Annotated in this window: 54 protein-coding genes and 2 pseudogenes (1 of these 56 running past the window's edge); 26 read left to right on the forward strand and 30 right to left on the reverse strand. The window is 28.4% G+C overall.

Annotation, left to right across the window (positions count from 1 at the left end; all coding sequences use genetic code 11):
- The 8 genes and pseudogenes from QZ306_RS07640 to QZ306_RS07675 all read right to left on the reverse strand — a co-directional run.
- Positions 1-185, reverse strand: a pseudogene (locus QZ306_RS07640) (3-deoxy-7-phosphoheptulonate synthase); the annotation flags it as partial.
- Between the two features lie 228 nt (positions 186-413).
- Positions 414-1622 carry an OmpA family protein gene (locus QZ306_RS07645; RefSeq protein WP_363322653.1) on the reverse strand — a complete coding sequence of 403 codons (1209 nt, stop codon included), beginning with the start codon at positions 1620-1622 and terminating at the stop codon, positions 414-416.
- A 15-nt stretch (positions 1623-1637) separates the two neighbouring features.
- Positions 1638-4484, reverse strand: coding sequence for a methyl-accepting chemotaxis protein (locus QZ306_RS07650; protein WP_295162724.1), 2847 nt, complete (start codon positions 4482-4484; stop codon positions 1638-1640).
- A gap of 76 nt (positions 4485-4560) precedes the next feature.
- The gene (gene atpD, locus QZ306_RS07655) at positions 4561-5976 is read right to left on the reverse strand and encodes a F0F1 ATP synthase subunit beta (protein ID WP_295162726.1); all 1416 of its coding nucleotides are present in this window, start codon (positions 5974-5976) and stop codon (positions 4561-4563) included.
- 54 nt (positions 5977-6030) lie between these two features.
- A complete protein-coding gene (locus tag QZ306_RS07660; RefSeq protein WP_295162728.1) occupies positions 6031-6936 on the reverse strand; it encodes an inositol monophosphatase family protein in 906 nt (301 codons plus the stop codon).
- Between the two features lie 37 nt (positions 6937-6973).
- Positions 6974-7750 (reverse strand): MlaD family protein, encoded by a 777-nt coding sequence (locus tag QZ306_RS07665; RefSeq protein ID WP_295162730.1) that lies wholly within the window; start codon positions 7748-7750, stop codon positions 6974-6976.
- Between the two features lie 30 nt (positions 7751-7780).
- On the reverse strand, positions 7781-8560 hold the full coding sequence (locus QZ306_RS07670) for an ABC transporter ATP-binding protein (RefSeq protein WP_295162732.1): 780 nt from the start codon (positions 8558-8560) through the stop codon (positions 7781-7783).
- Between the two features lies 1 nt (position 8561).
- The gene (locus QZ306_RS07675; protein ID WP_295162734.1) at positions 8562-9533 is read right to left on the reverse strand and encodes a type I phosphomannose isomerase catalytic subunit; all 972 of its coding nucleotides are present in this window, start codon (positions 9531-9533) and stop codon (positions 8562-8564) included.
- Between the two features lie 187 nt (positions 9534-9720).
- Here QZ306_RS07675 and frr point away from each other — a divergent pair, with 187 nt between their 5' ends.
- Genes frr through QZ306_RS07690 form a run of 3 tightly spaced genes read left to right on the forward strand, consistent with a single transcriptional unit; the run spans position 9721 to position 11900 of the window.
- Positions 9721-10269, forward strand: coding sequence for a ribosome recycling factor (gene frr, locus QZ306_RS07680; RefSeq protein WP_295162736.1), 549 nt, complete (start codon positions 9721-9723; stop codon positions 10267-10269).
- Complete coding sequence (locus QZ306_RS07685) at positions 10266-10988, forward strand: isoprenyl transferase (RefSeq protein WP_295162738.1); 723 nt, start codon at positions 10266-10268, stop codon at positions 10986-10988. Before frr ends, QZ306_RS07685 begins: the two co-directional genes overlap by 4 nt.
- A gap of 6 nt (positions 10989-10994) precedes the next feature.
- Positions 10995-11900 (forward strand): phosphatidate cytidylyltransferase, encoded by a 906-nt coding sequence (locus QZ306_RS07690; RefSeq protein ID WP_295162739.1) that lies wholly within the window; start codon positions 10995-10997, stop codon positions 11898-11900.
- Between the two features lie 115 nt (positions 11901-12015).
- Here the strand turns inward: QZ306_RS07690 and QZ306_RS07695 are convergent, their stop codons facing one another.
- From QZ306_RS07695 to QZ306_RS07705, 3 genes are all read right to left on the reverse strand, one after another.
- Positions 12016-13827, reverse strand: coding sequence for an ABC-F family ATP-binding cassette domain-containing protein (locus QZ306_RS07695; RefSeq protein WP_295162741.1), 1812 nt, complete (start codon positions 13825-13827; stop codon positions 12016-12018).
- A gap of 100 nt (positions 13828-13927) precedes the next feature.
- Entirely contained in the window at positions 13928-15343 is a 1416-nt protein-coding gene (gene murD, locus QZ306_RS07700) for a UDP-N-acetylmuramoyl-L-alanine--D-glutamate ligase (RefSeq protein ID WP_295162743.1), read from the reverse strand.
- 172 nt (positions 15344-15515) lie between these two features.
- The gene (locus tag QZ306_RS07705; protein WP_295162745.1) at positions 15516-16397 is read right to left on the reverse strand and encodes a cation diffusion facilitator family transporter; all 882 of its coding nucleotides are present in this window, start codon (positions 16395-16397) and stop codon (positions 15516-15518) included.
- A gap of 225 nt (positions 16398-16622) precedes the next feature.
- Here QZ306_RS07705 and fabD point away from each other — a divergent pair, with 225 nt between their 5' ends.
- The gene (gene fabD, locus QZ306_RS07710; protein ID WP_295162747.1) at positions 16623-17534 is read left to right on the forward strand and encodes an ACP S-malonyltransferase; all 912 of its coding nucleotides are present in this window, start codon (positions 16623-16625) and stop codon (positions 17532-17534) included.
- A 161-nt stretch (positions 17535-17695) separates the two neighbouring features.
- Here the strand turns inward: fabD and QZ306_RS07715 are convergent, their stop codons facing one another.
- Complete coding sequence (locus QZ306_RS07715; RefSeq protein WP_295162749.1) at positions 17696-18643, reverse strand: DUF1848 domain-containing protein; 948 nt, start codon at positions 18641-18643, stop codon at positions 17696-17698.
- Between the two features lie 492 nt (positions 18644-19135).
- Here QZ306_RS07715 and QZ306_RS07720 point away from each other — a divergent pair, with 492 nt between their 5' ends.
- From QZ306_RS07720 to QZ306_RS07735, 4 genes are all read left to right on the forward strand, one after another.
- Positions 19136-19390 (forward strand): DUF4160 domain-containing protein, encoded by a 255-nt coding sequence (locus QZ306_RS07720; protein WP_295162751.1) that lies wholly within the window; start codon positions 19136-19138, stop codon positions 19388-19390.
- 2 nt (positions 19391-19392) lie between these two features.
- Positions 19393-19632, forward strand: a complete 240-nt coding sequence (locus tag QZ306_RS07725; protein WP_295162753.1) for a DUF2442 domain-containing protein — start codon at positions 19393-19395, stop codon at positions 19630-19632.
- Between the two features lie 661 nt (positions 19633-20293).
- Positions 20294-21016 (forward strand): hypothetical protein, encoded by a 723-nt coding sequence (locus QZ306_RS07730; protein ID WP_295162755.1) that lies wholly within the window; start codon positions 20294-20296, stop codon positions 21014-21016.
- A 1-nt stretch (position 21017) separates the two neighbouring features.
- The gene (locus QZ306_RS07735) at positions 21018-21548 is read left to right on the forward strand and encodes a hypothetical protein (RefSeq protein ID WP_295162756.1); all 531 of its coding nucleotides are present in this window, start codon (positions 21018-21020) and stop codon (positions 21546-21548) included.
- 378 nt (positions 21549-21926) lie between these two features.
- Here QZ306_RS07735 and QZ306_RS07740 read toward each other — a convergent pair whose 3' ends face one another.
- The 12 genes from QZ306_RS07740 to QZ306_RS07795 form a co-directional block, all read right to left on the reverse strand.
- Entirely contained in the window at positions 21927-22703 is a 777-nt protein-coding gene (locus QZ306_RS07740; protein WP_295162758.1) for an RES family NAD+ phosphorylase, read from the reverse strand.
- Positions 22704-25580 carry a TaqI-like C-terminal specificity domain-containing protein gene (locus QZ306_RS07745; protein ID WP_295162760.1) on the reverse strand — a complete coding sequence of 959 codons (2877 nt, stop codon included), beginning with the start codon at positions 25578-25580 and terminating at the stop codon, positions 22704-22706.
- A 265-nt stretch (positions 25581-25845) separates the two neighbouring features.
- A complete protein-coding gene (locus tag QZ306_RS07750) occupies positions 25846-26022 on the reverse strand; it encodes a type II toxin-antitoxin system HicB family antitoxin (protein ID WP_295162761.1) in 177 nt (58 codons plus the stop codon).
- 2 nt (positions 26023-26024) lie between these two features.
- Complete coding sequence (locus QZ306_RS07755) at positions 26025-26264, reverse strand: type II toxin-antitoxin system HicA family toxin (protein ID WP_295162763.1); 240 nt, start codon at positions 26262-26264, stop codon at positions 26025-26027.
- 171 nt (positions 26265-26435) lie between these two features.
- Entirely contained in the window at positions 26436-28604 is a 2169-nt protein-coding gene (locus QZ306_RS07760) for a DEAD/DEAH box helicase (RefSeq protein WP_295162764.1), read from the reverse strand.
- Positions 28601-29557, reverse strand: a complete 957-nt coding sequence (locus tag QZ306_RS07765) for a DUF1837 domain-containing protein (RefSeq protein ID WP_295162766.1) — start codon at positions 29555-29557, stop codon at positions 28601-28603. Before QZ306_RS07765 ends, QZ306_RS07760 begins: the two co-directional genes overlap by 4 nt.
- A gap of 314 nt (positions 29558-29871) precedes the next feature.
- On the reverse strand, positions 29872-30201 hold the full coding sequence (locus QZ306_RS07770; RefSeq protein ID WP_295162768.1) for a hypothetical protein: 330 nt from the start codon (positions 30199-30201) through the stop codon (positions 29872-29874).
- Between the two features lie 114 nt (positions 30202-30315).
- On the reverse strand, positions 30316-30879 hold the full coding sequence (gene ahpC / locus QZ306_RS07775) for an alkyl hydroperoxide reductase subunit C (RefSeq protein ID WP_295162770.1): 564 nt from the start codon (positions 30877-30879) through the stop codon (positions 30316-30318).
- A 177-nt stretch (positions 30880-31056) separates the two neighbouring features.
- Positions 31057-32256: a MalY/PatB family protein gene (locus QZ306_RS07780; protein ID WP_295162772.1), complete on the reverse strand. Its 1200-nt coding sequence runs from the start codon at positions 32254-32256 to the stop codon at positions 31057-31059.
- A gap of 111 nt (positions 32257-32367) precedes the next feature.
- The gene (gene floA / locus QZ306_RS07785) at positions 32368-33384 is read right to left on the reverse strand and encodes a flotillin-like protein FloA (RefSeq protein ID WP_295162773.1); all 1017 of its coding nucleotides are present in this window, start codon (positions 33382-33384) and stop codon (positions 32368-32370) included.
- Between the two features lie 21 nt (positions 33385-33405).
- On the reverse strand, positions 33406-34110 hold the full coding sequence (gene pyrH / locus QZ306_RS07790) for a UMP kinase (RefSeq protein WP_295162775.1): 705 nt from the start codon (positions 34108-34110) through the stop codon (positions 33406-33408).
- Positions 34111-34221: 111 nt separating this feature from the next.
- Positions 34222-35346: an aminopeptidase gene (locus tag QZ306_RS07795; RefSeq protein ID WP_295162777.1), complete on the reverse strand. Its 1125-nt coding sequence runs from the start codon at positions 35344-35346 to the stop codon at positions 34222-34224.
- A gap of 136 nt (positions 35347-35482) precedes the next feature.
- On the opposite strand from QZ306_RS07795, the gene QZ306_RS07800 reads away from it, so the two are divergent.
- From QZ306_RS07800 to QZ306_RS07810, 3 genes are read left to right on the forward strand one after another with little or no spacing between them, the layout of a single operon-like run.
- Positions 35483-35653, forward strand: a complete 171-nt coding sequence (locus QZ306_RS07800; RefSeq protein WP_295162778.1) for a hypothetical protein — start codon at positions 35483-35485, stop codon at positions 35651-35653.
- A 50-nt stretch (positions 35654-35703) separates the two neighbouring features.
- The gene (locus tag QZ306_RS07805) at positions 35704-35841 is read left to right on the forward strand and encodes a DUF2147 domain-containing protein (protein ID WP_295162780.1); all 138 of its coding nucleotides are present in this window, start codon (positions 35704-35706) and stop codon (positions 35839-35841) included.
- Positions 35832-35972 carry a hypothetical protein gene (locus tag QZ306_RS07810; RefSeq protein WP_295162782.1) on the forward strand — a complete coding sequence of 47 codons (141 nt, stop codon included), beginning with the start codon at positions 35832-35834 and terminating at the stop codon, positions 35970-35972. Before QZ306_RS07805 ends, QZ306_RS07810 begins: the two co-directional genes overlap by 10 nt.
- A gap of 3 nt (positions 35973-35975) precedes the next feature.
- Here the strand turns inward: QZ306_RS07810 and QZ306_RS07815 are convergent, their stop codons facing one another.
- From QZ306_RS07815 to QZ306_RS07825, 3 genes are all read right to left on the reverse strand, one after another.
- Positions 35976-37580: a peptide ABC transporter substrate-binding protein gene (locus QZ306_RS07815; RefSeq protein ID WP_295162783.1), complete on the reverse strand. Its 1605-nt coding sequence runs from the start codon at positions 37578-37580 to the stop codon at positions 35976-35978.
- A 179-nt stretch (positions 37581-37759) separates the two neighbouring features.
- Entirely contained in the window at positions 37760-38950 is a 1191-nt protein-coding gene (locus QZ306_RS07820; protein WP_295162785.1) for an acetate kinase, read from the reverse strand.
- A 177-nt stretch (positions 38951-39127) separates the two neighbouring features.
- Positions 39128-39277 (reverse strand): hypothetical protein, encoded by a 150-nt coding sequence (locus QZ306_RS07825; RefSeq protein ID WP_295162787.1) that lies wholly within the window; start codon positions 39275-39277, stop codon positions 39128-39130.
- A gap of 325 nt (positions 39278-39602) precedes the next feature.
- Here QZ306_RS07825 and QZ306_RS07830 point away from each other — a divergent pair, with 325 nt between their 5' ends.
- The 7 genes from QZ306_RS07830 to QZ306_RS07860 all read left to right on the forward strand — a co-directional run bounded on the left by QZ306_RS07830 (position 39603) and on the right by QZ306_RS07860 (position 46841).
- Positions 39603-40523: an ABC transporter permease gene (locus QZ306_RS07830; RefSeq protein ID WP_295162789.1), complete on the forward strand. Its 921-nt coding sequence runs from the start codon at positions 39603-39605 to the stop codon at positions 40521-40523.
- Between the two features lie 16 nt (positions 40524-40539).
- Positions 40540-41523, forward strand: coding sequence for an ABC transporter permease (locus QZ306_RS07835; protein WP_295162791.1), 984 nt, complete (start codon positions 40540-40542; stop codon positions 41521-41523).
- A gap of 42 nt (positions 41524-41565) precedes the next feature.
- Positions 41566-42543: an ABC transporter ATP-binding protein gene (locus tag QZ306_RS07840; RefSeq protein WP_295162793.1), complete on the forward strand. Its 978-nt coding sequence runs from the start codon at positions 41566-41568 to the stop codon at positions 42541-42543.
- A gap of 40 nt (positions 42544-42583) precedes the next feature.
- Positions 42584-43546 carry an ABC transporter ATP-binding protein gene (locus tag QZ306_RS07845; RefSeq protein WP_295162794.1) on the forward strand — a complete coding sequence of 321 codons (963 nt, stop codon included), beginning with the start codon at positions 42584-42586 and terminating at the stop codon, positions 43544-43546.
- Positions 43547-43557: 11 nt separating this feature from the next.
- On the forward strand, positions 43558-44349 hold the full coding sequence (locus tag QZ306_RS07850; protein ID WP_295162796.1) for a hypothetical protein: 792 nt from the start codon (positions 43558-43560) through the stop codon (positions 44347-44349).
- Positions 44350-44872: 523 nt separating this feature from the next.
- Positions 44873-45085 (forward strand): hypothetical protein, encoded by a 213-nt coding sequence (locus QZ306_RS07855; RefSeq protein WP_295162798.1) that lies wholly within the window; start codon positions 44873-44875, stop codon positions 45083-45085.
- Positions 45086-45239: 154 nt separating this feature from the next.
- On the forward strand, positions 45240-46841 hold the full coding sequence (locus QZ306_RS07860; protein ID WP_295162800.1) for a peptide ABC transporter substrate-binding protein: 1602 nt from the start codon (positions 45240-45242) through the stop codon (positions 46839-46841).
- A gap of 166 nt (positions 46842-47007) precedes the next feature.
- Here QZ306_RS07860 and QZ306_RS07865 read toward each other — a convergent pair whose 3' ends face one another.
- Complete coding sequence (locus tag QZ306_RS07865) at positions 47008-48201, reverse strand: hypothetical protein (RefSeq protein ID WP_295162802.1); 1194 nt, start codon at positions 48199-48201, stop codon at positions 47008-47010.
- Positions 48202-48327: 126 nt separating this feature from the next.
- Here QZ306_RS07865 and QZ306_RS07870 point away from each other — a divergent pair, with 126 nt between their 5' ends.
- Entirely contained in the window at positions 48328-49197 is an 870-nt protein-coding gene (locus tag QZ306_RS07870; protein WP_295162804.1) for an HAD-IIIA family hydrolase, read from the forward strand.
- Positions 49198-49216: 19 nt separating this feature from the next.
- Here the strand turns inward: QZ306_RS07870 and QZ306_RS07875 are convergent.
- Positions 49217-49795, reverse strand: a pseudogene (locus QZ306_RS07875) (chemotaxis protein CheW); the annotation flags it as partial.
- Positions 49796-50097: 302 nt separating this feature from the next.
- On the opposite strand from QZ306_RS07875, the gene QZ306_RS07880 reads away from it, so the two are divergent.
- The 7 genes from QZ306_RS07880 (at position 50098) to QZ306_RS07910 (ending at position 57336) form a co-directional block, all read left to right on the forward strand.
- Positions 50098-51018 carry an ABC transporter permease gene (locus QZ306_RS07880; RefSeq protein WP_295162789.1) on the forward strand — a complete coding sequence of 307 codons (921 nt, stop codon included), beginning with the start codon at positions 50098-50100 and terminating at the stop codon, positions 51016-51018.
- A 16-nt stretch (positions 51019-51034) separates the two neighbouring features.
- The gene (locus tag QZ306_RS07885; protein WP_295162791.1) at positions 51035-52018 is read left to right on the forward strand and encodes an ABC transporter permease; all 984 of its coding nucleotides are present in this window, start codon (positions 51035-51037) and stop codon (positions 52016-52018) included.
- Between the two features lie 42 nt (positions 52019-52060).
- Positions 52061-53038 (forward strand): ABC transporter ATP-binding protein, encoded by a 978-nt coding sequence (locus QZ306_RS07890; protein WP_295162793.1) that lies wholly within the window; start codon positions 52061-52063, stop codon positions 53036-53038.
- A 40-nt stretch (positions 53039-53078) separates the two neighbouring features.
- A complete protein-coding gene (locus tag QZ306_RS07895) occupies positions 53079-54041 on the forward strand; it encodes an ABC transporter ATP-binding protein (protein ID WP_295162794.1) in 963 nt (320 codons plus the stop codon).
- An 11-nt stretch (positions 54042-54052) separates the two neighbouring features.
- The gene (locus QZ306_RS07900) at positions 54053-54844 is read left to right on the forward strand and encodes a hypothetical protein (protein WP_295162796.1); all 792 of its coding nucleotides are present in this window, start codon (positions 54053-54055) and stop codon (positions 54842-54844) included.
- A gap of 523 nt (positions 54845-55367) precedes the next feature.
- Complete coding sequence (locus tag QZ306_RS07905; protein ID WP_295162798.1) at positions 55368-55580, forward strand: hypothetical protein; 213 nt, start codon at positions 55368-55370, stop codon at positions 55578-55580.
- Positions 55581-55734: 154 nt separating this feature from the next.
- Complete coding sequence (locus tag QZ306_RS07910) at positions 55735-57336, forward strand: peptide ABC transporter substrate-binding protein (protein WP_295162800.1); 1602 nt, start codon at positions 55735-55737, stop codon at positions 57334-57336.
- A gap of 166 nt (positions 57337-57502) precedes the next feature.
- On the opposite strand, the gene QZ306_RS07915 is transcribed toward QZ306_RS07910, so the two are convergent.
- A protein-coding gene (locus tag QZ306_RS07915) for a hypothetical protein (RefSeq protein ID WP_295162802.1) crosses the window boundary here: on the reverse strand, positions 57503-57671 show its 3' end. It continues 1025 nt past the right edge of the window; 169 of the gene's 1194 nt are visible here — the last part of the coding sequence; its start codon lies off the right edge, out of view — the gene reads right to left on this strand; it ends in the stop codon at positions 57503-57505.

A 57671-nucleotide genomic window follows, 5' to 3' on the forward strand; every position in this document is an offset into this window, starting at 1 on the left:
ACTTTGGATACTCCAGGAAGAGAGGAGATTAATTCTCTGTCTATCTTTGAAGTATCACCAACCATTCCTATTACAGTATAATCTATTCCGACACTTTTATTTATACCAAGACCTGCATTTTTAAGTCTATCTATAATACCGTTAATATGCTCCTCTTTTGCATTTTGATTCATTACAACTATCATTATATAATACTCCTTAAAAAATTATTATAAAAAATTAAATATATATGTTTGTACTTAATGATTAGAAAAATAGATACTTCGGCGCGCTAAACGCCGTAATAAAAGAGATAATAAGCATAGATGCTTTTAAAATTATTAAAAATAATAATATATTTCATAGGAGTTTATTATATATAAATAAATAAAAAAGTCAAGAATTATAGTCTGATAAAAAATTATATTGAAGTTCTATCTTAATTTAATTATAATATCAACTCTTCTGTTTTTCCTTCTTCCGTCTGCAGTATCATTAGACGCTATAGGCTCATCATCAGCAAATCCTTTATATGATAATTTATCATGTCCGAGATTAGGAAGTATATAATCGGCAACAGATTTTGCTCTGTTTTCAGATAGCTGATGATTATATTCTTTTTTTCCTGTATTATCCGTATGACCTTCCACTATAATTTCTCTATCTGGATAAGTTTCTTTAACGGCTTTTATAATATTATCTATTGTATTTTTTGCTTCAGGTTTTAATGTATAAGAATCTGTATCAAATAATATCTCTCCAAGCCTCAATACTAATCCTTCATCAACGGTGTCTATAGTAACATTATTGTCATTATAAAGATTATCTTCTAATTTTTTTCTATTATAATATTCTTCCTCTTTTGTAATGGAATCATAAACTTTATATGAACTTATTATATTCATTTTATACTGCAAACTGGCATAAGATAAATATTTTCCATATCCGAATAATATTTGATATCTTTCCTGCTGAGATACGGGAATATTTTTATCCATATCCCAAAGAAGGGTACCGTAATTGAATCCGTATATTCTTTCAGGATAACCCTTTCTTGAAAGTCCCGCCTGAAGCAAATCTTTATCTGTCATAATATGATACTGTATAACGGCATTTCTGCTTCCATTGTCATTAGTTTCAATATCGGCAAATAAATAATCGGAAGATAATGCCATAGTAAGATTCGGAGCATCGCTTACCTTTATAATTTCAACAGATTCTCTATTCCATGATTGCGTAACTTTAATTTCATTATCAGGAAAAGTAGGTATATGTCTTACATTAGGCATAAAATAATTATAAGGCACTTCAAATCTTCCATTTGTATGAATTATAAAATCGCTTGTATATTCTTCGTCAAGATGAAAAACTTTTTCTCCTTTCATCATTCTGAAAATTTTAAATACGCCTATTACCCTGTATCCGCCTTTAGGGGCAATAGCCGCAACAGTTAAATCAACAATATTTCTTTCTTTATAGGTTCTTTTAAGTATTCCGTTCTCATAATATTCCACATCTGCAGTTTTTACAGATTCTATTCTTTTTCCTTTTTCTAAATTCCAATAAAATTTATGCATTGCTTCAGAGTACGCCGCCCTAAAAAAAAGCGTAAATATTAATATAAAAATAAAAGCTCTTTTCATAATATTAAAATAATTTCATTTTTTTATTAGCTTGCTGCTTTCTCTTTTTAATTCTTTTAATCTTCTCTTTTCCTCTTTAATTCTATTTTTTTCGGCTTTGCGCTCTAATTTTAATTTTACTTTATCCACTTTAATAGCTCTAGCTTTTTCTTTTGCAATATCCTCATCTGTTTTCTCAGTTTTAAAAGAAATAACTAGTTTATAGAGCTGAAGAAATATATACTGCAGCTCTTTAATTCTCTTATCCATAGTTTCCATATTACTGCTGCTTGTATTTGAAAGATTGGAAACATTTTCTATAGAAGCAACAAGTTCTTTCATCTCTGTTTCGGTAGCATTAACTACATTAACAACATCTTCAGCTAATTTATCAACGCTTGATATATTCTGACTTACAGCAGAACTCATCTGCATCTGCTTAAGAGAGAGCTCCTGAACATCTTCAGTAATATTATTTAAATTGCTTATATTCATAAGTATTTCTCTTCTTCCAACATCAAGCTCATCATTAGCACCCGATATAGTGGATATAAGATCCGCAAGAGTATTTGAACCTTCCAAAATCTTTTCCATAGATTCGGAGCTTTTAAATGCTAAAGATACGGTATGATCCACAGCCTGCGTAGTTTCTTCAATAATCTCATTAATTATTTTTGAGTTCTCACCCGTATCCTCCGCCAATTTTCTTATTTTATCAGCAACTACTGTAAATCCCCGTCCATGTTCTCCCGCATGAGCCGCCTCTATTGCTGCATTCATAGCCAAAAGGTTTGTCTGCTCGGCAATATTATGTATAACCTTAGTAATATTTGTAATTTGCTTAGAATATTCTTTAATGCTTTGAATGGAATCAACAACAGATTCACCTATATTGCTTCCGTCCTGCGCTTCGGTATAAAGTATCTTAGCATAATCATTAGCTTTAGCCGCTCCATGACTTACAGTAACAATGTTTGCCATCATTTGCTGTACGGAACTGCTTGTTTTAGAAACAGCATCAGACTGCAGTTTCATTTTATTATTGATATCATTAATATTATCTAGCAACAACTGAACGGTTTCATTAACAGCTGTAAATCTGGTTCTCTGCATAAAACTTACTCTGGAAGCATTTGCAGATGATTCAGCTATTTTACTTGAATTTGACAGCTGAGTTTCAAACTCTTTATATATGGTATTAAAATCGCTTATGCTTATACTAATGGAAGCTCTCATATTCTGAATATTTCCTGTTAATGTATAAGCATTATTTTTTACGCTTACAATAATATTTTTTACCTTATCCAAAAACTTATTAAATGAATGAACTAATTCTCCCGATTCATTATTGCTTATTATAGGAAGTCTTATAGTTAAATCTCCTTCTCCTTCGCTCAAAGCTTCTGAAATATTTTTAGCAAATACTAAAGTTTTTCTAAGCGAAAGTATCAAAGCCAATATAACTATTAAAAATGATAATAATCCTATATATATTGCAGCTGAAGATTTTACTATTATGCTTCTGAATAAATGATTTTGATAAGCGCTTTTATACTGCCAAACATTTATAATATTTAAATTATTAAGAGAATATTTAATAAAAAATCTATTAGAATTATTAATTATTTTAACATTGCTTATTCTGCTTTTTAAATTATTATTTCTGATATCCTTAATCTCGCCTCCAAGAATACTGCTTTCTAAATCTCTTTGCATAGAAGCAATTAATGCAGGATTATTATAAGCTTTTATAGAATATAAATCGTCTGTTATAAAAATATCCAAATTATTTTTATAAACTGTATATGTTAAAATATCCTGATATATAGAACTTTTTACTTCCAAAGCAATAAATCCTATATTAATATTATTCAATAAAATAGGAGAATAAATATAAAAATTAGAAGAATCCTGAAAAATATCTATTAAAGAATTAGTCTCAGATATAAGTCTTGAAAAATAATATTCGGATATATTGGTTCTGGAATTAGTTTCAATATTAACAGAATTATTAATATCATATCTCCAATTAAAAAATAAATTATTAATTGTGTTTTTATTTAAGTTGATATTAATATTTTCTATATCTCTTATAAATACGGAAAATGATGATATATTATTATCATTGGCATATCTTGTACTTAAATATAATGACAATAAATCTGCATAATTATTTAAAGAATATCCGTTTGCATTTATTAAATTCATATAAGAAGCTATATCTTCTGAAATGTCAATATACTGATTAATGGAATCCGATATTTCATTAATAAAATCATTAGCATATCCTTTTTTCAAAGCTATATCATATTCCATATCATAATTTTTTTCAGCCTTATAATGCATACCATTAATTAAAGTAACAATAAAAATTACTGTAGCTATAGATACAGGAAAAAAATTATATATCATAGGCAAATGATATTCTTTTTTTCCACTTTTCTTATATAATGGTCTTACTAAAAGATTAAAAAATATTGAAGAAACTCCCATAGCCATACTGATTAAAAATATAACCATTATAAGCCTTATATTAATAATCTCAAATAATGTAATGCTTCCGTTTATTATATAGATTGAATAAGATAATACAGCCACAAAAAACACCGCAGCTCCTGATTTTACAACATATATAATACCTAAAGGTATATATTTTCCTTTTTCTATTTTTAAGCAGTCGAAAAATAAACTAATGGCTATACCTAAAGCTAATGCGGTAATAAATAAATATATATATCCTCTTAATGAATTTGAAAGCTCGTAAATCGTCTTCAACAAAATAGAATATAAACCAACAGAAATAGCGGACATAATCAAGAAACTGATCGGTAAATAAATTTTCAATCTTTTTTTAAGTCTGTCTTCATTTACTTGAAAAACCATATAATACAACCTATAAAATATTTTTATACTGTTAAATTTATCGGTATAATACTATTATTATTTAGAAATAATATCATTAATTGGACATAGTCTTAGCCTTAGAAACAGCTTCTTCTATGGAGCCTATAAATCTGAAAGCCTGATCAGGCAAGCCATCATAGTCTCCGTTGCATATTCCTTTAAAGCTTCTTATAGTATCTTCTAATTTTACATATCTTCCCTGAAGTCCTGTAAACTGTTCCCCTACAAAAAAAGGCTGGCTTAAAAACTGCTCTATTTTTCTGGCTCTGGATACTATTATTTTATCATCTTCAGAAATTTCATCTGCTCCAAGTATGGCAATAATATCCTGCAGATCCTTATATCTCTGCAGTATATGCTGAACTTTTCTTGCCACATCATAATGCTCCTGTCCCAATATATTAGGATCTAATATTCTGCTTGTTGAAGCCAAAGGATCTACAGCAGGATAAATACCTTTTTCGCTTACTTCTCTTGATAATACAGTAGTTGCATCTAAATGGGTAAAAGCTGTGGCAGGTGCAGGATCTGTAAGATCATCAGCAGGTACATAAACCGCCTGTATAGAAGTAATGGATCCGTTTTTAGTGGATGTGATTCTCTCCTGCAAAGATCCCATTTCAGTTGCCAAAGTAGGCTGATAACCTACAGCCGAAGGCATACGTCCAAGCAATGCAGATACTTCGCTCCCCGCCTGAGTAAATCTGAATATATTATCTATAAATAAAAGAACATCAAGTCCAGCGGAATCTCTGAAATATTCTGCCATAGTTAAAGCTGTTAATGCAACTCTTAATCTTGCTCCTGGAGGCTCATTCATCTGACCATAAACCATACAAGTTTTGTTAATAACCCCCGATTCCTTCATTTCAGACCATAGATCATTGCCTTCTCTGGTTCTCTCTCCAACTCCTGCAAATACGGAATATCCTCCATATTCGCTTGCTATATTATGTATAAGCTCCATAATAAGAACCGTTTTCCCTACTCCTGCTCCTCCGAAAAGTCCTGTTTTACCGCCTTTAATATAAGGCGCCAATAGGTCTATTACTTTAATACCTGTTTCAAAAATTTCAAGCTTAGGCTCCAAAGTTTCAAATTTGGGAGGTGCGGCATGTATGGATCTGTACTCTTTAGCAGATACAGGCCCTCCTTTATCAACAGTATTACCCAATACATTAAATATTCTTCCTATAGTTTCATTTCCTACAGGAACCATTATATGATTACCGCTGTCAAATATATCGTCTCCTCTTGATATGCCGTCTGTAGATTCTAATGCTATGGCTCTTACCCTTCCTCCTCCTAAATGCTGCTGTACCTCGCAGGTTATATGTCTTTTCTCACCTTCTATCTCCTTATCTATATAAAGAGCATTTAATATATCGGGAAGATGTCCTTCTTCAAATTCTGCATCTAAAGTTGAACCTACAACCTGAACTACTTTACCTCTTTTTCCTTCTGCCATCATAAAGTATTCCTTAAATTAAAAATCAGTTTTATATATTTTATATCTATTATAAACTTATTCAAGTACTTTAATCATCTCTTTATGTATTTTTTTATTAGTAGCTATATACTGTGATTTAGAAAAAATATCATAATCTTTCATTTTTATATTGCTTACAAGACCGCCTGCCTGTTTTAATATTACAGTTCCTGCACATATATCCCAAGGCGAAAGTCCGTATTCAAAGAATCCGTCTGCTGCTCCTTCTGCAACCATACATATATCAAGAGCTGCCGAACCGTCTCGTCTTAATGCTAAACTTCTTCTTGACATATTTGCAAAATCAACCATTCTATCATGCAGAAAATCATCATCAACACTTACATTATAGTAAAAACCTGTTATTATTAAAGACTCTATAAGTTTATTGCTGCTGCTTACTTTAATAACCTTATTATTTTTATAGGATTTAGATTTTACATGAGCTTTATAAACAGTATTCGTTAAAGGAGCATAAACTACTCCAAGTATAGGTATTCCATTATAAGCCAATCCTATTGATACACAGTAAAAAGGATAGCCATGTATAAAATTGCTTGTGCCGTCTATGGGATCAACTATCCAAGTAAATTTTTTATTATCATTACTGTCAGACTCCTCTCCGTAAAATCCGAATTTAGGATACTTTTTCAGTAAATATTCTCTAATAATTTTTTCATTTTTCAAATCAACTTCAGTGAACAAATCAGTTTTACCTTTTTTAGATATATTTTTAGGATGTCCGAAATATTTTAAAGAATATCTTCCTGCTTTAACAGCTATATATTCGGCATCTTTTAAAGCCCTGTCTAATTTTGACTTTGAAAACTCTTTTATTTCTTTCATTGCATTTATGTATTTTATTTCTTTATCCGATAATTTTGATTTTTTCTTTTTTGGAGAAAAACTCTTTAATAATAACCCAATAATGTCATCTATCATATTATACTCCGATTAAATTATAAAATATAATTAACTGTTAATCCAAAGGCTCTCTAAAAATCAATGCTGAAGGATTATCCTTTATTTTACCTGTAAATACTTTTAAATTATCAATTATCTCAGAAACATTAGTATGCAGTTTAGGATCTTTCATTATTGCCCCTATTACACCTTTTCCAGTTTCTATATCATTAATGACATAAGATAAATCTCTTGATATATTATTAACATAAGATAAAGTATCGCTTACATTAGAAATAGATTTAGTTATATTAACCTCATTGCTTCCTATAACATCCGAAATAAGATTGATAGTCCGAGACAAATTGCTTACCATCAGCGATAATTCCTGAAAGTTTAAATCTTTGCCTATATCTCCTATTGAACCTAAAGTAGTTTCTATACTGAAAGGCTCAACTCCTTTTATTATAGTATTAGGAGGTATGCTTGACATACCTGTGGTATTTATTGTAGGAGGCGATACCATTATATACTTTTCGCCTAATCCCAAACCTACAGTTTGTATAGAAAATTTTGTTCCCTGCGGAATTACTACTTTTTTATCCGTGATAAATAAAGTTACTCTAATAGTTCCATCATCATTAATATTTATTTTTTCAATAAACCCTATTTGTATTCCGCCTCCTCTATATGAAACTTTACCGTTTTCCTGCAAATCGCCGATAAACACATAATCCACATAGAGTCTGTATCCGTCACCCTTTAATTTTATATTACCTAATAAGATAACTGAAGCTATAAATATTACAAAAGTGGCAATAAAAAATATACCTAATTTTACTTTATTTTTCATAGTTTTTTCCTTAAATTAATTAAAATATATTTAATCTTTTGGTCTAATACTTTCTATATCTTCGCCTTTTTTAGCTATGCTACTCATAAAGAAAAATTTTAAATGAGGATTTTCAATTTCAGCCAAATGATCAGGATCTCCGCCTTCAATAATTTGTCCCTTATAAAGCATAACAACTCTGTCTGACATTCTAAACACGCTTGTCATATCATGAGTTATAACAATACTTGTAACATTTAATAGATTCTGCATTTTTATTATTAAATCATCTATAACTCTTGACATAACAGGGTCCAGCCCTGTAGTAGGTTCATCATAAAGCAGTATCTGAGGATCCATAGCTATTGCTCTTGCCAATCCGACTCTTTTTCTCATTCCTCCAGAAAGCTCAGACGGCATCTTATGTTCTATATTAGGCATTCCAACCATATCCAGCACTTCCGCAACTTTAGCTTTAATTCTATCTTCAGGCATATCTTTTTTTATTCTCCTAAGCCCGAAACTTACATTTTCATACACATTTAAAGAATCAAATAAAGCAGCTCCCTGAAATACCATAGCAAATTTCTTTCTTACCTCTGTAAGCTCATTATCGGATATCTGATTAATATCGGAGCCGTCTACAAGTATAGTACCTGAATCTGGCTGAAGCAATCCTATTAAATGTTTTATAAGAACACTTTTTCCGCATCCCGAATTTCCTATAACGGATAATATTTCACCTCTATTAACTTTAAGATTAACACCATTAAGAACTTTTTGCTGACCAAAAGCCTTATAGACATCTTTTAGTTCTATAATATAATCCATATTATAAATACACCCTCAAAATTTTTACAGCATCATCTGTTGTTATACTATAATTGCCCAAGCCTGCAGGAATTAAAACTGTTTTCCCATTATGAAGCTTTATATTATTGCTGTCAGACTTTATAACTCCTATTCCTTCAACTGCAATTATTATATGAAAACTTTCTTTATCAGTATTTGAAAAAAAATCCTGATTTATTATGCACTCTTCTGCTGTAAAATATTCATTAGAAAATAAATTATTAATTTCTAATTTTTCATTCTTAAATTTATTTTTCTTATTTGATTTTAAACTAAAAGCATCAATATTTTTTATAACATTAAATGCATCTTCTATATGAAGTTCTCTGCATTTTCCTTCCTTATCTGTTCGGTTCCAATCATAAAGCCTGTATGTGATATCGCTTAGAGTTTGTATCTCTGCTAAAATAACATCTCCCAATATGGCATGAATGCATCCGCTTGGTATAAAAAAAGCATCTCCCCTTTTTATACTGAAATAGTTAAATTTATTTTCTATAATATCTTTATTATCCAAAGCCTTTTTTAAATCTTCTTTTGAAATATTTTCTTTTAATCCTATAAGAAGCCTTGAATCCTTTGAACTGTCCAGAATATACCACATTTCATTTTTACCATGCTTATTATGTTTTCTTAGTGCATATTCTTCATCAGGGTGAACTTGTATTGATAATTTATCCTTTGAATCTATTAATTTTATTAATAATGGGAAATAATTCTTCTTGCATTTTGTGCCTAAAAGTTCTTTTCCAAATTCTTTTACCAAGCATGATAAAGTCTTTCCTTTAAAAACTCCGTTAGACACTATGCTGCTGTAATCAGGCAAATCCGAAATTTCCCAGCTTTCTCCTATAGTTTTATTTTTATCAAAAGGCTTGAAATATGACGCATATAATGAATTGCCGCCCCAAATAACTTCTTTATATATTTCATCAAACTCTAGTAAATACATAGCGATCATTATACAAGATAAAACAAATAATTCAATATACCAAAACTTAAAATATTATATTATTTTTATGATATTTTCTATAATCAATTATATACAATTTTTTTATAAAATATTAAATTATATTTGACAATAGTAATATATTAAATTATAATCAACTGTAGTAAAATATTTTAAAGAGGTTTTATCTATGTCAAAAGAATCGTATAAAGACAGAATGGAAAAAGCTATTTCAAGTCTGCAAAATGATTTAAAAGGTATAAGAACTGGAAGAGCCAATGCTTCAATATTGGACGGAGTAAAAGTGGAAGCCTATGGAAGCAGTATGCCGTTAAAACAGGTAGGCAATGTATCTACTCCCGATTCAAAAACTATTATGATACAGCCATTTGATAAAAATTTAATAGGAGACATAGAAAAAGCCGTATTGAAAGCAGATTTAGGTTTTAATCCTTTTAATGACGGTGGAAATATAAGAATAATAGTTCCGGAACTTACCAAAGAAAGAAGAGAGGAATTAAAAAAAGGAGTAAGACATAGAGGAGAGGAAGCTAAAATTGCTGTAAGAAATATAAGAAGAGATGAAAATGATAAAATAAAAAAAGAATTAAAAGATAAAGATATCACTGAAGACGAATCAAAGTCGCAAGAGAAAAAAATACAAAATGAAACTGATTCTTATATTAAAAAAATTGATGAAATGATAATCATAAAAGAAAAAGAATTAGATACTATATGATTAAAGATGAACCGAATATACCTGTACATGTGGCTGTAATTATGGACGGTAACGGAAGATGGGCTAAAACTCATAATAAAAGCAGAAGTTTCGGACACAGAGCAGGAAGCGAGAATGTAATTAATATAGTTGAGGTCTGCTGCGAGCTTGAAATAAAATATTTAACTCTATATGCATTTTCCACAGAAAATTGGAAAAGACCTGAAGAAGAAAAAAAAGCATTATTTAAACTATTAAAAGAATTCTATAAAAAAGAAATTAAAAGGCTGATTTCAAATAATATTTTAGTAAAGCATATAGGCGATATTAAAGCTTTTCCAAAAGATACAATAACTGCTATAGAAGAAACTGAAAATGAAACTTCTGAAAAATGCAAAGATCCTAGACTCACAGTAATATTGGCATTGAATTACGGCTTCAGAGACGAACTTAAAAATGCTTTAAAAAATATATGCATTGATTTAAAAAATAATAAAATAGATATAGAAAATATTAACGATGATTTTATTAAAAATTATTTATATACAAAAGATATTCCAGATCCGGATCTCATAATAAGAACTTCAGGAGAATCAAGATTAAGTAATTTTTTAATGTATCAGGCATCATACAGCGAACTGTATTTTACAGATATATTATGGCCTGATTTTTCAAAAGAAGATTTTAAAAAAGCTGTGGAAGCATATTCAAGCAGAAACAGAAGATATGGAGGTCTATAAAAAATTATGAAAAAAAGACTGCTATCTGTAGGCTTAACACTGCCTTTATTCCTTATTGTAATGTTTTATGATAAAGTTATTTATATGTTTCATATTCTTATATTATCAATATCAATTCTAAGCGCATCAGAAATATTTTATATGGCTAAAGTTCACAGACAAAAAAATTTAAGAACAATTATTACAACTATGATAGCAATGGTATTCGGGTATATTATTACCATATGCAATTTAAATTTATTTAAAGGAGATTTTTCCAATCTCTACAAAATAGTAGAAACAAAGCATCCTTCTATGGACTTATTATTGGTAATGGTTTTTGCCCTTATAGCTGCACTTTTTATTATAAATACATTTAAAGTTAATGTATCTACTTTTGAAGAAAAAGGAAGAGCTATATTAACTGCTGTTTTTTGCTTTATATATGTAGGATTAGGAATATGGCATATATCTCTTATGCGTTTTATGCCTAGCGGTAAATACTATATAGTTTTTATTCTGCTATGCGCTTGGTTCAGCGATACAGGAGGATATGTAATGGGCAGAAAAATAGGAAAACATAAACTATCAAACAGCGCATCTCCTAATAAAAGCTATGAAGGTCTTGTCGGTATGTTTATATTCACAATACCGCTTGCAGTATTATACTATTTTTTATATTCGCATGGATATTTGACTTATCTATTGGGTAAAAATATACCTTCATTTTCTTTACTGCAGACGATATTATTAACTGTAATATTCACTGTAACAGGTTTTCTCGGTGATATGGGAGAAAGCCTTATAAAAAGAATGTATGCTTCTAAGGATTCAAGCAAGTTATTTCCTGGACATGGAGGAGTGTTTGATATATTTGACAGCGTAATATTAACCGCACCCATATCATACTATGTATTTCTATTATTGCAATAATAAAAGCTGTAATAAGGCATAGGATGCATAATAGCAATAATAAATCAATTTTTATCAGAAATAATAACTTAATATCTTAAATTATTTATATGCTGTAAACTATACTGCAATATTATTATAATACAGACTTTATATTATCTATCTCTTCATTAGTCAAAAGCCATTCATTTTCAGTTTCTTCTATTAATCTTTTTACTTCAAGAAGTCTTCTGCTCTTATCATCATCATAATCTGAAGAAGTTTCAAAAAACTTTAATATATCTTTCTCCTCTTTTCTGTACTCTTCTAACTGATTTTCATATTTTTTAAGCATAGATTCGCATTTAGAAAGTTTATTTTTAATTTTTTTTCTATCTTCATAATTATTTTTATCTTCAGCATTATTGCTTTCTTTATAGTTATTTTTATTTTTATATTCCGATTCTTTTTTTTCTTTCTCCAAAGAATCTAAACGGACACTGTAAACATAAGCCTCATAATCACCTGAATAAAGAGAGAGTTTTTTATTTTTTACCTCTATAATAGTATCAGCCAGCATACTTGCAAATGTTCTGTCATGAGAAGTAAAAAATATTGTTCCGCCGTAATCTCTTAATGAATATGCAAGAGCCTCTACGGTTTCAAAATCTAAATGATTGGTAGGCTCATCTAAAATAAGAACATCGGCGCATTGAGTAATCGCAGCTAAAAGAGAAAGTCTCGCAATTTCTCCTCCGCTTAAAACTTTAATATCTTTATTAACATCATCTCCTGAAAATAAAAAACTTCCAAGTAAAGTTAAAAGCTCCTGAGTTAATAATCCCTGTCTGGCATGTCTCTTTAAATATGATAAAACCGTATCATTTGAAGTTACATTCTTATAGGTATCTTCTCCGAAATATGCTATCTTTATGCCGTATGAATAATTATAGCTTCCAAATACAGGATTAAGTATTCCAGCTATAGTTCTTAAAAAAGTAGTTTTACCCTCTCCGTTTTGCCCTAGAACAGCTACCCTGCTTCCTCTAGCTATTTCTATTCTTCCGCTTTCGGCAATTACTTTATCTTCATATCCTACAGCCAAATTATCTGAAATAAGGGCAAAACCTTTTTTTTCCTGCATATTTGGAAGCTTTATTTTTACATTTTTTGCAGGGTGTGTTATTTCTATAGTTTTTAATTTTTCCATCTGCTTTATGCGGGATTGCACAGCTTTTGCCTTTGTTGCTTTATATCTGAATCTTTCAATAAATCTTTCAAGATGAGCCCTTCTCTCTTCCACATTTTTATTATATTTTTTTATTGTATATTCTTTTTCTTCTTTATATTCAAAATAATCTTCTATATTTCCTGGAAAATATGTAATTTTAGAGTTTTCCATTTCTATAGTTTTCTCGCATGTAGTTTTTAAAAATTCCCTATCATGAGAAACTATTAAAAAACCTCCATTATAATCAATTAAAAAATTTTCCAAATCTATCAATGTATTTAAATCCAAGAAGTTTGAAGGTTCATCTAATATTAAAAAATTAGGTTCATAAAGCATCATTTCTGCAAGTTTTATGCGCATTCTGTATCCGCTTGATAAGCTTCCTAAATTATAATTAATTTTTATATGATCTACTCCAAATTTACTCGCTATTTTGGAGCATTTCCAAGTCTCTTTAGATGTAACTCTTGTAAGATAATCTATCACTTTTTCATTCTCGTCAAACTCTCCATGCTGGCGCAAATAACCTATTCTTACATCATCGGAAAATATTATCTCTCCGTCATCTGGTTCTTCAATCCCCATAAGAATCTTTAAAAGCGTGGTTTTGCCTGCCCCGTTTCTTCCTATCATACCTATTTTAGACTTTTCTTCTATAAGCAGACTCACATTATCAAGCAATGTTTTATGAACAAATCTTTTAGATATATTTACTATACTTATAATACTTTTAGCCATTTTATTTAAATATTTTTTATTATTTATCAGAAAGTAATTTTATAATAAAATATAAAATTATTCAAATATAAAAACAAAATAATACAGTTAAATTATGATATTATTCTTCTGCAGTATTATTTAATTTATAAACCAAGCTTTTAAAATATTTTCCTCTGTCTTCATAATTTTTAAACATATCAAAACTAGCGCAGCCCGGAGATAATAAAACAGTATCGCCTTCAGCAGCAGTATTTGAAGCATAATTAAAAGCATCTGTAAAATCTTTTATAATAATCTTATTTTCAAAATGAATCATATTATCAATAGCCTCCGCAGCCTCTCCGATAAGAATAAGTTTTTTTACTCTGATATTTATAATATTATTTAAAGGAGTAAAATCTATATTCTTATTTCTCCCGCCCATTATAAGTATGATATTTTTATCAAAAGATTTTAAAGCGCTCATTACGGCATTCATTGATGTAGCTTTAGAATCATTGATATATCTTACTCCATTAATAACAGCTGTAAGTTCAACTCTATGCTCTATTCCCTGAAAATCATTCACTGTTTTTTCTATATGATAAGGAGGTATACCATTTTTTAAACATATTAAAACGGCGGCAAGTATATTTTCTATATTATGATTTCCAAGTATTTTTCTTTTTTTTATAGAAAATAATTTTTTATTCTTATAGTATATATATTCATCTTCTTCATTATAGTATATGGTTGATAATCTGCTTTTTAAAGAAAATGTAAGAATATTCATTTTGCAGTTATTATTTAGTTCATTATACCAAATATTAGTATATTCATTATCATAATTAATTATAAGAAAATCATTTTCATTCTGATTAATGCTTATATTTTTTTTTGTATTAAAATAATTCTCCATATCATTATATCTGTCTAGATGATCTTCGGCTATATTAAGCACTGCGCTTATATGAGCATGAAATTTTTTAACAGTCTCCAATTGAAAACTGGAAAGTTCTAATATAATATCTTCATCTTCTCCTATAGTTTCAACTTCCTTTGAAAAAGTATTTCCCACATTACCTAAAAGTCTTGATTTTTTATATGAACTTATTATTTTATGAATTAATGTAACTGTAGTAGTTTTTCCGTCTGTTCCTGTTACTGCTATATAATTTCTATTAGGCAGAAGATTATAAGCAAATTCTATTTCGCCTATAATTTCTATATTTCTTTTTTCAGCCGCTTCAACTATAGATATAGTACGGGCAATTCCCGGAGAAATTATTATAAGAGTAATATTATCTAAAACGGATATATCCTGATTTCCAAAAAATAATTTTATATTTTTATCTTTCAATGCCTCTATGCTTTCTTTTAATTTATCCTCTGTTTTACTGTCGCTTAAAGCATATTTTATTTCTGTATTAAAAGCTCTGTTAATACTGTATAAAATATTTGCTATACTTACTCCGCTTCTTAAAGAGGCGCCTAATATTAATATATTATGTTTTTTAAGAACTTCTATATATGTTTTATTCAAATCAAAAATCATTGCCGCACCAAATAGAAAATTGTACTGTTTATATAAACTATTATAACAGAAGAATAATAAATTTAAATAATATCTTTATTATAAGATAAATAAAAATTTAAATGTTAATATAAGTCAATTTCTAAAATTCAAAGTAATAAATATTATAATTTTTTATATAAATTAAAAAATTTTATTTATATGCTTCTATATGTATTGTAGGTTCCATATTCAATTTTTCCTTAATTTCATTTTCAAAAATACTTACACTGTTATGTGCTTCAAAAACAGTCATATCTTTAGGAAAACGCATATGAAAAGTTATTTCGCTGTGATCTCCGTAGGTATGTATATGAAAATGATGCAGATTAGTATCATTGCTATTAATATTAAGTTCTTTTGCTATATTGTTAATACTTTTTATAATATCTTCGGAAGGATATTCTCCTATCAAAGGCTTAACACTGGATTTAATAACATCAAAAGCGGCATAAAATATTACAAGAGAAACTAATATACTCAAAACACTGTCTATCCACCAAAAATTTTTACCGAATAAAATACCAGCCAATATAATTATTGATGTAATGCTGTCGCTTCTATGATGCCATGCATCGGCATATAAAGATTTAGAGCCTGATTTTCTATACCCCCATAAAGAATACTGAGCCAAAAACTCCTTAACTAAAACAGATACTATCATAGCAATTACAGATGCTGCTGTAAATGAAGCCGTTTTTTTATCCAAAATATTCTGCACAGCCTTATAGAAAAAACTATATCCTATAAATACAAGCATAATGCCGACTATAAAACTTGTTATAAGCTCTATCCTTCCATGTCCGAACGGATGTTCTTTATCAGGAGGCCTTTTAGAAAATATACCGCCTATAATAACAATAAAGCTACTTATACAATCGCTTAATGAATGCCATGCATCAGCTATAATAGATAATGAGCCTGTAAAAACTCCTACCGTATATTTAAAGGCAAATAATGATATATTAATAATAACAGATACCAATCCTTCTATTATCATATATTTTGATTTTTTTTCATTATTAATACCATGCATTTTATAACCTCAGATTTTAATTTTTAAGCATTTTAACTATTTAATTAATTTATAAGAAATTTAATAAAATGTCAATTATTCAAATATAAATTTCTATTTACATATTAGAACACTTTAACTTTCAAAACAGTGTTAATATCTTGATAAAAGTTAATTTTTTTGTTAATATATTATAAAATTTAAATGCAAAATAAATAGTATGAATAATTAAGGAGAATAAATAATATGTCAAATACAGCATTTCTATTTCCTGGTCAAGGTTCTCAAAGCCAAGGTATGGGAAAATCTTTATATGATAATATAGCCGAATCTAAAGCAATATTTGATAAAGCTTCAAATATTTTGGAAGATGTTGATATTAAAGCATTATGTTTTGAAGGTACTGAAGATGATCTTAAAAAAACAGAAAATACTCAGCCTGCTTTGGTTACTGTGGGCATAGCTGTTTATGAAGCGTTAAAGGCAAAAGGAATAAAAGGGAATCTATTTGCAGGACATAGTTTAGGAGAAATTACAGCTCTTTCGGCTGCAGGTTATATATCGTTTGAAGATGCTGTAAAAATTGCAAGAACGAGAGGTTTACTTATGGCTAAAGCAGGTGCCGATGCTCCTTATGGTATGGCTGCTGTTATGGGATTAGACTATGATGCTGTTTTTAAATGTATGCCTGAAAATAAAGAGGTTGTTGCCGCTAATTATAATTTAAAAGATCAAATAGTTATATCGGGACTTCTAAGTGCAATTGAAGCCGTTACTCCTAAACTTAAAGAAGCAGGAGCTAAAAGAGTGCTGCCTCTAAAAGTATCCGGGGCTTTTCATTCTCCATTTATGAAACCCGCCGCCGACAGTTTAAAAGAATTTTTAGAAAAAATAGAGCTTCATAATAATGATAACAGAGTTTTATCTAATGTTACAGCTGAAGTTCATGATTTTAATACTATAAAAGAAAATCTTTATAAGCAAATGTTTTCAACTGTAAGATGGTATGACAGTATGATTAATATACAGAAATTAGGCGTTACAAAAGTGTTTGAATGCGGACCTGGAAAAGTTTTAATTGGAATGAGTAAAAAAATCGCTCCGAATATAGAAGCAGTTTCAGTATTTGATGCTGATTCTTTAAACTCAGCTTTATAATTTTTATTATATATTAATACTTAATAAAAACAGTTTTTTATTTTTAAATATATGCTCTTGGATATGCTATTTATTGCAATGATGATTTATATAATATGCTCTGTATTTCGTATTTGCTTAAGGCTCTATATATGAATATTAATATATATTAAATAAAGAAATTAATCTAAATTTAAATGAGGCTCCGCCTTCTTAAAAGAAAAAACTTTTTTATAAGTAATTTTATCTTTTGATGTTAAAGAGCTGCATAATAAAGGAGATTTATTATTATATTTTGAATGCATCTCATCAATCTTTTTATCGCTGTAATTTGCATAACAATAAATGCATTTACTTAAACAAGTATTATATGCTCCTATATCAAAACTTTCAATGCAGCCGCAAGGAAGTCTTTGATTTTTATCTTTATCAGCTTTAATATCATAACCTGCTATATCAGATATTAATTTGTCATCTATGCATTTTCCATGAGAAATACAGAATTTAGACAAATCCATAATTTCAGCGCAGGTGTATATACTAATATTATATGACTTTGCAGCTTCAGACATAAATTCTGTTAAATCTAATATCATATTTTCATCTTTATTTATATCATAAAAATTTATATCTTTCATATTTCTTTTTACTTTTTCATATATATCCATAAAACTTATAATGCACTTTTCTGTATAATTATGCAAATGTTCTGCTATCTTTTCAAAATATTTTTTATGATAATCAATATTATATTTATCAGTGATCATTATAGGATCATACCGCCATATAACTTTTTTACTTCCTATTTTATCAGATAATTTTTTAAATGTATAAAAAATTTTATCATTTTTTGAAGGTATTTTTTTCTCTGTATCATCGCCATAAGAAGTTACTGTAAATTGAAAATAATATTTATAATGTTTTAACAAATCTAATTTATCCAGCATAGGAGCAGGATTTTTACTCCAAAACACTATGCAATCAACAATATCAGGCGAAATATTTATTTTACTGACTTGATATATATTTATAGGATTTCTTACCAAAACATATTTTTCTTTAATTCTATTAAAAAACCATTCCGAATAATAGGAAGGTATATCTGTTCTTCTGCTCGCACTTATTATCATTTAATAAAATATTATATAAGTTACAAGTTAAGATGTCAATTTGATTATTAATAGTTTTAATCCAACTATTTAAGTATAGTAATAGAATTTTTTAAGAGTTAAAATTATTTTTTAAAAAATTAGAAAAGTTATATGCTATTATTATCAAAATTAATATATAATTTAAAGCTGATAACGGAACTTTAAACAACTATAGATAATTCTCTGTATTTACCAGTTTAAATTGTAATTTATACAGAAATTACAGAATATGTTCTTTTTTTTAGAAGTTAGATGATAAATAAGGTTCAACCTTATTTATTTCTGGCTAAACCTTATTTATAATTGATTTTTGACCTGATTTATAAATTAATAATGCAGGCTAAAGCCTTTTACTCCAAAATAATAACATAATTAAAATATACAGCTTATTAGCCAGCATCAACAAAAATAAACTAATTGTAAAAAAATAATCTGCATGTTAAAATTAATTATAAAAAATAAGGACTAAAAATGCCTATTATATCAAGATTTTATGGTATCATTATAAAAATGTATTTTCAGCAAAAAGAGCATAATCCTCCGCATTTTCATGCTATATATGGTGAGTATGTCGGAGTTATTAATATCAATGAATTAAAGATGATAGAAGGCGATTTACCTAATAAAGCATGTTCGCTTGTATTGGAATGGGCTAAAAATAATCAAGACGAACTTTTAAATATCTGGAATACTCAAAACTTTAAGCAATTAGAACCTTTGGAGTAATTATGACTTTCCATAAAATTAAAAATGTTAAAGCTTTGGATAATCTCATTTTAGAAATAATATTTGAAAATGAAGAAATAAAATATTATGATATAAAAAAATTAATTTCTGAACATAAAGAATTTGAAATTTTGAATGATAAGACTTTATTTAATCTTGTAAAAATAGATGTTGGCGGATACGGAATTTCTTGGAACGATGATTTGGATATATCATGCAATACTTTATACTACAAAGCATAAAACTAACTACAACACTAACCCAGAAATAATTTTTTTGAAAATTTACCTTAATTACCTACACCCTGACCGAGCGAAATGAAAAATAAAAACTTATAAAATTTTTAATTTTTACTTATATAATACCCATCCAAACCCGCTCTTATAGTTAAACAAACATTTTTTAAAGAATAAAACTACAAACAAGAATTTTTTTGAAAAATTAGAAAAAGATTGTACTTTTTTCATAGGAAAAAAGTACCAAAAAACTACTTCTTTTGTGGCACAAAAGAAGCAAAAAGCATTTACAAGCTAATAAGATAACTTTAATTTAGGCATTGCATAAATGTTCTTTTTTTATAAAAAGAACCAAAAAAAATTTTAATTATATTAATAATGCAGGCTAAAGCCTTCTATACTGAAATAATAACCTACTTAAAATATACGGCTGATTAGTCAACATCAAACAAAAAATTAATATAATAAACTCTATTTAAATTAAAAATTAATAAAAAAATAGATTTTTTTTATTATAAAGACTTGACAAAATATTTTTATGCAATTATACTAATTACATAATCTGTAAACATATTGATATTTTTTCAATAACATTACATGATGTAAGCTAAAAACTTTATATTATGTATATTATATAATATAGACAAAAAAATTCAATGGAGAAAAAATGAATATTAGATTTAAATTACCAACAATAACCTATGAACAATTAAAAAAAATTATTATGAATTCAGATAAAAGAGATAAAAATACAATTATAGACAGAGAGGAATTATCAAAATTAACATCTATAAATTCTGATACTATAAGCAGAAACAATGCTTTTTTATATTCAATCGGGCTTATTGAAAAAAATGAAAATAATAAATATATAATAACTGAAAAAGGAGTCAAATTAGCTAAAGCATATAAACAACAAAATGATTTTCAAATACAAAAAATGTGGGTTCAAATAATAAAAAATAATGAAGAATTATCTGATTTTATGTATAGTCAAGAATATAAAAAAAATTTAGATGTATCTGATTTCTTAACTACTATTATAAATTGTTTTCCAAATCAAAACATAAACTACTCAAAAATAGGAGCTAATACTTTATTAGAAATTTTTAAAGATGCTAAACTTTTAAATATACAAAATGAAACGATATTAGAATTTTATAACATAGATGATACATATAAAATAATATCTGAAGAAGTGAAAAATGATTTAGAAAATAAATCAATGCCTATAGAAAATAATTCATACAATAATATATCAATAGCAAAAGAAAATCTAAACAACTATAATATAAATATAAATATAAATATAAACTATGATACTACAAATCATGATACAATTATAAAAGAAATTAAAAATATTATAAATGAATTAAAAAAAGGAGAATAAAATGCCTACTTTTCAATTAAAACACAAAATTAATAATTCTACAGAATTAGTAATATTCGGAGATATGGATGAATTAGAAAAGATAGCAGAAAAATACGATATAAATATATCACAAAAAGATATTATAAAATCTAACAAAATTGACAATACAATAAAAAAAGAAGAAAAGAAAATTTATAAAAAAGAAATAAATTTTATTGATATAGATATAGAATTTGGAAATGATAAAATAAACGAATGGATAAGTTTTTATAAATCTTTAAATATAAATAGTGCTATGAGTAATGTAATTATCAGTATATATTGGACTCAAAACAATATAGATGAATTTAAAAATGGAATAAATATTGATTACATATACTCTTTTTTAAGAACAGTATTAGGTAATATAAAATTTAATCTTCCAGAAGCTATAGGTAATGCTAGAAGAAAACAATGGGGATTTATAAAAAAAGAAGAAGATGGTAAATTATCTTTAACTATGTTGGGAAGAATGGAAATAGAAAATAATATACTAAAAAATAAAGAATAATTTTGTAAGAAATATCTTAACAGCTGGCACTGTTAAGATATTTAAATAAAAATACAATAAGAAAGTATCTATTGTATAATAACATCGAATCTATTATATATAGATAAATATTTTAATGCAATAGTTACCTTCTTATTAAAATCTTATTAAAGGAGGTTAACCATGAAAAATAATTCTAATTATAGAATTATTTACTGCAGATATCGCAGAGTGCGTGGCAATTCTGGTAGAATACTAGATGCGCATGACTATGGATATAAAGCATGGCGTTTTTACGTTAGATGTAAATAATACATAAGAGATGTGGTACTATAATTTATTAGTTATAGTACCCTTAATTACAAAAATCAACAAGTCAATAATCATAAATTTAAGTTATTATTTTTTATTATATATAGATAAAAATAATTTAAAAAAATCTTCCATATCTGAATAATGTATATTTATATCGTCTAATAAATATAATTTTGAATCTATGAACTCACAATTATTTTCATGATTAAATAAAGTTATATTTATTCCACCATTATCAAGAGAACTATTAAATCTAATTCCATCAAATTTTTTATTTTTTAATAACTCAGCAATATATTGTGTTGGAATATAATCTGTTTTATCTCCAAAATTAGGAATAGAAAAAGCATAATTTAATGATTGCAATTCAGGAACATTTTTTAATTTTTTATTTAAATTTGAAATATCAAATAATTTTAAATTTTTTAATATTTTTATTCTAGCAACACTAATCCTGTTTTTAATAATTGGACGTATTTCTTTAATACTTGTTTCTATATCTTGAGATAAATATAAATAACTAATTTTTTCTGGATTTGCTCTACCTGCCACAATAATATTTTTATCTTTAGGAGCTAAAGAATTTTCAGCATCATATCCTGATAAATAACCATTTTCAATAAAACAATTTATATCTATAGGTAATCTATATATTCTACTACGATATAAAATAGTTTCCTTTTCTAATATATATTGATGATTTTTTAATTCTTTTTTTAATTTAGTAATAATTTTATGTTTTGGAAAAAATCTATTATTATAAGTAATTTCATTTTTAAATGAACAAAAATCATTAGCTATATCAGAAAAATATAACATCTTTTCTAAAGATTGTTTTTTAATTATATCTTCATCTTCCATTTAATTCCCTTCTACAATCTTTTTTTCTTCATCATCTAAATTATAAATAGAAAATATCAAATTATTAATCTGTTTTTCACAAGCGGAAATCTGCCTATTTATCATATTTAAAGAGTTAGGATTTTTTTCTGTATTAACTTTTTTATTAAGCTCAATAATATTATCAACAAGAACAACTATTTTATCATGTATATCTTTGTCTTCTTTATTATTTAAATCTAAATTAGGAATATATATTGATAATATAGCCTCTTTCTTTATTTTAGGAAATAATTTTTTTTCATCACTATTTCTTTTTAACCAACAATATTTTGATAATTTAGAATTAATAATACCTAATATAAAATACAAATTTAAATTATTTTCTTCTCTACTATATACATTATAAACTGTATTTAAAGTATAAATTCCTGCACTGATAAATGCAGATATTGGAGTTTCGCCTATTTGTCTTATAACTATTCTGTCTTGTTCATATATATTTTTATTTCCGCCACTCTTAATATTTTTATCTATAAAATGCACATATTCTTCTGCATCTTTTATAAAAAATGGGAATATACTACCGCCATCAATTACTGGTTTATAATCTTCACCTAATTTACTATCTACTACATATTTTTTTCTATCAAAAGTTTGTATACCAAAATATGCACCGCAATAATTTCCTAGCAATGTAGAATTTTCCTTTATCTTATTTAAAATCATATTATCATTTTCATTCACTAAAATATTAAAATTATGTCTATCGTTAGAATAAAATTTATTTTGTTCTATTTTTGATTGATATACTATATTCTCAGGACTATTTAAAATTTTTATATCTATTATATTTTCATTATCTATTTTATTTTTAGACAAAATAAAAACGCAATTATCTACACTAGCATCTTTAAACACAGAATATTTATATAAAACTATACTTAAAATATTAGTATTATATAATATATAATTCCTTAATGGTTCAGAATGTATATTTGTTAAAAATGTATTTGGAGTTATAAAAGATATGACTGCATTATCTTTTAATAATTTTATAGATTTCTCAATAAAAATTTGATATGTATCTATTTTATATTTTGCTGATTTATAATTTGCAAGACAATAATCAAAATAATATCTGCTGTCTAAATTTTGCATCATAACATACGGCGGATTGCCTATCACAATATCAAAACCGCCATATTTAAAAACAGTTTTAAACTCGTCCTCCCAATCAAAACAATTTATTTTATATTGAGTCTCCTCGTCAAAATCAAGCAAAGACTGGCTACCGTAAAAATCACTTCCTATCAAACTATTGCCGCATTTGATATTGTCCTCCAATGACGGTAAAGCACGCTCATTAAATAAATCCTGATTGTTCTGTATTGACGCAGGACTCTCTCCCTCTAAGCATTTCATAAGCAGCGATAATTTCGTTACCTCTACCGCATTGCTGTCTATGTCCACACCAAATATATTGTTGCGTAATATCTGCTTCTTTATCCAAATTGTCAAATCCCCATTCTCTTTTATTACATCTTCTTTTGACCCCTTAAACTTCGCCCTGTCCTTTATCTTGTTGTAATATTCAATATGATAATTAAGTAAATATTTATATGCCCCAAGTAAAAAACTTCCGCTGCCGCAAGCAGGATCCAATATTTTTATATTCGCTATCTCCTCTGGCTTCTTACCCTTTACAGCCTCCCCAACCGTATTCGCTACTATATAATCAACTATATGCTCAGGCGTATAATAAACCCCTCCTGCCTTACGCACCTCTGGTTTTAATTCTATCTTCGCACTATGATTCTTACCTATAGTGATAGTCTTACCCAAAAACTGCTCATAAGCATTCCCTATTATCTCAACAGATATAACAGAAAACTCATAAGGGCTCAAAGGATAATAAAGTTCATTAATAATCTCTTTTATCACTTTATTATCAATATCTATATCAGCGGTTATATTATCTTTTGTAAAATCAAATAATCCCGAATTGTATTTTCCGTCGGCTTTATTAAAAAGAATAAGTAAATCTTTATAAAAATTCCTGCTTTTATTTTCTAATATCTTTTTTAAATCCCCGTATTCTTCAATGCCTCTGTCTTCAGCAGCCCTCAAGAATATAATCCTGTCAATAATCTGCTGAACCGCATAATTTAAATTGCGTACAGATAACTTTTTATTAAGCTTCGCAATATTAGATGCAAGCTTAGTCCTCAAACTATCAAGAGAATTAAGAAAATCAATATCAACACTTTCTGTACCTTTTTTGTTTGAAGTACCAGCAATATATTTTTCAAGCGAACCCTGTTCAATTCTCTCTTTATTAAGTATCTCATAAAGAAAATCAAACCTTTTTAAATAATCCTCAAAATATATATATTCAATCCTAGCAGCAGACGCTTTATCATTAACATTTGGCTTTCTAGTGCAGTCGTAAACGGCAAGCTCCTCAAAATCGGTAAGAAAACTTATACCAAGCTTAGCACTCCAGCCGTACCTCCTAAGCTGAAAGGCAGGCAAACTGTCCTCTTTAAGATTAACCCCCGGCTTTTTCGCCTCCGCAAAGAAAACTCTGCTACCGCCAATACGAAATGCATAATCAGGAGCTTTAGTTTCCTTACCGACTTTAACTCTATCCTCATGCACAACATCTCTGTAAGTCTGAGATTTTCCAGCCTTATTTGAAACATCCCAGCCGAAAGCCTCAAAGAACGGATCTAAAAAATCCCTTCTAGTCTCAGTTTCATTATAATTTTTATTTGTATACTGTGAATAATTTGATTTGAATTTTTCAATTAAAGAATATAGTTTTTCATATGATTGATTTTTGAGATCAGAGTTGACATAACTCTTAAAATTATTTAAATTACCTGTGACTTTCATAATATAAAACACCCCAATTATAACTTTATATTACAATACATCAAAAAACACATTTTGCAACTAAACATAAGCAGAAAAATCAGCCCAAACATCAAACAAACTGCAAGCTTTACCTTACGCAGCACCACCCTGCAAGCATCGCCTCACCTTACCAAAAGCCAACACTACCAAATGAAGTGAGGAAGCACCCGAAGTGTATGCGGCTGATTACCCAGCATAAAAAAATAAACTAACTAAAAAGCTAACCAAACTCAAAAACAAAAATTTATGACCTTTTTAATGGTATATTTTTTTCTTCAAAATATAGTGCTATCACATTTTTTATTTCTCTTAAAGCTTCTTCTTCTGTTGCCCCAAAAGCACTAATAGAGTCTAATTCTTCAGATAAAGCTATATAACACTCATCTTCTTCACTATAAAAAATTTTTATACTATAGTTCATAATTACTCCTCCAAACCATATTTTTTAACAAGAGATAAAAACTGCTTAACTTGATAAGGTTTTACCTCACCATTAACATTTTGTATATTAATTAGCTCACTAACTCCTATTTTGGAATATATTTTATGGCTTCCTCTTTGCCTTTTGCACACAAAACCAAAATCTTCAACAATATTACAAAAATAATAATATTTAATATTTTTATTATTTGTAAGTTTCTTAATAATTTCTTTTCTATTCATATTTTAATTATAAAGTTATTCAATATAAAATCAACTACCCGCCTAGCTTCCGCAGTATTCGCCCTACGAGCTGTAGCACCACCCTGCACGGTATTGCCTCACCTTACCAAACGCCAACGCGACCGAATGAAGTGAGGAAGTTGTGGCTGATTACACAACATTAAACAATTATTATATTTTAATATCTATACCATCATAAAAATATTGTAAAAAATAATAATCAAAAGAGTTTATATCAAATAATTTTATAATATCATCTTTTTTTTCTATAAATTGATTTAAAGTCTTATTAATCCCATCTTTTTCATTAAAATTAAATTTAATAATAGCAGATTCATCAATTTTTTTAGATAACATTCTAGGAAGTCCAAATTCTTCTAAAGTATAAACATGTGGTGGTAAAAATACATTTTGTAAATTAGTAACAAATGAAGATATATCAATTGCATTATCTTTTAAAATACATTTTTGTAATGTATTAATATCTGAAAACAAATTATATACATCAAATGATACTAAATTTTCAAATTTGAAATAATCATCTATTTCTATATAATTTTTAGTTGTATTTAAAATTTCTAATAATGATAAGTTCCAATTATTAGAAATAGCTATAATAAAATTTGATATATTTTGTGGCTCATATTTAAAATAAATATTACATTTATATAATATATTTAATATGTAATTAAAATCATTTTTCCAATCTTCATTAGAAAATGGTAATAACATATCTATTAGCTTATTATTATCACTTGCATCATATAATTCTTTAGTTATATTAAGCATAGTTTCTCTATCATTTTTTATTGAATGTTCATCTCTAATACTGTAAAATTCTTCTTCACCTATCATTGATATCATTTCTTTTTTAGTTTCTTCTATATTATTTTTTTGTTCTTCTGTTAAATTATTAAATATTTCTGTATTATCTATATCAATAATAGTAGAATCATTAATATCAATATTTAATTTATATATTTTTTTAGCTGGAGGCTTTTCTAATAAATAAATATTACCTGTATAATACTCAAACATTCTACCAGCTCTACCCTTTATATTATTGTATGTAAACCTATTAAATTTGTTTATTGATATTTTATTACTATATAAAATGATATTCTCAGCAACTGTATTAACTCCTTCTATAAGTGAAGAAGTAGCAATTATTGTATTTATATGATTAATTTCTTTATAATTAAAAAGATTAATTTGTATTTGAGATAAATATTTTGGTATTTGGGAATTATGAATACCAATTCCTCTTTTAACTAATTTATATAAAATCCATTCTTTGGAATAATGTAACCCTAACCATTTTAAAAAACTATTTTGCAATTTAGTATTTGTCGACATACTTATATTATATTTTTCTATACATTCTTTATATATATCTTTTATACTTATAACTGTATTTGTGTATATAATATTTTTTTTATTAAATAATTCATTTCTTAATAATGAATTTAATTTATTATTTTTTAAATATTCTTTATTCTTTCCTGTAACAATGCAATTATGCTCTTCAACTTTTACTGTATTAAAATTAGTATAATAAAATTCATTATGCTCTATAAATGGATTTTCTGATACTTCATCAATATTAGGTGCAATAAAATATTTCTGTGTAATTTCAGAACAATAATAAAATATTATTTGCTGTAATATAGAACTTCTTATATCAGCTTTTCCATTATCATTTTTGATTATTTCTATTTTATAAAATTCATCAACAATAAATAAATCCAAATTTATATTAAATAATACTTTATAATATGTTAAAGCCCTTTCTTGTGTAAAAATAAATATATTTTTAAACTTTATGCTTTCATTTACTGTAGTAATAATATTATAATCATTATGAAACTTTTTATATATCCTTCTTCTAGCTTCATCAAGTAGGGCTATTGTAGGAACTATTATTAAAATATTTTTAGGTTTTTTAATAGATATTAAACTGTCTATTATATAACTTTTACCAAAACTTGTTGGTGCACTTAACAATACATTATCACCATTTAAAAGAAGTTTCAATATCATTGACTGTTCCCTATGTAATACAATATTATCATTTTTATCATACAAAGAGAATAAATTATAAACTAATCGATCTTCAAATATTGCATCTTCAATATATTTATCTAAATATGGATACAATCCTGACATCCTTATTAAATGATAAAAAAACTGTCTATAACTCAAAGGTTGTGATTTAATATCTATATTATTATTTATATAGTCTAATAAATTAATCAAAGATTCTCTGGCTTTTTCTTCTTTTTCTTTATTGAATAATGAATTAATTTTTTTACATTCATCAAATAAATCAAATTCTTTCATATTTTTTCTTCTAATTCTAATAACTTTCTAAAAAAAATTTCGGATATATCTTTTTTACTATGTACTGGAAAAAGTATTAAGTGAAAATTGATTTCTTCTCCTTTATACAAATTCTTTATAAAATCAAAACTAGCTAAAAAACATTCTTTTACTATTTTTTTATGGCAAGAAATTATATTTGTTTTATAATTATCATCTATAGAGTTATTTGATAATGTTATATCGCACTCATATAATATTAATATAGGTATATGTAATTGTTTTTTTACTTTATCAAGTGAATTAGCGTTATCTAACATTAACTTAATATTTTCATGAATATTTTTATCTATTTTATTAAAGCTTAACATATCATTTAAATCTTTAGAATTATAAGCCATTGATATTTCTGCTTTTAATTTATCATCTTCTAAAATAGATTTAATAGATTCTATAGCATTTTTAACTGCTTTCTTTACATCTTTATAAAACTTGGATTCCCCCAACCATAAATTAATTTGACCATTATTAATTGTAATATGTATACTATCAGCACCATGAATATAAGTATTTCTATTAGTTTTATAAAATATTTTAGGAACTACATTTAAAGCATTATAATAATCTTTCATTATAGCATATAATAAAATTTCTCCTATTTCTCCAGATTTTTCTATATCATTTGGTTTAAGTTTTGAAATAGCTTTTTTTAACATACTCATTGGATAATCTGACAATATTTTTCTTTCTTCAAATGAAAGTCCTACCTCTATAACTCTATCATATAAATAATCTACAAATTTATTGATTCTCCATTGTCCATTTTCATAATCATTAATTAAACTTAGAAGACAATAATTTTTATAACATGCGTCTATATTAAGATTTAAATTTTTTAATATATCGTCAACTAATATATCAAATTTTATATTATCATAATTTGTTTTAGTTATTTCATTATATTTATTCTTCATTAATAACCTTCCATAGTCTTTCTTTAGTTATTATTTAAATTATAAATAAAACTTTTAAATTATCAACCCACTATATATACTCTTAAATCTAAACAAAGGCTAATAGTCCGAGCCATAAATTTAATAATTTTTTTTTGGTTCTTTTGACAAAGTCCGCCTGTAGCGTAAGAAAAAAATATGACTCAATACCAGAAATAATAAATTATACCAAAAGATTGTAAATGTTTTTTGGTTCTTTTTTACAAAAAAGAAATGCCGTTTTTTGGGGCAAGCAAAAAAAGAACAAGAAAAATTTGCTTTCTTTCATAAAGAAGTTACCACTCAATAATCTTTATTTCATCATCAGTTAAATTATACAACTCATACACAATATTATCAACTTCGCCATCAAGCTCAGAAGTATCTTTAAAATAATATATTCCGTTAACAGGCGTCCAAATTATTCTATCTTTTTCAAAATCTTTTAAATAAGCACAATTCCTCAAATTATAATATGTGTCTCCTTTATCTTTAGCATTATTTATTTTCTCTCTGTACAATTTAATTTCTTTTTTAAAATAATCTAATTTATCATTATCAATTTCATAATTTAATAAATTTCTTAATTTTAATAATTCTTTTGCATTTTTTGTAATAGACTTCATAAATAATACTCCAAGTACAATTGTATTATTATACAGTAATACTGAAAAATAAAAAGGACATATAAATAAATTATATGCCCTTTTTATTTATGGTATATTTATATAATTAATAGATTATAGTTTTCCTACTAAGTCAATACTCGGCTTTAAAGTTTCAGCGCCAGGCTTCCATTTAGCTGGGCAAACTTCTCCGCCATGTTCAGCTACATATTGAGCAGCCTGCACTTTGCGGAGAAGTTCATTAGCATCTCTTCCTATTCCCATATCATGTATTTCATAAGCCTTAATAAAGCCTTCAGGATTTACAATAAAGCTTCCGCGCAAATTTTTTCCCTCTTCATCTACAAATACTTCAAAAAACTTTCCAAGTACTCCCGTAGGATCTCCAAGCATCGCATATTTAATATTTTTAATAGTATCTGTGGCATCAGCCCAAGCTTTATGCACAAAATGAGTGTCTGCCGATACAGAATAAATCTCGCAATTAATTTTCTTCAATTCGTCATATATGCTATTTAAATCCGCTAATTCAGTAGGACATACAAATGTAAAATCTGCAGGATAAAAGAAAAATACGCTCCATTTACCAAGCACATCTTTTGTTTCAACTGTTTTGAAATCGCCGTTCTGATATGCCTGAACTTTGAAATCAGTAATTTTTCTATTAATTAAGCTCATATTATAACTCCTATTGCTTGTAGTTTATAGCTTCTAACAATATACTAAATAATATTTTTTGTCAAGTAAAAAAAAATATATATTAGTAAAAATTACTAAAAAATATAATATTTAATTAATTTGACAAAATATAATTTTTATACAGATTCAAATATAAAATAATCAGCTTAAATAAAATTATTTATAATCCTTATTTTTTAATTGATAAACAGCTCTTTTAATAAAAAGCTTTATATAATCAAAATTTGTCGCTATATTCAATCTTATAAAGCCTTTATATTCTTTTGAAAACCATTCGCCGAAATCTACAGCTATTTTACAGTCATCTTGTATAAACTCTTTTACCCTGTCTTTATTAACAGCTTTTCTTAAATCTATAAAAGGCAGATATGTGCCTTCCAATGGACTTACTATTATATTAGGAATTTCTTTTTTTAATTCATCTTTAATATATTCATAATTTCTTTTTAAAGTATTTAATAATCCGTCAAGCCAATCCGCACCATATCTGTATGCAGCTTCAGCGGCAATCATACCTAAAACGCTTATCTCAGTTTTATTAATAGTATTGACATATTTATTATATAATTTTCTCATTTTTTCATCTGGTATAATAATATGAGAGTTTAAAAGACATGCCAGATTAAAAGTCTTTGATGCCGAAGTAAGAACTATAAGTCTGTCAGTATATTTATCCTTATTTTTAATAGAAAGCGCAGATATAAAAGGCTTTATACCAAGATTTATATCTTGATGAATCTCATCTGAAATTATATAAACATTATGCCTCTTGCATATATCAAAAACTTTATCAATCTCTTCCTCTGTCCATACCCTTCCTACAGGATTATGAGGATTGCAGAATATTATCAATTTAACATCATTATTTATTATATCATTTTCAAGCTTTTCAAAATCTATAGTAAAAATACCGTTATCATTTTTTAATGAACATTCTATTAAAATTCTTTCATTATCTTTTACCGCATTATGAAAAGGATAATAAACAGGAGTGAGTATTGCTATGCTGTCCCCTTTTTCAGTAAAAGCATTTACAATCCAATATATAGCTGTTACAACTCCTGCAGAAAATTTTATCCACTCTTTTTTTAAATCTATATTATATCTGCTTTTCTGCCAATTAAAAAAAGCTTCAAAATAACTGTCCCATAAAACAGTATATCCAAAAACTCCATGAGAAACTCTTTTATTAACGGCTTCTATAACTTCATCAGGAGCTTTAAACTCCATATCGGCTACCCACATAGGAATAAGTCCGTCAGTTTGAAATCTTCTGTCTTTTCCTGTTTCCCATTTCTCTGAATTAGTTCCATCTCTGCCTACCAAATATCTGCTGTTAAACTCTTCTGCGGTCATAAAATTATCCTTAAATATAATATTTTTATATTGAAAAATTAATCTGATATAAAAAAATAGTCTGCATACAGAATAATACACAGACCATAAAAAATTATAAATATACTGAATTTATTGTTTTGTATTATTAGAATTATTATTTTTACTTGCAGAATCCATTCCTGAAATACTATATCTCATTTCAGTATCGGCAATAACATTTTTCATATTATAATAATCCAATACTCCGATATTGCCTTTTTTAAGCGCCTCCGCAATAGCAAGAGGAAGCTGAGATTCGGCTTCCACAACTTTAGCTTTCATCTCTTCAACCTGAGCACGCATTTCCTGTTCTCTGGCTATAGCCATAACTCTTCTCTCTTCAGCCTTAGCCTGAGCAATCTTTTTATCCGCCTCAGCCTGATCTATCTGCAGGAAAGCTCCTATATTGCTTCCGACATCAACATCGGCAATGTCAATAGAAAGTATTTCAAATGCAGTTCCTGAATCTAATCCTTTGGCAAGCACAACCTGAGAAATTCTATCAGGATTTTCTAAAACTTCTTTATGAGAAGAAGAACTTCCTATAGTAGTTACAATACCTTCTCCCACTCTTGCAATGATAGTTTCTTCTCCCGCTCCTCCAACAAGACGATTTATATTTGTTCTTACAGTAACTCTTGCGGTGGCTTTTACCTGTATGCCGTCTTTTGCAACAGCTGCTATTAAAGGAGTCGCAATAACTCTTGGAGAAACTGAAGTTCTTATGGCATCAACTAAATCTCTTCCTGCTAAATCTATAGCTGCGGCTCTTTCAAATGATAAATTTAAAGAAGCCTTATCTGCAGCAATAAGAGCATCGGCAACAGCAGTCGGATTTCCTCCAGCCAAATAATGCGCCTCAAGCTCATTAGTACCTATTTTTAAACCTGCTTTCCATAATTTTATCTGATTCAATACTATAAGAGAAGGATTAACTCTTCTAAGACGCATAGTAATTAAGGTTATCATATTTACTCTTACGCCTGAAAATAAAGCCGTCACCCAAAGCCCCATAGGAAAAAAATGCAGAAAAATAAATAAAATTATAAGCAGTATTGCTATACCGACAAACATCGGAATTATTGGTATATAACTGAAATCAGACATAAATTAACCTCCTAAATATTATTAATTATGCACATAAGTTCCTATATTTTCAAAAGAAATAGCTTTGGTAATGTTTCCCTCTGTATTCATATTGAATATTCTTATAGGCATACTGTTATCATTAGCCATAGCAAAAGCCGTCATATCCATAACCCTTAAATTCTTATTAATGGCTTCTCTAAATGTGATATCTTCATACATTTTAGCATCTTTATTTGTTTTAGGATCTTTATCATAAACTCCATCAACATTTGTCCCTTTAAGAACTATAGAAGCCCCTATCTCTAAAGATCTTAATATTGCAGTGCTGTCGGTTGTAAAATACGGATTTGAAGTACCGCCCGCTATGATTAAAACATTGCCTCTTTCCAATATACGAATTGCCTTATCTCTTTCAAAACCTTCTATCATACCCTCTATATTAAAAGCTGAAAGAATTTGAGTAGGAGTTCCTACAGCCATAAATCTGTCTTTTAACGCTATGGCATTCATAATAGTTGCAAGCATACCCATAGAATCTGCTGTAGCTCTTACCATTCCAGTTTTATCCGAAAGATGCATTCCCCTGAAAATATTTCCTCCTCCTACGACAACTGCTATTTCAGTTTCAGTTCCTGCCTCTTTCATCTCTAATGCAATTCTATCAACCACATTATTATCTATTCCGTATTCTTTTTTACCAAGTAAAGCTTCGCCTGATATTTTAAGCAATACTCTTTTTTTCATTACTAACCTCTTTAAACTTAATTTTAAAAATTATACTATTTTTTTTATATATATCAAGCTTAAGTAATAGTTTATATATTCAAAAACTTTACAGCTTTTCAGTATACCAAGTTATTTTAAATTATTAGGATTTAAGCATTTAAGAGAATCTATAACAAACAATCCGTCTTTTCTTACAAGCTTATCATCAAAATAAATCTCGCCGCCGCCGTATTTTTTAGTCTGTATGCATACCAAATCCCAATGTACGGAAGAATGGTTTCCATTGAAGGCATCATCATAGCAGGAGCCTGGTGTAAAATGAAAACTTCCCATAATTTTTTCATCAAATAATATATCTTTCATAGGCTCTGTTATATAGGGATTAACCCCTATGGCAAACTCGCCTATATATCTTGCTCCCAAATCAGTATCTAATATTTTATTTATTCTTTTTGTATCGTTGCAGGAAGCGCCGATTATTCTTCCATTTTTAAACTCGAATTTAATATTTTCATAAGTAAATCCATCACTGTACAATGAAGGTGTATTATAAGATATAATTCCATTAACTGATTTTTTTACAGGAGCCGTATAAACTTCTCCGTCTGGAATATTAAGCTCTCCTGCACATTTTACTGCAGGTATTCCTTTAATAGAAAAAGTCAAATCTGTATCTTTTCCTGCTATTCTTACCTTATCCGTTTTATTCATAATATCAACTAAATTATCCATAGCTTTAGACATTTTAGAATAATCCAGATTGCATACTTTAAAATAAAAATCTTCAAACTCATCAGTACTCATAGAAGCCTGCTGAGCCATAGAAGATGTGGGATAATTCATAACAACCCATTTTGTATTTTTTACTCTCTCTTTCATATGTACAGGATTAAGATAAAACTTTTCATATATTTTATTATTCTCTATTTTCACTGAAGAGTTTTCAGAACTGTTTAATCCGCCCCATATTCCTATATAAGCGTCCATTTCTTTCATAAGCATTAAATCGGATTTAGCCCAAATTTTTATCTGCTCTTCATTGCATTGCTTCAATAATTCTCTAATTATTTGAGGATCATGATTCCAAACAAAAGGACTTGCCGAAGCTTTATATACTTCATTTATAACGGCGGCAACTAAACTGCGCTCCTCTCCTTCTCCGTATACTTTTATAAGAACCTTCTCTCCTTTTTTAATTTTGCATGAATAATTAACTATAATTTTTGCAAGCTTTTCTATTCTTACATCTTTCATAATAAAAAATATTTCCTTTTATTTTTAATATGATTTTATACAATAATGAATAATAATCAATACTTAATATTTACAGTATAGAAAAAATATTATTTAAATGTATAATATATAAAAAATAAATTCGGATAATCAAAAAGTGAAAAACAGTTTATTTATAATTTTATTGAGTTCTTTACTTAATGCAGAAAATTATGCGGAAGATGCTAAAGATTTCTGGAAAATGTCTGAAAACCCTAAAGGCAGAATGAAAGCAGCTATAATAATAGTAATAAAAAATAAAGTATATGCTTATGGCATAGCAATGTAAAAAGCACATTAGATATATATAATCCGAATAAAGAATTAAGAAATAAAGATTTGAAGGGATTAATATTTATATATGACATAGAATTCAAAAACGGAGAATGGCAAATAGGAAATATATATCATACAGATCAGGGAAGCATATACTATGCCAAAATAAGCTTATCGGAAGACAAAAAACATTGTTTCTGATAGCATCTATTGATAAAAGCGGAGTTATAGGAGTGACAGTTAAGTGGATAAGACTGTCAAATGAAGAAGCTTATAAATATTCAGATATGAAGATAAATCAATTAAGAACTATAGACGGAAAAGGAATATAATAATTAATATATGAGCTCTGCATTTCTGAAATTATAAATTCCGAACATATCATAAATAACATTATTAAGTTTTTTATTCTGCATTATAGTTGAAGAATAATAATATATAGGAATAATAGCCATATCATTCATAGCAATATATTCCGCCTTATGAAAATACATGCTGCTGTCAATATCCGTACTTGCTGAAGATGCATTAATCAAAGCTTCGTCAAATTCCTTATTGCTGTATTTTCCGTAATTAAATGCATATCCTGTTTTTAATAAAGATAAAAAAGCATTAGGACTGTTATATCCTCCGGACCATACCTCCCTTGCAATATCAAAATCTCCGTCTTTTCTTATCTGCAGAAATACGGACAGCTCTTCCTCTCTTATAGTCATATCTATATTTAATGCTTCCTTAAGCATGGATCTTATGCTTTCTGCAATAACAGCATGAAAACCAGAATTAATTAATAATTCAAATACAGGAAAATCTTTGCCATTCGGATATCCTGCATCGGCAAGCAAAGCTCTAGCCTCTTCAATATTTTTAATGTAATCTTCTCTTTTAGTGGAAAAATAACCTTCCTTTCTGCTTCTGAAATCGTTCGTACTCTCTGCATCTTTTATATTATAAGGAACAATTGCAGCCGCAGTTTTTTCTCCGAACTTCATTATATTATTTACTATATATTCTCTGTCTATGGCTAAAGAAACGGCTCTTCTTACCCTCTCATCATTAAAAGGTTTTCTAGTATGATTAAACTCATAAAAATAAATAGAGGCATTGGGAACTATTCTTGCGATGCCTTCATTGATAAGTTTTTCCCTATCATCAATAGGAGCATTATAACAAAAATATATATCATCATTCAAAATAGCTGACATTGTTGCATTATCATTATCCATAAATTCAAAATTAATAATATCGGGCTTTACTTCTCTATAATTCCAATAGTCTGTATTTTTACGAACTACAAGTCTTGAATGACTATCCCAGCGTACTATTTGAAAAGCTCCGTTTCCAACCATAGTATCAGATTTTAAAGTCCAGCCGTATTCGTCTTTACTCACTATATCTTCCCGCAAAGGAGTATAAGCGGTATGAGCTGTCATTTCTAAAAAATAAGGAGCAGGATATTCCAATTCAACATATAAAGTTTTATTATTCAATGCCTTTACTCCCAAAGTCTCCTTATCCTTAATTCCTGCCATGATATCATCTGCATTTTTTATAACATCTAAAAATACAGAATATGAATTATTAGCGTATGCAATTCTTCTCCAAGCATAAACAAAATCATCAGCCGTTAAATCAATTCCGTCTGACCATTTGGCATTACTTCTTATATTAAAAATATATATTGTATTATTATTTGAAGATATCCAGCTTTCTGCAGAACCTGGTATTATATTATTATTCTTATCTCTGACAGTTAAATTCTCAAATAAATGAGCCGCATATATCATAGCATCTGCTGATAAGTTTAAAGAAGGATCTATAGTATGAGGTTTAGAACCTACTGAAACTGTCAATTCATTTAAAATATTTTTAGGCTCTTTACGGCATGATATAATAAAAATAATAAATATAAATAATTTAATTAGCATATCTTTTTTCATAAAATAATATCCGTCAATATAATTTTATTATACAGCATTAAAAAATTAAAATTATATGGTAAAAATATACTTCTGTATAATATTTTTTATACTAAGAAATTAAATACGCAGAAATAAAATATAAAATAGGGTATCCTTATATAAAAAGATACCCTAATATTTAATATTTATATAAAAATTTATTTCAGAGCAATATTATAAGTATCCATAGCTATAGCTTTTTCTTCATCGGTAGCTATAACATAAAGCTTAACAGCTGCGCCGTCTTTTTCAAAATTAGCGCATCCTCTGGCTTTAGAGTTTTTATCAGCATCGCATTTAATTCCGAGCTCGTCTAAACCTTCAAGTATTTTACCTCTTATAAGTGCACTATTTTCTCCTATTCCTCCAGTAAATACTATGCCGTCAAGATGACCAAGAGCAGCCATATAAGCGCCTATATATTTTTTTACTCTGTAGCAGAACATAGTAATGGCTAATTCGGCTTTAGGGTTGGTACTGGAAGCCTCTTCTAAGTTTCTCATATCATTGCTTATACCCGATATGCCTAAAAGACCGCTTTTTTTATTTAAAATATTATCCATTTCCTTAGCAGATAAATTTTCTTTAGCCATAACAAAAGTTGCAACAGCAGTGTCCATATCTCCAGACCTCGTTCCCATTACCAAACCTTCCAAAGGAGTTAATCCCATACTGGTATCAATAGATTCTCCGTTTTTTACAGCAGTAACGCTGGCTCCGTTGCCTAAATGACAAACTATAACATTGGCATTCGGCTTATTTGCAGCCTTGCAGAACTCTCCGTAAACATATTTATGAGAAGTACCATGAAATCCGTAGCGGCGTATTTTATATTTATTATACCATTCATTAGGAACTGCATACATATAGGCATATTCTGGTATTGTCTGATGAAAACTAGTATCAAAAACCGCAACCATTTTTACATCTTTTAATATTTCCTTACAAGCGCTTATACCCTGCAAACCTGCTGGATTATGCAAAGGTGCTATATCGCAGCAAGCCTCAATAGCTTTTACAGTTTCATCAGTAATTAAAGTGCTTTTACTGAAAGCCTCTCCACCATGCACAACTCTATGACCTACCCCTGATATTTCACTCATATCGGATATAACGCCGACTTCTTTGTCGGTTAAAAGAGAGAAAATTAAAGACATTCCAGCCTTATGGTCTGCAACTTTCTGCTCCAATTTTTTTTCCTTGCCTTTTTCAACAGCAGTATGCTTTAAAGCGCTCATTTCCTCGCCAATTTTTTCTAAAAGACCTTTAGCTAAAACTTTTGCATCGGGCATAGAAAATAATTGATACTTAATGCTGGAACTTCCTGAATTTATTACCAATACATTCATAAAAATGACTCCATATTTTTTAATAGTTGTATTATTATATCATACCCGCTATATTTATCAATGAATTTTTATTTTATTATATATATTTTACTCTTTCTTCTTTACCCATACAATTATATATCTGTCAAATAATTTGCTTTTATCATTTTTCTTTTTTAACTTTAGCTTCAATTGTAATTATCTGACCTTGATATTTTGCATATTCTTCAAAATTTTTTTATCAAAATAATAATCCCTATCATCTGCCGATATAACAATATTTGGAAATACTGAAGTTCCTACCGCTCTGACCGTACCTGTAATATATTCTTTTTTGGCAAAAATCATAATCAAAAAGAATAAATACATATAAATATTTTATAATATTTTTATAAATTGTTTTCATATTATTACTATGTTCGCCTCGCCTTTAAGAGCATCAATACTTTTAGTATTGATGCGGCTTGCCTCACTTATTAATTTATTACTATGTTCGCCTCACCGATTAGGCCCTGCTTGGCGGGCATAGCAACATAAAAAGCATTAATATAAAAAGACTTTGAAAAATTAATGTAATTGTTTTTGTTTTACTTTTTTGACAAAAGTTAATTTTTATTATATTATGGTGTTAATATTAATTTGAATGAGTTTTATTTTACGGAGGGTATTTTTCATGTTTTCTTACATTATAAAAAGATTATTAATCTCTCTTTTAACTCTTTTTGTTATAGTAACAATAACATTCTTTTTAATGCATATGGTGCCCGGAGGTCCTTTTGTAGGTGAAAAACCTCTCAGCAAAGTGGCGCTTGAAAATTTAAATAGAAAATACGGACTTGATAAGCCGTTAATAGTTCAGTATGCCAATTATTTAAAAAACGCTGTTAAAGGAGATTTGGGCACCTCGCTTACTAAAATAGGTCAATCCGTTTCAGGTACAATAGTAAGAGCATTTCCCGTATCTTTCAGACTTGGAATATTCAGCATGTTTATTTCTACTACTATAGGAGTATTATTTGGTATAGTTGCGGCATTAAGGCATGGAAAAACAGCAGACAGAGCTGTAATGGTAGCCGCCACTTTAGGAATAGCCGTGCCTAGTTTTGTAGTTGCCACAGTTTCTATTATTATATTTTCTGTTCAGTTAAAGCTTCTCCCAGCTTACGGATTCGATTCTTTTGCTCAGTATATAATGCCCGGATTTGCCCTATCTTTCAGCTCGCTCAGTTTTATGGCAAGACTTATGAGAAGTTCTATGCTTGATGTTATTCATCAGGATTATATAAAAACAGCCAGAGCAAAGGGAATATCAATAAATGTAATCATATTTAAGCATGCCTTAAGAAATGCTATTATACCAATAGTTACTTATATAGGACCGCTTGCCGCTGCAATTCTAACAGGTTCTTTTGTTGTAGAGAAAATATTTAATATACCCGGTCTTGGAAGATATTTTGTTGAAAGCATTACGCAAAGGGATTATCCTACCATATTAGGAGTTACAATATTTTACGGTGCTTTTTTAATAGCCATGAATTTCTTAGTGGATTTATCTTATGGTATTATAGACCCTAGAATAAAAATACAAGATTAAGCATAAGGGGGGTACAATGGAAAAAAGTTTTGATAAATCATTATTTGTAAAAGCTACGGAAGAAGAAAAGGCTTCAGCCGAAGTAAAGATAGAAAGCGTAACATATTGGCAGGATGCATACAGAAGATTTAAGAAAAACAAAGTTGCTTTAATATCCATTATTATTATAGCAGTTATAGCGGTCTTTTCTATAACAGTTCCTATTTTTTCGCAATACGGATATGCTCAGATAAACAGAGGCGCAGAAAACAGCCTCCCCACATTAGAACACCCTTTCGGAACAGATACTTTGGGAAGAGATCTTCTTGTAAGATGTATGATAGGAGCGAGGATTTCGCTTTTAATAGGAGTAGTATCATCTACTTTGGTAGTAATAATAGGTATAATATACGGTTCGGTATCTGGTTATTTCGGAGGATTTACAGACAGTATTATGATGCGTATAGTTGATATAATAAGCGCTGTCCCTACTCTTTTGGTGGTTGTATTATTATCGGTTGTGCTTAAATCTCCGATGGATAAATTATTTTTACAAAATGAGCGTTTAAGAGGAATAGGACTTTTAGGACCTGGGCTTTTAAGCATATTTATAGTAATATCTCTGCTTTATTGGACTAATATGGCAAGAATGACAAGAGGACAGATTTTAGCATTGAAAGGTCAGGAGTTTGTAACTGCGGCAAGGGCTTTAGGTACTTCTCACAGCAGAATAATTTTCAAGCATTTAATACCTAATGCTATGGGCGCTATAATAGTATCCGCTATGGTTCAGATACCTAATGCTATATTTGTTGAAGCATTTTTAAGCTTCTTAGGTTTGGGAGTAAGCGCTCCTATGGTTTCGCTTGGCTCTTTAACTTCAAATGCTGTAAGCGGAGTATATTCTTATCCTTATCAGCTTCTTTTTCCTGCAGCCTTAATAAGCATTATAATACTCTGCTTTAATTTGGCAGGCGACGGTTTGAGAGATGCATTAGATCCTAGAATGAAAAACAGATAGTTTATTTTATTAAATAAAATATTATAAAAGAGGTATTTATTAATGGATAATAATCATTTACTGGAAGTTAAAAATTTAGAAGTGTCTTTCTTTACATCTCTTGGAGAGGTTAAGGCAGTTAATAATATTTCTTATAATTTAGATAAGTCAAAAGTTTTAGGAATAGTGGGAGAATCTGGAAGCGGGAAAAGCGTATCTGCATACTCTATTATGGGACTTATTGAAGAGCCCGGTAAAATTATGAACGGAGAAATACTATTTGAAGGCACTGATTTGCTTAAGCTTTCAGAGCATGAAAAAAAGAAAATAAGAGGCGATTTAATATCTATGATTTTTCAGGATCCTATGACTTGTCTTAATCCTGTTTACACTATAGGAAATCAATTAATGGAAGCATTAACCGCACATAAAAAAATAAGCAAAACCGATGCTGTGGAGAGAATAGTTGAGCTTTTAACTTTGGCAGGCATCAATGAACCTAGAAGAAGAATAAAACAGTATCCTCATGAACTTTCTGGAGGTATGCGTCAGCGTATAATGATAGCTATGGCGCTTTCTGGAGATCCTAAAATACTTATAGCAGATGAGCCTACAACAGCATTAGATGTTACAATACAGGCGCAGATACTTGAACTTATAAAGGATATACAAAAAAAAATACAAATGGCTGTCATACTTATTACTCATGACTTTGGTATTGTAGCTGATATGGCTGATGATATTATAGTAATGTACGGCGGGGGCATAGTAGAAAGAGGAACCGTTTTTGATATATTTGAACGCCCTAAGCACCCCTATACTTTCGGACTTTTGAAATCTCTTCCGCGTATTGACATAAAACAGGACAGACTTATTCCTATAGAAGGCACTCCTATTGATTTACTTAATATGAAAGCAGGCTGTCCTTTCAGTACAAGATGCGAAAAGTGTATGAAAGTATGCATTGATAATAAGCCTCCTATAACCGAATTTGATAAGGGGCATTTTTCAGCCTGCTGGCTTCATCAAATGCCTGAATGATTGACAATATCAAATTAATTAAGAATAAAGAGAGTTTTTTATGAAACCTTTAATAGAAATACAAAATTTAAAACAGCATTTCAAAATCAAAGGCGGATTTTTCGGAAGAAATATACAAACCGTAAAAGCTGTTGACGGAGTATCTTTTACTATAAATAAAGGGGAAACTTTAGGACTTGTAGGGGAATCGGGAAGCGGAAAAACCACTTTAGGAAGAACTCTGCTTCATCTTTATAAGCCTACAAGCGGAAAAATATTTTTTGACGGAGAAGAGGTTAATAATGAAAATTACCGTAACTATGCTAAAAAAATGCAGATAATTTTCCAAGATCCCTATGCTTCTCTTAATCCACGCATGACAGTTGAAGATATAATAGGAGAAGCACTTGATGTGCATAAGCTTTATAGCTCTAAAGATGAAAGAAGAGAAAAGATAATAAATCTTCTTAAATTAGTAGGACTCAATACCGAACATGCGCAGAGATATCCCCATGAGTTTTCAGGCGGACAGAGACAGCGTATAGGCATAGCGCGTGCTTTGGCTGTTAATCCTGAGTTTATAGTTTGCGATGAACCAGTTTCAGCGCTTGATGTGTCTATTCAGGCGCAGATAATTAATATGCTTTATGATATGCAAAACGACATGGGACTTACATATCTTTTTATAGCCCATGATTTAGCTGTAGTTCATCAGATATCTGAAAGAATAGGCGTTATGTATTTGGGAAATATTGTTGAGCTTACAGACGGCGAATCTTTATATACAAAATCGCTTCACCCCTATACTCAGTCTTTGATTTCAGCCATACCAATATCAGAACCTTCCATAGCTAAGTCAAAGCATCGTATAATACTTTCGGGAGAAATACCGTCCCCTATTAATCCGCCTTCAGGCTGCAAGTTCAGAACAAGATGCCCTAAAGCTGAGGCTGTATGTGCAGAGAAAGTACCTGAGTTCAGAGAAGTAGAAAGCGGGCATTACTGCGCTTGTCATCTAGTGTAATGTAAGCCATTATGAAAATTACAAATATATTTCCCGTACTTCTGATAATTTCATCTTTATTATCGTATTTATATATAGAATATTATGCTTTTAATAAAAGAATGGTTGCAATGGACCAAATTCAGCATTTTTATGATATGACTAAATGGTATAATAGCGGAAAAATACCTACAACAGGTGCAAGATTCATAGCAAGTGAAATTATTAATGGAGAGTTTACAACTCCTAGAGTTCCGGGAGGTGCTTATTATATATTTTATACTTTATTCTATAAATTAGCCAATGAAAATTTAGTGAAAGCTAGAATGATTAATTTTATTTTTAGTTTTATTATATTATTTACATTTCTGATTTGGATTTATAAAAAATTTGGTATTTTTATAACTTCTATAATGACTGCATTAGTATTATGTAACCCTTATGTTATATTAGCGGTAACCGATTTTTGGAATCCTAATATTACATTAATATTCAGTTTTTTATTTTTTATATTTTTATTTGAATATATCAATAATGATGATAAAAAAATAAAACAAATATCAGCAGTTTTTATATTTCCAATACTTGCTGTAATGGCACAAGGACATTTTGCAGTTTTCTTCTCTATGGTTCCCACAATGATTATTTATCTTATCATAAGATTTAAGAATACAAGAAAATATTTATTATATTGGTGTTTTGGAGTATTTATATCTTTTTTATTATATATGCCGTATTTAATACAAGAATTGCAAAGCGGATTTAATAATATAAAATTGGCTATGAATATAAGAAGCAGTTTAGATAAAATACCATTTCCTTAAATTTATGCTTTGCTTATTTTTCCTACTAATGAAATGTCAAGTTTAATTGGTACAAGATTTAATTCTGTATATTATTTTTGGAGTAAAGGCGGAATATATATTTATGGATTAATATTTTTATTTTTATCTATGTTGTCTTCAATATTTATGTTTTTCTATTCTATAGTTATTTCAATTAAGAATAAGAATAATGTTTTATTAAATAACTTAAATAGAAGTTTAATTGAGATTTTTTTATTTTTTATTATATTTATACCAATAACAATATTATCATTTATTATTTTTAAATCAAAATCTGGAACATTTCACTATTTATATTCAGCATTTTCTATTTCTTTTATAACATATTTAATATTTTTTAAATTTAATGAATTTAATTTCAAAAAAAATATAAAGATAATCATATATGCTTTATTTATTTTAAATTCATTTGCTGTATTAGGTGAAATGTATAGATATATAAAATTATTTCAATATCCTAGAAGTGAGAAAGTGTTAATGAATGTAGCCGAGTTTATAAAGAATGATGCCAAAGATAAAAAAATTGCTATATTATGATAATTTTTCTGGTGTTGTAAATAAACAATTTGAGGATATTTTTACAATATATTTTAAAGATATAAATTTAAATATCTCAAAAAAACCAGATATATTATATGCATTAAGAGATGATATTGTCAGAGTAAATTGGAATGATAACAGAAACAATAATGAAATGAAATATCTTAATATATAATGGTGCTGTTGAACTTACTAATATAGGCGGATATACAATATTTAAATTTACTATAATACCAAAATAATATAAATATATTATTGATTTTTTATTGACAATACTTTATTATTAAATATAATTGCAATAAATAAATAATATATTAAGGATAGGTACAATGAAAAAGTATTTTTATTTAGTTTTTATTATTTCTGTTTTTATATTCTCATGTTCAAACAAATCTAATATTGAAGATAATGCGGTATATGTAAACTTAGGAGCAGAACCAAAAACTATAGATCCAGCACTGAATATAACATTGCAGGGCTCCACTTATGTAACTCATTTATTTGAATGCCTAACTACAAAATATAAAGATATTGCCATTCAGCCAGGAGCAGCAGAGAGCTGGGATATATCTGAAGATGGACTTACATATATATTTCATTTAAGAACTAATGGAAAATGGTCTGACGGAAAGCCTTTAACTGCACATGATTTTGAATACTCTTGGAAAAGGGTAGTTGATCCTGATACTGCAAGCGAACCTAGTTATTTATTTGAACCTATACTTAACTTCTCTAATGTTAATGGCAGGTATATGCCAGTTGATGAGTTCGGTATAAAAGCTATAGACGATTATAAATTAGAAGTGAAGCTTGAATATCCTACAGCTTATTTTTTAGAGCTTGTAAACTTGCCGGTATTTTCACCAGTAAGAAAAGATATGGTAGAAAAAGACCCTGATAATTGGACTAGAAATCCGAAAACCTGTGTAGGCAATGGGGCTTTTGTTTTACAGGAGAGAAGACCAGACGAAAGTATTACCGTTGTAAAAAACACAAATTATTGGGCTTCGGATACCATAGTAGCCAAAAAGATTAAATTTGTTCTTATGGATAACCCTAATTCGGCAGTTGCGGGAGTTAAAGAAGGATCTTTGCATTTTTCAGATCAGTATCCATATCAGGATACCGATACTTTAAAAGCTGAAGGCTTGATAGATATAGCAACTAGAATAGGTACTCAGTATTATGCTTTAAATACCACCAATGAAACTTTAAAAGATAAAAGAATAAGAAAGGCTTTATCACTTGCAATAGATAGAAATTATATTGTGGATAATGTACTCAAATCAGGAAGACCTGCAGGGTCATTGGTTCCTTGGGGAGTTACTGATGTTGAGGGTTATTTCAGAGATAATGCAGGAGAATATATAAGCACCAATAGAGAAGATTATAGTAAAAATGTAGAAGAGGCTAAAAGATTAATGGCTGAAGCAGGCTATCCCGGCGGAAAAAATTTTCCTGTATTAGAATTTTTCCTCACTTTCAGCAATGATATACCTATGTTTGAGGCAGTTCAGAATATGTGGAAAGTTAATTTAGGCATAGATGTTAAGCTTACTCAAATGGAGTTTGCTCCTTTTATTAATGCTTTCAGAACAGAAAGAAATTATACTATGGCTGGAGCAAGCTGGACTGGAAGCTATAATGATCCTACAACTTTTTTAGGTATGTTTGTAAGCTACTCTTATAAAAATCATTCTTTATTTACAAATGCTCAGTTTGATGATGCTATAATTACAGCTTCAAGAACTATTAATCAAAATATCAGAATGAGAGAACTGCATAAAGCAGAAAAAATACTGATAGAAGATGAGGCTGTTATAATACCTATAGCTTATTTTGAGCCTGCCGTATTAAAAAGTCCTAAACTTAAAGATGTATTTTATATACCTTTTGCCCAATATAAGTTTTCATATTCATATTTAGAATAGTATTATATAAAAATTTCAGAAATATTTGTTTTGGGAATTAAAAATTAAGCAGTATTTTTTAATATATAAAATAAAGCAATTTTTATCATAGGAAAATTAATTAAAGAACTGCATAGAAAAAATTTTATTAAAAGAAAAGTAAGTGCGAAGATACAAGTTTATTAATCTAATTTATATAAATAATAGGCATTACAAAACATACTATTAACGAAAGAAGCAGATATGCATAAATAAAGAGAACATGCCTATTGTTCATAAGTATATTTAATGTATTATTACCTTCTCTGTTTTTAAATGAATTAATAAAAGATATAATATTATTTAAAGATATAATTGTTAAATGAGCAAGAAATATTATATTTAAAATAATCAATGTTAATTTATTAGGCGTAAGTCCGAAATTAATTATTCTATATAATGTTGCCGTAATTACTAATACATTAAAAATGAGTGCAAATATTGGAACTATTAAATATATAGCCTTTATAAATATATTTGACTTTTTATCCATTCTTGAAAACATAAGATTAATAACAGATGATGCTAAAAAAATATTATATATTATGTAAACTATTCTGTTATTGTATGGTCTTGATTCATAAATGAGAATAAGAAACATCATTATAAATACGGCAAATAAATCAAATATTAATAAAGCTCTTGAAATATATACAGACAAACAAGAGTTAGTTTTTTTATATATATAAAATGCTAAAAAAGGTATAAACCCGTATAAAAATACTATAAAACATATAATAAATTTTGCAATTAAAAAACCTGCTTCAGTACCTGCAGAAAATAATGCTGTAACGGAAAGACTTATAATAACAGATATATAAAATAACACAGTTGCAACTGCAGTATTTGCGGTATTAATTATTAAAAACCATAAAAAAGTATCTGCGAAAACAGTTAGAAAATTTGATATTCTGTCGGTATTAAGCATATTAAAAGAATTATAAGAAAGCATTAATATATTGAAAAAAATAATAGAAAAAAATATATTTCTATTTAATAATATTTGGAAATCGGGAGTATTTACAGGCGGCATATAAACATAATTAAAAAAAATATTGGAAAAACTTGATATAAGACTTATAAGCAGAAATGATAAAAATGTAATCAAAATAACTTTTCTATTTAATTTATCTTTTAAATTAAAAATAACTGTAAAGCAAAATAAATAAAAACTTATAAAAAAATGACTATTTAAAAATATCGGAAACAGGTAGCTTGTATCCATGTTATTTAATGTAAATATGTATATACAGGCAGGAATTGTAGACACTGCGCTTATTAATAAATATTTTAATTTTTTTGAATATTTATTATTTTTTTTATCAATTAAAATATCTTTCATTAAAAACTCCGTAACTTGAATAATAATATATATCATAAATCAAAAAAATCAATTATTAATAATATAAGTTTATTATTGATAAAAAATTAATTTTGTATTAAAATTATATTACTCGGATTATATTTTATGAACTCAGATAAAAATAATTTTAACAAAAAAATTGAAAACTATTTTTCGGAATTTTATAAAAATCTTGAAAAAGATTCTGTTTTAATAGTCTTAGATTTTAATACTGATAATAATATAAATAAAAAACTCTATGTAATAGATAAAAATTATAAAATAATAAAAAATAATATAACAAATATTCTGTCAGGATATATATTTAATAATGTTTTAATATTATATAATGATAAATTATGCCGCAGAGATGAAATCGCAGAAAATGCAAAATATATCAGCGAACTTATAGAAAATGCCTATAATAAAAATATATTATACGGTATTCCTTCATATTTTCCTGATGCATCAAAAAAAATCAATAAAGCATTATTTTTAGACAGAGACGGAGTATTAATAGAGGATAAAGGATATATAGGAACTACGGACAGGGTAAAAATAAAAAAAGAGTTTACAGATATAGTGAAATATGCAAATAATAAAGGATACATTACAATAGCAGCAACGAATCAGGCTGGAGTATCTTACGGATATTATAAAGATGAAGATGTAAATAATGTTCATAATTATATTTATAATGAGTATAAAAAACTAGGCGCCGTTATAGATGATTTTTATTATTGTCCCTATCATATAAAAGGTCAGGTAAAACCATATAATATATCTTCAGTACTCAGAAAGCCTGAGGCTGGAATGCATCTGCTTGCATCAAAAAAATACAATATAGACTTGTTTAATTCATTTATGATAGGAGACAGAGACAGCGATATAATAAAAATTCCATATCTGAAAACATTATTAATACAGACGGATATATACGAGATAGAAAATAAAAACAATATTACGGAAGTAAATAATATATATAATATTCTTTAAGTATTTATATTAAAAATAACTATTTTTGTATTTCAGGTATTTCATTATTCTTTATTTTTTCAATGAAGCTTCTCAAATCGTTTTTAGAGCCTTTGCTGTTATTAATTTTTCCTCTTTCAATAATTCTCTTAGTACCTAAACTTACTATGGTTTGAATATCTAAAATAAAGCTTACTGTACCATCTCCTAAAACCGTAGCTCCTGCCAAACCTTCTGATTTTGTTATATTGTCTTTTAAAGTTTTTATAACTATATCCTGCTCTCCTATTAGGTTATTGACTAAAAGAGCCACTTTTTTTCCTTCAGAAGAAAGTATAACAGCATAGTATGATTTTATATCGCTGTATCTTGAAGGCAGTCTGAATAATTCTTTAATGCTTAATACATTAATAACATCTTCTCTTACTTTAATAACTTCTATTCCTTCCAATTCATGAATATCTTTAACATCTATTTTAACAGTTTCCAATATGCTGTTAATAGGAACGGCATAATATTCTTTTTCGGCATCAACAATAAGAGCCTGAATAATTGCAACTGTAAGAGGTATTCTCAAAAAGAAAGTTGAGCCTTTACCAAATTCGGTTTCTATACCTATAAATATTTTATAATATTTTTATAAATTGTTTTCATATTATTACTATGTTCGCCTCGCCTTTAAGAGCATCAATACTTTTAGTATTGATGCGGCTTGCCTCACTTATTAATTTATTACTATGTTCGCCTCACCGATTAGGCCCTGCTTGGCGGGCATAGCAACATAAAAAGCATTAATATAAAAAGACTTTGAAAAATTAATGTAATTGTTTTTGTTTTACTTTTTTGACAAAAGTTAATTTTTATTATATTATGGTGTTAATATTAATTTGAATGAGTTTTATTTTACGGAGGGTATTTTTCATGTTTTCTTACATTATAAAAAGATTATTAATCTCTCTTTTAACTCTTTTTGTTATAGTAACAATAACATTCTTTTTAATGCATATGGTGCCCGGAGGTCCTTTTGTAGGTGAAAAACCTCTCAGCAAAGTGGCGCTTGAAAATTTAAATAGAAAATACGGACTTGATAAGCCGTTAATAGTTCAGTATGCCAATTATTTAAAAAACGCTGTTAAAGGAGATTTGGGCACCTCGCTTACTAAAATAGGTCAATCCGTTTCAGGTACAATAGTAAGAGCATTTCCCGTATCTTTCAGACTTGGAATATTCAGCATGTTTATTTCTACTACTATAGGAGTATTATTTGGTATAGTTGCGGCATTAAGGCATGGAAAAACAGCAGACAGAGCTGTAATGGTAGCCGCCACTTTAGGAATAGCCGTGCCTAGTTTTGTAGTTGCCACAGTTTCTATTATTATATTTTCTGTTCAGTTAAAGCTTCTCCCAGCTTACGGATTCGATTCTTTTGCTCAGTATATAATGCCCGGATTTGCCCTATCTTTCAGCTCGCTCAGTTTTATGGCAAGACTTATGAGAAGTTCTATGCTTGATGTTATTCATCAGGATTATATAAAAACAGCCAGAGCAAAGGGAATATCAATAAATGTAATCATATTTAAGCATGCCTTAAGAAATGCTATTATACCAATAGTTACTTATATAGGACCGCTTGCCGCTGCAATTCTAACAGGTTCTTTTGTTGTAGAGAAAATATTTAATATACCCGGTCTTGGAAGATATTTTGTTGAAAGCATTACGCAAAGGGATTATCCTACCATATTAGGAGTTACAATATTTTACGGTGCTTTTTTAATAGCCATGAATTTCTTAGTGGATTTATCTTATGGTATTATAGACCCTAGAATAAAAATACAAGATTAAGCATAAGGGGGGTACAATGGAAAAAAGTTTTGATAAATCATTATTTGTAAAAGCTACGGAAGAAGAAAAGGCTTCAGCCGAAGTAAAGATAGAAAGCGTAACATATTGGCAGGATGCATACAGAAGATTTAAGAAAAACAAAGTTGCTTTAATATCCATTATTATTATAGCAGTTATAGCGGTCTTTTCTATAACAGTTCCTATTTTTTCGCAATACGGATATGCTCAGATAAACAGAGGCGCAGAAAACAGCCTCCCCACATTAGAACACCCTTTCGGAACAGATACTTTGGGAAGAGATCTTCTTGTAAGATGTATGATAGGAGCGAGGATTTCGCTTTTAATAGGAGTAGTATCATCTACTTTGGTAGTAATAATAGGTATAATATACGGTTCGGTATCTGGTTATTTCGGAGGATTTACAGACAGTATTATGATGCGTATAGTTGATATAATAAGCGCTGTCCCTACTCTTTTGGTGGTTGTATTATTATCGGTTGTGCTTAAATCTCCGATGGATAAATTATTTTTACAAAATGAGCGTTTAAGAGGAATAGGACTTTTAGGACCTGGGCTTTTAAGCATATTTATAGTAATATCTCTGCTTTATTGGACTAATATGGCAAGAATGACAAGAGGACAGATTTTAGCATTGAAAGGTCAGGAGTTTGTAACTGCGGCAAGGGCTTTAGGTACTTCTCACAGCAGAATAATTTTCAAGCATTTAATACCTAATGCTATGGGCGCTATAATAGTATCCGCTATGGTTCAGATACCTAATGCTATATTTGTTGAAGCATTTTTAAGCTTCTTAGGTTTGGGAGTAAGCGCTCCTATGGTTTCGCTTGGCTCTTTAACTTCAAATGCTGTAAGCGGAGTATATTCTTATCCTTATCAGCTTCTTTTTCCTGCAGCCTTAATAAGCATTATAATACTCTGCTTTAATTTGGCAGGCGACGGTTTGAGAGATGCATTAGATCCTAGAATGAAAAACAGATAGTTTATTTTATTAAATAAAATATTATAAAAGAGGTATTTATTAATGGATAATAATCATTTACTGGAAGTTAAAAATTTAGAAGTGTCTTTCTTTACATCTCTTGGAGAGGTTAAGGCAGTTAATAATATTTCTTATAATTTAGATAAGTCAAAAGTTTTAGGAATAGTGGGAGAATCTGGAAGCGGGAAAAGCGTATCTGCATACTCTATTATGGGACTTATTGAAGAGCCCGGTAAAATTATGAACGGAGAAATACTATTTGAAGGCACTGATTTGCTTAAGCTTTCAGAGCATGAAAAAAAGAAAATAAGAGGCGATTTAATATCTATGATTTTTCAGGATCCTATGACTTGTCTTAATCCTGTTTACACTATAGGAAATCAATTAATGGAAGCATTAACCGCACATAAAAAAATAAGCAAAACCGATGCTGTGGAGAGAATAGTTGAGCTTTTAACTTTGGCAGGCATCAATGAACCTAGAAGAAGAATAAAACAGTATCCTCATGAACTTTCTGGAGGTATGCGTCAGCGTATAATGATAGCTATGGCGCTTTCTGGAGATCCTAAAATACTTATAGCAGATGAGCCTACAACAGCATTAGATGTTACAATACAGGCGCAGATACTTGAACTTATAAAGGATATACAAAAAAAAATACAAATGGCTGTCATACTTATTACTCATGACTTTGGTATTGTAGCTGATATGGCTGATGATATTATAGTAATGTACGGCGGGGGCATAGTAGAAAGAGGAACCGTTTTTGATATATTTGAACGCCCTAAGCACCCCTATACTTTCGGACTTTTGAAATCTCTTCCGCGTATTGACATAAAACAGGACAGACTTATTCCTATAGAAGGCACTCCTATTGATTTACTTAATATGAAAGCAGGCTGTCCTTTCAGTACAAGATGCGAAAAGTGTATGAAAGTATGCATTGATAATAAGCCTCCTATAACCGAATTTGATAAGGGGCATTTTTCAGCCTGCTGGCTTCATCAAATGCCTGAATGATTGACAATATCAAATTAATTAAGAATAAAGAGAGTTTTTTATGAAACCTTTAATAGAAATACAAAATTTAAAACAGCATTTCAAAATCAAAGGCGGATTTTTCGGAAGAAATATACAAACCGTAAAAGCTGTTGACGGAGTATCTTTTACTATAAATAAAGGGGAAACTTTAGGACTTGTAGGGGAATCGGGAAGCGGAAAAACCACTTTAGGAAGAACTCTGCTTCATCTTTATAAGCCTACAAGCGGAAAAATATTTTTTGACGGAGAAGAGGTTAATAATGAAAATTACCGTAACTATGCTAAAAAAATGCAGATAATTTTCCAAGATCCCTATGCTTCTCTTAATCCACGCATGACAGTTGAAGATATAATAGGAGAAGCACTTGATGTGCATAAGCTTTATAGCTCTAAAGATGAAAGAAGAGAAAAGATAATAAATCTTCTTAAATTAGTAGGACTCAATACCGAACATGCGCAGAGATATCCCCATGAGTTTTCAGGCGGACAGAGACAGCGTATAGGCATAGCGCGTGCTTTGGCTGTTAATCCTGAGTTTATAGTTTGCGATGAACCAGTTTCAGCGCTTGATGTGTCTATTCAGGCGCAGATAATTAATATGCTTTATGATATGCAAAACGACATGGGACTTACATATCTTTTTATAGCCCATGATTTAGCTGTAGTTCATCAGATATCTGAAAGAATAGGCGTTATGTATTTGGGAAATATTGTTGAGCTTACAGACGGCGAATCTTTATATACAAAATCGCTTCACCCCTATACTCAGTCTTTGATTTCAGCCATACCAATATCAGAACCTTCCATAGCTAAGTCAAAGCATCGTATAATACTTTCGGGAGAAATACCGTCCCCTATTAATCCGCCTTCAGGCTGCAAGTTCAGAACAAGATGCCCTAAAGCTGAGGCTGTATGTGCAGAGAAAGTACCTGAGTTCAGAGAAGTAGAAAGCGGGCATTACTGCGCTTGTCATCTAGTGTAATGTAAGCCATTATGAAAATTACAAATATATTTCCCGTACTTCTGATAATTTCATCTTTATTATCGTATTTATATATAGAATATTATGCTTTTAATAAAAGAATGGTTGCAATGGACCAAATTCAGCATTTTTATGATATGACTAAATGGTATAATAGCGGAAAAATACCTACAACAGGTGCAAGATTCATAGCAAGTGAAATTATTAATGGAGAGTTTACAACTCCTAGAGTTCCGGGAGGTGCTTATTATATATTTTATACTTTATTCTATAAATTAGCCAATGAAAATTTAGTGAAAGCTAGAATGATTAATTTTATTTTTAGTTTTATTATATTATTTACATTTCTGATTTGGATTTATAAAAAATTTGGTATTTTTATAACTTCTATAATGACTGCATTAGTATTATGTAACCCTTATGTTATATTAGCGGTAACCGATTTTTGGAATCCTAATATTACATTAATATTCAGTTTTTTATTTTTTATATTTTTATTTGAATATATCAATAATGATGATAAAAAAATAAAACAAATATCAGCAGTTTTTATATTTCCAATACTTGCTGTAATGGCACAAGGACATTTTGCAGTTTTCTTCTCTATGGTTCCCACAATGATTATTTATCTTATCATAAGATTTAAGAATACAAGAAAATATTTATTATATTGGTGTTTTGGAGTATTTATATCTTTTTTATTATATATGCCGTATTTAATACAAGAATTGCAAAGCGGATTTAATAATATAAAATTGGCTATGAATATAAGAAGCAGTTTAGATAAAATACCATTTCCTTAAATTTATGCTTTGCTTATTTTTCCTACTAATGAAATGTCAAGTTTAATTGGTACAAGATTTAATTCTGTATATTATTTTTGGAGTAAAGGCGGAATATATATTTATGGATTAATATTTTTATTTTTATCTATGTTGTCTTCAATATTTATGTTTTTCTATTCTATAGTTATTTCAATTAAGAATAAGAATAATGTTTTATTAAATAACTTAAATAGAAGTTTAATTGAGATTTTTTTATTTTTTATTATATTTATACCAATAACAATATTATCATTTATTATTTTTAAATCAAAATCTGGAACATTTCACTATTTATATTCAGCATTTTCTATTTCTTTTATAACATATTTAATATTTTTTAAATTTAATGAATTTAATTTCAAAAAAAATATAAAGATAATCATATATGCTTTATTTATTTTAAATTCATTTGCTGTATTAGGTGAAATGTATAGATATATAAAATTATTTCAATATCCTAGAAGTGAGAAAGTGTTAATGAATGTAGCCGAGTTTATAAAGAATGATGCCAAAGATAAAAAAATTGCTATATTATGATAATTTTTCTGGTGTTGTAAATAAACAATTTGAGGATATTTTTACAATATATTTTAAAGATATAAATTTAAATATCTCAAAAAAACCAGATATATTATATGCATTAAGAGATGATATTGTCAGAGTAAATTGGAATGATAACAGAAACAATAATGAAATGAAATATCTTAATATATAATGGTGCTGTTGAACTTACTAATATAGGCGGATATACAATATTTAAATTTACTATAATACCAAAATAATATAAATATATTATTGATTTTTTATTGACAATACTTTATTATTAAATATAATTGCAATAAATAAATAATATATTAAGGATAGGTACAATGAAAAAGTATTTTTATTTAGTTTTTATTATTTCTGTTTTTATATTCTCATGTTCAAACAAATCTAATATTGAAGATAATGCGGTATATGTAAACTTAGGAGCAGAACCAAAAACTATAGATCCAGCACTGAATATAACATTGCAGGGCTCCACTTATGTAACTCATTTATTTGAATGCCTAACTACAAAATATAAAGATATTGCCATTCAGCCAGGAGCAGCAGAGAGCTGGGATATATCTGAAGATGGACTTACATATATATTTCATTTAAGAACTAATGGAAAATGGTCTGACGGAAAGCCTTTAACTGCACATGATTTTGAATACTCTTGGAAAAGGGTAGTTGATCCTGATACTGCAAGCGAACCTAGTTATTTATTTGAACCTATACTTAACTTCTCTAATGTTAATGGCAGGTATATGCCAGTTGATGAGTTCGGTATAAAAGCTATAGACGATTATAAATTAGAAGTGAAGCTTGAATATCCTACAGCTTATTTTTTAGAGCTTGTAAACTTGCCGGTATTTTCACCAGTAAGAAAAGATATGGTAGAAAAAGACCCTGATAATTGGACTAGAAATCCGAAAACCTGTGTAGGCAATGGGGCTTTTGTTTTACAGGAGAGAAGACCAGACGAAAGTATTACCGTTGTAAAAAACACAAATTATTGGGCTTCGGATACCATAGTAGCCAAAAAGATTAAATTTGTTCTTATGGATAACCCTAATTCGGCAGTTGCGGGAGTTAAAGAAGGATCTTTGCATTTTTCAGATCAGTATCCATATCAGGATACCGATACTTTAAAAGCTGAAGGCTTGATAGATATAGCAACTAGAATAGGTACTCAGTATTATGCTTTAAATACCACCAATGAAACTTTAAAAGATAAAAGAATAAGAAAGGCTTTATCACTTGCAATAGATAGAAATTATATTGTGGATAATGTACTCAAATCAGGAAGACCTGCAGGGTCATTGGTTCCTTGGGGAGTTACTGATGTTGAGGGTTATTTCAGAGATAATGCAGGAGAATATATAAGCACCAATAGAGAAGATTATAGTAAAAATGTAGAAGAGGCTAAAAGATTAATGGCTGAAGCAGGCTATCCCGGCGGAAAAAATTTTCCTGTATTAGAATTTTTCCTCACTTTCAGCAATGATATACCTATGTTTGAGGCAGTTCAGAATATGTGGAAAGTTAATTTAGGCATAGATGTTAAGCTTACTCAAATGGAGTTTGCTCCTTTTATTAATGCTTTCAGAACAGAAAGAAATTATACTATGGCTGGAGCAAGCTGGACTGGAAGCTATAATGATCCTACAACTTTTTTAGGTATGTTTGTAAGCTACTCTTATAAAAATCATTCTTTATTTACAAATGCTCAGTTTGATGATGCTATAATTACAGCTTCAAGAACTATTAATCAAAATATCAGAATGAGAGAACTGCATAAAGCAGAAAAAATACTGATAGAAGATGAGGCTGTTATAATACCTATAGCTTATTTTGAGCCTGCCGTATTAAAAAGTCCTAAACTTAAAGATGTATTTTATATACCTTTTGCCCAATATAAGTTTTCATATTCATATTTAGAATAGTATTATATAAAAATTTCAGAAATATTTGTTTTGGGAATTAAAAATTAAGCAGTATTTTTTAATATATAAAATAAAGCAATTTTTATCATAGGAAAATTAATTAAAGAACTGCATAGAAAAAATTTTATTAAAAGAAAAGTAAGTGCGAAGATACAAGTTTATTAATCTAATTTATATAAATAATAGGCATTACAAAACATACTATTAACGAAAGAAGCAGATATGCATAAATAAAGAGAACATGCCTATTGTTCATAAGTATATTTAATGTATTATTACCTTCTCTGTTTTTAAATGAATTAATAAAAGATATAATATTATTTAAAGATATAATT

Origin of the sequence: uncultured Brachyspira sp. (assembly GCF_910588665.1) — a bacterium.
Classification (GTDB): Bacteria; Spirochaetota; Brachyspiria; order Brachyspirales; family Brachyspiraceae; genus Brachyspira.

Bases quoted from the DNA above. Each gene is read 5' to 3' on its own strand.
- QZ306_RS07780 (WP_295162772.1), bottom strand. From the start codon at position 32,256: ATGACCGCAGAAGAGTTTAACAGCAGATATTTGGTAGGCAGAGATGGA.
- QZ306_RS07895 (WP_295162794.1), top strand. From the start codon at position 53,079: ATGAAACCTTTAATAGAAATACAAAATTTAAAACAGCATTTCAAAATC.
- QZ306_RS07735 (WP_295162756.1), top strand. From the start codon at position 21,018: ATGCCTACTTTTCAATTAAAACACAAAATTAATAATTCTACAGAATTA.
- QZ306_RS07670 (WP_295162732.1), bottom strand. From the start codon at position 8,560: ATGGATTATATTATAGAACTAAAAGATGTCTATAAGGCTTTTGGTCAG.
- QZ306_RS07850 (WP_295162796.1), top strand. From the start codon at position 43,558: ATGAAAATTACAAATATATTTCCCGTACTTCTGATAATTTCATCTTTA.
- QZ306_RS07820 (WP_295162785.1), bottom strand. From the start codon at position 38,950: ATGAATGTATTGGTAATAAATTCAGGAAGTTCCAGCATTAAGTATCAA.
- QZ306_RS07690 (WP_295162739.1), top strand. From the start codon at position 10,995: ATGAAAAAAAGACTGCTATCTGTAGGCTTAACACTGCCTTTATTCCTT.
- QZ306_RS07765 (WP_295162766.1), bottom strand. From the start codon at position 29,557: ATGAAGAATAAATATAATGAAATAACTAAAACAAATTATGATAATATA.
- QZ306_RS07830 (WP_295162789.1), top strand. From the start codon at position 39,603: ATGTTTTCTTACATTATAAAAAGATTATTAATCTCTCTTTTAACTCTT.
- QZ306_RS07665 (WP_295162730.1), bottom strand. From the start codon at position 7,750: ATGAAAAATAAAGTAAAATTAGGTATATTTTTTATTGCCACTTTTGTA.
- QZ306_RS07840 (WP_295162793.1), top strand. From the start codon at position 41,566: ATGGATAATAATCATTTACTGGAAGTTAAAAATTTAGAAGTGTCTTTC.
- QZ306_RS07770 (WP_295162768.1), bottom strand. From the start codon at position 30,201: ATGAAGTCTATTACAAAAAATGCAAAAGAATTATTAAAATTAAGAAAT.
- QZ306_RS07675 (WP_295162734.1), bottom strand. From the start codon at position 9,533: ATGTATTTACTAGAGTTTGATGAAATATATAAAGAAGTTATTTGGGGC.
- QZ306_RS07835 (WP_295162791.1), top strand. From the start codon at position 40,540: ATGGAAAAAAGTTTTGATAAATCATTATTTGTAAAAGCTACGGAAGAA.
- QZ306_RS07890 (WP_295162793.1), top strand. From the start codon at position 52,061: ATGGATAATAATCATTTACTGGAAGTTAAAAATTTAGAAGTGTCTTTC.
- QZ306_RS07755 (WP_295162763.1), bottom strand. From the start codon at position 26,264: ATGAATAGAAAAGAAATTATTAAGAAACTTACAAATAATAAAAATATT.
- QZ306_RS07860 (WP_295162800.1), top strand. From the start codon at position 45,240: ATGAAAAAGTATTTTTATTTAGTTTTTATTATTTCTGTTTTTATATTC.
- QZ306_RS07685 (WP_295162738.1), top strand. From the start codon at position 10,266: ATGATTAAAGATGAACCGAATATACCTGTACATGTGGCTGTAATTATG.
- QZ306_RS07865 (WP_295162802.1), bottom strand. From the start codon at position 48,201: ATGAAAGATATTTTAATTGATAAAAAAAATAATAAATATTCAAAAAAA.
- frr (WP_295162736.1), top strand. From the start codon at position 9,721: ATGTCAAAAGAATCGTATAAAGACAGAATGGAAAAAGCTATTTCAAGT.
- QZ306_RS07650 (WP_295162724.1), bottom strand. From the start codon at position 4,484: ATGGTTTTTCAAGTAAATGAAGACAGACTTAAAAAAAGATTGAAAATT.
- QZ306_RS07705 (WP_295162745.1), bottom strand. From the start codon at position 16,397: ATGCATGGTATTAATAATGAAAAAAAATCAAAATATATGATAATAGAA.
- QZ306_RS07905 (WP_295162798.1), top strand. From the start codon at position 55,368: ATGATGCCAAAGATAAAAAAATTGCTATATTATGATAATTTTTCTGGT.
- QZ306_RS07730 (WP_295162755.1), top strand. From the start codon at position 20,294: ATGAATATTAGATTTAAATTACCAACAATAACCTATGAACAATTAAAA.
- QZ306_RS07845 (WP_295162794.1), top strand. From the start codon at position 42,584: ATGAAACCTTTAATAGAAATACAAAATTTAAAACAGCATTTCAAAATC.
- QZ306_RS07695 (WP_295162741.1), bottom strand. From the start codon at position 13,827: ATGGCTAAAAGTATTATAAGTATAGTAAATATATCTAAAAGATTTGTT.
- QZ306_RS07750 (WP_295162761.1), bottom strand. From the start codon at position 26,022: ATGAACTATAGTATAAAAATTTTTTATAGTGAAGAAGATGAGTGTTAT.
- QZ306_RS07645 (WP_363322653.1), bottom strand. From the start codon at position 1,622: ATGAAAAGAGCTTTTATTTTTATATTAATATTTACGCTTTTTTTTAGG.
- murD (WP_295162743.1), bottom strand. From the start codon at position 15,343: ATGATTTTTGATTTGAATAAAACATATATAGAAGTTCTTAAAAAACAT.
- QZ306_RS07855 (WP_295162798.1), top strand. From the start codon at position 44,873: ATGATGCCAAAGATAAAAAAATTGCTATATTATGATAATTTTTCTGGT.
- QZ306_RS07720 (WP_295162751.1), top strand. From the start codon at position 19,136: ATGCCTATTATATCAAGATTTTATGGTATCATTATAAAAATGTATTTT.
- QZ306_RS07870 (WP_295162804.1), top strand. From the start codon at position 48,328: ATGAACTCAGATAAAAATAATTTTAACAAAAAAATTGAAAACTATTTT.
- QZ306_RS07910 (WP_295162800.1), top strand. From the start codon at position 55,735: ATGAAAAAGTATTTTTATTTAGTTTTTATTATTTCTGTTTTTATATTC.
- atpD (WP_295162726.1), bottom strand. From the start codon at position 5,976: ATGATGGCAGAAGGAAAAAGAGGTAAAGTAGTTCAGGTTGTAGGTTCA.
- QZ306_RS07815 (WP_295162783.1), bottom strand. From the start codon at position 37,580: ATGAAAAAAGATATGCTAATTAAATTATTTATATTTATTATTTTTATT.
- pyrH (WP_295162775.1), bottom strand. From the start codon at position 34,110: ATGAAAAAAAGAGTATTGCTTAAAATATCAGGCGAAGCTTTACTTGGT.
- QZ306_RS07715 (WP_295162749.1), bottom strand. From the start codon at position 18,643: ATGATAATAAGTGCGAGCAGAAGAACAGATATACCTTCCTATTATTCG.
- QZ306_RS07795 (WP_295162777.1), bottom strand. From the start codon at position 35,346: ATGAAAGATGTAAGAATAGAAAAGCTTGCAAAAATTATAGTTAATTAT.
- QZ306_RS07725 (WP_295162753.1), top strand. From the start codon at position 19,393: ATGACTTTCCATAAAATTAAAAATGTTAAAGCTTTGGATAATCTCATT.
- QZ306_RS07740 (WP_295162758.1), bottom strand. From the start codon at position 22,703: ATGGAAGATGAAGATATAATTAAAAAACAATCTTTAGAAAAGATGTTA.
- ahpC (WP_295162770.1), bottom strand. From the start codon at position 30,879: ATGAGCTTAATTAATAGAAAAATTACTGATTTCAAAGTTCAGGCATAT.
- QZ306_RS07900 (WP_295162796.1), top strand. From the start codon at position 54,053: ATGAAAATTACAAATATATTTCCCGTACTTCTGATAATTTCATCTTTA.
- QZ306_RS07885 (WP_295162791.1), top strand. From the start codon at position 51,035: ATGGAAAAAAGTTTTGATAAATCATTATTTGTAAAAGCTACGGAAGAA.
- QZ306_RS07880 (WP_295162789.1), top strand. From the start codon at position 50,098: ATGTTTTCTTACATTATAAAAAGATTATTAATCTCTCTTTTAACTCTT.
- fabD (WP_295162747.1), top strand. From the start codon at position 16,623: ATGTCAAATACAGCATTTCTATTTCCTGGTCAAGGTTCTCAAAGCCAA.
- QZ306_RS07745 (WP_295162760.1), bottom strand. From the start codon at position 25,580: ATGAAAGTCACAGGTAATTTAAATAATTTTAAGAGTTATGTCAACTCT.
- floA (WP_295162773.1), bottom strand. From the start codon at position 33,384: ATGTCTGATTTCAGTTATATACCAATAATTCCGATGTTTGTCGGTATA.
- QZ306_RS07825 (WP_295162787.1), bottom strand. From the start codon at position 39,277: ATGATTTTTGCCAAAAAAGAATATATTACAGGTACGGTCAGAGCGGTA.
- QZ306_RS07760 (WP_295162764.1), bottom strand. From the start codon at position 28,604: ATGAAAGAATTTGATTTATTTGATGAATGTAAAAAAATTAATTCATTA.
- QZ306_RS07660 (WP_295162728.1), bottom strand. From the start codon at position 6,936: ATGATAGATGACATTATTGGGTTATTATTAAAGAGTTTTTCTCCAAAA.